Genomic DNA, 52,293 nt, shown 5'->3' with positions numbered 1-52,293 from the left:
CCGAATAACCCTCAAAAATCCCATGTCTACCACTCCAATAGCCCCCAGCTGAATCAAGCAGGGGTAAGGTTGCACATGGGTCAATTCTCAATGACAATTTCTGCAGTTGCCGGGTCAGTTCTCAGTGACAATCAACATCATAAACGCCTAAATCGGATACATCGTCTAGTCTACGTCTCCGAAACCAATGCAGACCAAATTGCACCAAAACAAGCAAAAATGTCCCCCATATGTCCCCCCAAATATAATAAGGGCACATGCGAGTGGAGGAAATTTCCGCTAAGTTATTGATTTTAAATGGAGGCGAGTACCGGAATCGAACCGGTGTACACGGATTTGCAATCCGCTGCATCACACAGAAATTAAACAACTTTTACGTAAACACCCCCTATTTGTTCACGACGAACAATCAAAGGCTTATGGCTCAAGTGTAAACGATTGGCGCGATGCAGAATGGTCCATCGCTGAACCACAGCCTTGGTTAACAAAAACGCTAACTTCTCCAGAAAACCCTGACGACGAACGCACCCGTTTTTGTCTGCACCCTCTGCGCGATCTATGAAACCCACCTCCCACTGCCTGCAACGCCATGATTTGCATATCAAATATAATGATCAAGACGGCAACATAAGTGGGTTGCCCAGGGAATTTGGGATTGTGCTGAAAATCTTTCCATGTCTCGACATCTTCACTTTACGGGCTAACTCTGCGCTTATTTAAAAACCACACATAGAGCGGCAAGAATCGATTTAAGCAACAAAGTTCTTTGAGTATCCAAGAAGGAAATAATGCATAAAAGTAGAAAAAGGCAGGCAGATGCGACGCCTTATGCGGCGGCTCTTATAGAGGGCATGCGCGATTTCGGCTATACGCTAGAAACGGCCATGGCCGACATCATTGACAATTCGGTAACAGCAGGTGCGTCACGGGTTGAAGTTCTCGCCGAAACCACCTCGGACGACCCATGGATCGCTATAGTGGATGACGGCGTTGGCATGACGGAAGTCGAACTTGTCGATGCCATGAGGCCTGGCTCCAAGAACCCTCTGGATGAGCGGGAGGGGCACGATCTGGGGCGGTTTGGCTTGGGCCTTAAGAGTGCAAGTTTTTCCCAATGTCGTCTGCTGACGGTCATCTCTTGCAAGGAAGGGGCTATCTCAGGGGCCACTTGGGATCTCGACAAAGTGGCAGAAACCAATGTCTGGAGCGTCGAACTGGAAGATGACCTATCGGAAATGCCCGCTGCGGACAGGCTTCCAGAGACTGGGACGATCGTGCTTTGGAGGAAGCTCGACCGCCTCTCCACGAACTACCGACACGATTCTGTGAAAAGGTCAGGCGAAATTAACAAGGCTCTTTCTGGGGCGGAGCGACACCTTCGGCTGTGTTTCCACCGTTACATGGAAGGGAGCAGGCCGAAACTGCGCCTCTTGCTGAACGGCAGGCTGCTGTCTCCGATTGACCCTTTCGCCACGGAGCAAAAAGCCACCCAAGTTGATCCTGAAGAACGGCTTGCCTTGGCGCATGGCGAGGTAGTGACACAGTCGTTCACGCTGCCTCATCACAAGATGATTTCGAAATCCGCGTGGGATGAACTGGGTGGGTCTGAGGGGCATTTGCGTTCGCAAGGGTTCTACATCTATCGTGAGAAGCGGTTGATCATCGCCGGTAGCTGGCTCGGCCTTGCTCGTCAAACGGAGTTGACGAAGCTTTCTCGGGTCAGGGTCGATATTCCGAACACGATGGATGCTGACTGGAAGATAGATGTGCGCAAGGCATCCGCCCAGATGCCGCCTGTTGTGCGCGATAGGCTTCGAAAAATCGTTGAACGTCTGCAGGGCGCATCGAAGCGGACATACCAGCGACGAGGGCGCAAGCTTGTTGCGCAAGAGAACCTTCCTTTGTGGAGCAGGGTCCAGAAGGATGGGAGCATCATCTACCGCCCCAACACGGAACACCCTTCGATTTCAGGGTTCTCCGAAACCCTACCGGAGGAATTCCGGCACGGTTTCCGTGCTTGCATAAAATTGCTCGGCTCCGGCCTGCCGATCGCTGCCCTGCACGCAGACATGCTCGGCGCAGCAGAAAGCATCGCGTCCGACGAAACGGAATTTGCCGACCTCGCCGAAGCTGCAGAGACTGCAATTAGGGCACTCAGGGGCACGGGCATGTCAGGATCTGACGTGGTCCAGATTCTATGCTCAACCGAGCCGTTTGTGAACCACAAGGACGAGATTCGGCGATTCGTTGAAGATATGGAACAGGGAGAAACCTCGTGACTGTCCAACTCAAGCACCTTGATGACGTGGTGTCCCAATCCCTCGCTCATGACCGTAAGAGTGGAGATGATCTCCGGACCTTTATAGGCACGATGAACTCGGCTTTGAAGGTCAACGCGTCCCCGGAAGTGCTTGAGCAGCTCGCTCGCGATATCGAGGAGAGGTTTGGCATCACGATGGGTCTTGGAGCTATGGTCGATGATAGCAGTTTCCGCCCTTGGCTGGGAGAAGCGAAGTCCAAGCCGGAATTCCAGCCATACTACTGGGATCGCTACAAGAAGCTCCTTCACAAGAATGGCTTGCCTCAGGACGTCATCACGACCACCGACCAGGTCACAGACGGCATTCTCGAAAGGCTTGGCAACCCTGGGCTGGCGGAGAAGTGGGATCGCCGAGGCATGGTCGTGGGCCACGTCCAGAGCGGAAAGACCGCCAATTATACTGGACTGATCTGCAAGGCGGCAGATGCGGGCTATCGTCTCATCGTGGTGATCGCGGGCATTCACAATAACCTTCGCAATCAAACCCAAGAGCGGATCGACGAAGGCTTCATAGGCCGAGATACAGGGCGATTTGCAAATCAGGGCAAGAAGGGCAGCCGTGCGATCGGTGTCGGCCTCTTCGATGATCGTAATATTCCTGTAAGCCTCACGAATACTCTTGCCGATTTTCGCAAGGATACGGCCTCCACCAACACAAGCCAGATCGACTCCTACAAGGTGCCGGTCGTTCTAGTCATCAAGAAGAACCACAACACGCTAAGGAATCTTCTCGACTGGCTACGCGAGAATAGCGCGCGCGGCGACGATTTGATGATCGACCAGCCTATGCTGCTGATCGACGACGAGGCAGATAACGCCTCGATTAACACGAAATATACGAAGGAAGAAGTCACGAAGATCAATGGACAGATCCGCGATCTTCTGAACCTGTTTCACCGAAGTTGCTATGTCGGCTACACTGCCACGCCTTTCGCTAACATCTTCGTAGATCCCGACCAGTATGATGACGCGCTGAAGGAGGATCTTTTCCCAAAGCACTTTATCGTCGGGCTTGATGCTCCTACAAACTATTTCGGTGCGAGTAAGATATTCATCGACGGCAATCCGGACGAGGGTGATCCGATATGGCTCCGCTACATTGACGATAACGAGGACATTCTTCCGATCAAGCACCGGATTGATCAGGCCGTCGATGAGCTTCCCGACAGCTTGCAAGAAGCCTTGCGCGCATTTCTGATAGCAAGAACAATTCGCAACCTGCGAGGGCAGACGGCATCCCACTGTTCCATGCTTGTGAATGCGAGCCGGTTCACGGCAGTTCAGGGGCGTCTGCGCAATCGTCTGCACGAACACCTCACCGCCATCATAGACGCCCTCCGAGTAAACGGTTCACGTGGCCCGGACGGTCTTAATGATCCACAGATTGCAGCCCTGCGCGAGACATGGCAGCGAGAATACTCCGAAGCCGAGCCGGAATGGACGCGTGTGCAGGCTCTGATGCTCGAAGCGATCGCTGCCGCGAAGGTCGTCGAGGTTAACAGCCGTGCCAACGGGCTGGACTATTCCGGAGCCTCCAGTGTCGGACAAACGGTCATCGCCGTCGGTGGATTTTCCCTGTCCAGAGGACTGACGCTCGAAGGGCTGACGGTGACTTGGTTCCTGCGAAACACCATGATGTACGACACGCTCATGCAGATGGGGCGCTGGTTTGGCTATCGTGGTGGCTATGAGGATCTGTGCCGTATCTGGATGCCGTCCGAAGCGATCGACTGGTATGCACACATCGCCGAGGCCAGTGATGAATTGCACCTCGAACTGAAGAAAATGGAAAAGGCTAAGGCCACTCCAGCGGATTTTGGCCTTGCGGTCCGCAGTCATCCAGCCTCACTCTTGGTAACTGCAAGAAACAAGATGGGCTCCGGGCAGAAGCATATTCTGATCGGGCTATCGAATGCTTGGGTTGAAACGGCCAAGATCAGCGCAAAACCCAACGAAATCGATGCAAACGAAGCTGCTGCCCGGCAGCTTCTTGAAAAACTCTCCGATCACGCTCTGGATCAGGCAGGTGCAGATCGGGTTTCTGGCGGCCACCTTTTGCGCGATGTGCCTGTAGAGTTGATTGACCAGTTTCTCCTCGGCTGGCGCAACCACGAGCAGGCTTTTCTCACCCAGCCGGGACCCATCCGCACCTATATCCGAGATCGGCAGTACGACGAACTTAAGGACTGGGATGTACTCGTAACCGACGTCTCAGGTGATACAGACCCTTTAACGCTTGCCGGTTGGACCATAGGGCCGCAAATTCGGAAGATCGGATACAAGGATCTGCAGGATCATGTTCTCTCGATGAGCGGAAAGCGTGCGCGGATTGCCTCTCGAGGGGTCGAAAAGGTCGGTGTGGACCCCAAGAAGGCTAAGGAAGCTGAGACACAGTATCTCGCCGAGAAGAGGCTGGAAGGAAAACCGGAGGCGAGCCGTATTTCGTTTCCCGACAGGATCTATAGGCAGGTCCGTGACAAGCCTCTTTTCGTGCTCCATGTGGTCAAGGTGCGACCGCCCGAGGAGCAGAATTTGCCGCATCTCGACAGGATACCGGAAAAGCCAGTTATCGGCTGGAGCATCAGTTTGCCACCGTCTTCGAAGCCCAATGACCGCGTTGAATACATAATCAATACAGTGAAGTTCCGCGAGATATACGGTTCTGAAGAGGACGACGAAGGTGCGTGGGAAGATGACTGAAAAGCCATGGGAAAACCTGCCGGTGAGCGGTGCGAGGCGGGTCGACAGCAGGGGTCGGCACGACTTTTTTTGGGTCAGGATGCCAGACGACTCGCTTGGGCTGCTTCTTCAGCTGTCCGGCGAAATAGAGGAAGTCAGACCTCTTCCGAAGCTCAAGCACGTCGGGGCCTTTTATCGGATAGTCGACGGGCGTAACTGCTACTGCATTACCTTGGGCGAAAGATCCCAACTCGATCTGTTCGAGACCTTGTGCAGAGATGTTGTCAGTGCAGCAGAGCGGGTAGACGATCTGCAGGGCGCATTAGCGCGCGCAGTTCGCCGGACATTGAGGTGGCATCATCTAATGCGAGGCGGAATGCGCGGGCTCTCTATTGATGAGCAAAGGGGCCTTGTGGGCGAACTCGCTTTCCTCCGTACCCTTGTGGAGCATCTTGGCGCCCTGAAGGCTGTGGAGGCATGGAAAGGACCTGACAAGAGTGCGAAGGATTTTGAACTGCCGAGTCTCTTCTTCGAGATCAAGGCCCGGCGCAGCGCTGCCCATCCAAAGGTCCGCATCTCGTCGGAATCACAGCTAATGGACATCGAGGGAGCCCGGCTTTTCCTGCGGGTACAGGATGTGGATACTTCCATTGGGTCCGAAGGTGCAAATCTGAAACATCATGTGGACAGCACTGCAGTCCTGTTCGACGACGATATCATGGCGCTCGACATATGGGAACAATGCCTCGCGGCGACCCGCTATTCGCCAGAAACCGTCGAGGAGGAACGACGTTGGCAGTTGGGAGCCGTTCGAACTTTTGAGGTTCTCGAGGGCTTCCCCCGTATAATTCCACCGATACTGTCGGGGGTCGAGGATATCGGGTATTCTATCCGACTGGACGCGTGCGCGGATTTTGAGAGCAACGTGGATCTGAACACAATCCTATTCGAGGATCGCGCAAATGTCTAATCTCGAGGAATTTCATAACGGTTTCATTGCAGACATCCAAGGCGATGCTGATGCTCTGGGTCTGTACACGCAGGAGGCCTTCTTCGAGAAGGTCGGCGAAATCCTTACTGAGGCCGGCGAGATAGATCAATGTGATTACGCTTACTTCCAAGGAAAAGGGCGGCGCGGTGTCCAGCTGCAGGTCACCGGTTCCGGTGGAGACCCATCAAACAGTGACGGTGTTCTTTCGCTGCTTCTCTGCGACTTTCAGATGAGCGCGGATGTTCGCGTCACCCGGGGCGCAGATCTGAAGTCACAGATCAACAAGCTCGTGGAATTTCTCCGTCATGCTCTACGAGAGGAGTTTCGGGAGGAACTTGAGGAGACAAGCCTCGGGGCCGGCCTCGCTGATCTGATAAGCACCCGATGGAAGATCATCAATAAGATTAAGCTGATCTTTGTTACGAACTCTGACAATCGTGCGAAGGTCGACGCCATGCCTGCCGGCGAGATCGACGGAAAGCCGGTTACCTACAGCGTCTGGGACCTGAAACGCCTCCAGGCTTATGTGGAGCAAGGTAAGGCGCGGGCCGACCTGACCATCGACTTTGCTGGAGACTTCGGCGGTAGCATACCGGTTCTGAAGGCATCAGGGTCTGACGCGGCTCTGGACAGCTACATCGCGGTAATCCCGGGTGCGCAGCTTGCGCAAATTTACGACAAGTGGGGCGCACGTCTTCTTGAATCCAATGTTCGCAGTTTTCTTCAAGCAAAAGGCAATGTGAACAGGGGGATAAGAAAGACCATTGTCGAGGAGCCGCACATGTTCTTCGCCTATAACAATGGCATCGCCGCTACAGTGGAAGGCGTGGAGTTGGAGCGGACCGAGGATGGTCTTGTCATAAAATGTGCGGATAACCTTCAGATCGTCAATGGAGGGCAGACTACAGCGTCAATTCATGCAGCACAAAAAATGGCGGGTGAGGGTCTCAAGGACATCTTTGTACTGATGAAACTCAATGTTGTGCCCCCAATCCTTTCTGATAGCGTCGTTCCGCGCATCTCGGAATTCGCCAACAGTCAGAACAAGGTGAATGCGGCAGATTTCTTCGCCAACCATCCATTCCATGTGAAGATCGAGGAATTGTCACGGAAGATCCTCGCTCCGGCAGGTTCTGGTGGCTACCGCGAGACGAAGTGGTTTTATGAACGTGCGCGTGGTCAATACGCGGATGAACGCAGTCGTAAGACCGATGCTGAGAGAAAGAAGTGGGACGCAGAATTCCCTCGTAGTCAGTTTTTCACAAAGACGGATCTAGCCAAGTTCGAGAATTCTTGGGCAGGCAAACCCGATACCGTTTCACAGGGCGCTCAAAAGAATTTCGCCGCCTTTGCCCGCTCCATCGAGAAGGTCTGGGGCCGGAACGGCGACCGCATCAATGAGGCATGGTTTCGACACCTGATCTCGAAGGTAATCATCTTTCGAAAGCTGGAGAAGCTTGTATCGGCTCAGGAATGGTATGAAGGCGGCTACCGTGCCAACATAGTAACCTACGCGATTGCCAAGGTTGCATATGATGTCGAGAAGATGGGCCTCGTCGTTGATCTGAGCCGTGTGTGGCGCGTGCAGGCTGTACCAACGGTCTTGGAGGATGCACTGCTGGTTGCGGCCGCTGAGGCGCAGGATGTTATCACCAACCCGCCGGAAGGGGTCCGTAACATGAGCGAATGGGCCAAGAAACAGGCATGCTGGGAGCGTTTCCGGAACCGCGAGCTTTCCTATTCCGAAGAATTCGGCGATTTGCTTATCGAACCCGAGGAAGCGAAGGGGGAAGATGCCGAGGTCACGGGAGATGCAAATCTTACGAAAAGCGTTGAGGCTCAGACTAAGGTCTTTGAGCTTGGCGCAGATTTCTGGACCGAGGTGCGGAACTGGGGTAGGTCTCACAGACTTCTATCGCCATCCGAATACGGAGTGCTGGACGTATGTTCCAAGATGCCCGGTAGAATCCCTACCGAAAGGCAGACGACCTTTGCGCTCGAAATCCTTGCAAAGCTGGAGGAGCATGGTTTTAGAAAGGAATACGCAACGGCGACTGAATGAACTGCCGTCAACCCAAAAGCCTTTGAACAGCTTTGGCAATCTGCCAAGCGAGGTACGGAGGGACGGCGTTACCAACTTGGTGATACTGCTTGGTTCGAGGTCCGCAGAAGTAATAATTGTCTGGGAAGGTCTGTAGGCGGGCTGCTTCCCTGACGGTCAGCGATCGGCACTGCATAGGATCAGGATGTATAAAGTAATGGCCATCTTTTGATATGTGGCTGGTCACAGTGGTCGCGGGCCGGTCCGCCGCTTGGGTCCTGAAGCGGTCGGCGAAATCGCCCGAGTCACGGTTCCTGTGCCGTGGCTTTAGTTGTTCGGGGAACTCGGCGAGTTTAGGCGATTTACCGAGGCTACTAGTGAATGCCGCTGAGAACAGGTAGCGTCCGAGATCTTCGGGAATGTGTCCTCGGGTTTCGTGATGAACGGTTGCCTTCAAGCGAACATCCGGGAACCAGTTTCCCAGATGTTCAGGCATTCCGTTCGTCGCTTCCTTCCATCTGCTGGCACGCAGATGTGGCAGATCGTTGGTGCCTGCGACGGCGAAGGCGATTTCTCTTATCTGTGCCGGAACCTCTTCCAAGTTGGCTATTATGGATGCCTGCGCTTTAAGAGCGGTCTGCCAAGCCTCTGCACTGTCCCCCTTGCTCAGCCCGCTGCGCAGGGGCCAGAGGCCTGCCAAGACCTTACCAACAGGAACCAGTTTCTGCGGGAGACCAAGAATTGGTTCTTCAAATGTCCGCCCGCCGCAAAGATCTTTACGTATTCCAAGGATGATCACACGGTGGCGCGCCTGAGGTACACCGTGCTCCTCTGTACGGATAAGAAAGTCCCGGGCGGGTGCCCGACTACCATCGGCGGGTGCGGTCCGTGCCAACGGCAGGAGGCGATAGCCATCCCCTGCCGTCTCGAGATCTTCCAGCACCTTGCTAAAGATGCCTCCGCCGTCAACTTTGCTTGAAAGCATCCCTTTGACGTTTTCCATCACGAAGGCGGCAGGGCGTAAGCGGTCGAGTATTCGGACATACTCCCTATATAGGTAATGCCGATCATCTTGCTCAGGGATGTAGTCGGACTTACCCTTGTTTCTTGATCTGCCGACAAGAGAATAGGCCTGACACGGCGGGCCGCCGATCAGGATCGTGTCGCCGTGATGATCTTCCCGCACCCGGTCAAGTTCGAACGCGAGTTCCTCGAATACTCCATCTGCGCCCAGGACTCGTTGCCGCGCCTCCGAGAGAGCGGATTTCCAGTTGCCCGGATAGAGATCTGACCAGTCTGGCAGCGGACGGCCAGCATTGAGAGAGTCATAATACTCTTTCGGGAATGCATCGAACGATCGAAGAAACGCCCGCAAGCGCAGTGTGTGGATCGCGTGGTCGTCCATTTCGACTGACAGTCGAATCTTCATTGGTGTGTCAGCGTTGCGACCAGCTCTTGAAAAGCCTTCGCCAAGGCCTCCGGGACCCGCAAAAAGATCGACTATGGCAAATTCTTTCGACATGAGATCCCCGTTTCAGTCCTAGACTTGTACTAGGTTTGCCAGAGTGCGCCAGGTGGAAAATGGAGAGCGAACAGCTATATGTATATCATGGCAGATATTGTGGATCGACCGACCCGATCACGGATGATGGCCAGCATTCGTGGTTCTAATACAAAGCCCGAGCTTTTCCTAAGGAAGGCTTTGCATGCGCGAGGTTTCCGTTTCCGCATAAATGTGAGGAAGATGCCAGGGACACCCGATATCGTGCTGCGGAGATGGAACTGCATCATTCAGGTTCACGGATGCTTCTGGCATCGGCATCCGGGTTGCCCCAAGTCCACTATGCCTTCATCCAACGTGGATTTTTGGAATGCCAAGTTCACGGCGAACGTCCGCAGGGATGCCTTGGCATTACAGCAACTTCAAGAAATGGGGTGGCGGACGGCGGTAGTATGGGAGTGTGCAATTGGTAGGAAAGAGAATGAGGCGCTGATTGATGCACTCGAATTGTTCATTAGGGGGACGAAGGAAAAGCAATTCAAAATCTTTTCCACACGCGCTTCTGTCTGACGTCAGCGCCTGTGGAACAGATTTTAGAATTTGAACAACAGAGGATTTCTAGTTGATTAGATCGATTAGGAAATCGAGATGAATAAGAAGCCCGGACCAGACTGAGAATCGGCGCCTTCGCCGCCGCCGCCATTCTTCCATTCCAGCGACAAACTTATCCCGTAATATTTCATTGGCTACCCTGCGGCATTTCCTGATCGACTATCAGAGACCATTCCCGAATCTCGGTCCTATGTGCTTGCAGCCAGTCGAGCAGTCGCTCAGTCGTCCGGATAACCTGCACGATGGCATCGCGTTGCGCGTCGAAGTCTCCAAATTGGTCGACCTTCGGTGTTTCTGCCGAAATCATCAAACCCGACCTGCCGCCGGTCCTCCGGTTGAGCGCGCACCGAGGAATAACGGAGCTTCGCCAGTTAGTTTCTGTTCTCGGCAAAAGAGCTCGAGAACTTGCAGATGAATTGGAGTGACTTTCTGCTAGAAAAAGGCCCGCCCTCGTGTGCGGGCCTTTTTGAATTAAGGCTTTTTTACAAAAGGCTTCTAAAGCGAGGGTTCGAAACTACGTCGTTAATGGATTGCGCCAATGCGCGATTAAAGGCGTCGGCAGTATTGTTGCATGCCGCAATTGCAGAGAAGCTGGTTTTGAAATTGTAAACAGTTCTAACGTTGTAGCTTGAGCCTTTACTTGAAGCAACGTTCAGCCCGATAGTCCACTTTCCTCCAAAGGAGTCAGGCTTCAATTCTGTCAACTCTACAACAATTGGCGTCCCCCGCGCACTGTAGATGTTTCCGGCCAAAAATTCGGCTTGAAAAGCTTGCTTCACGGCCGTCGTAACGTCCTGACCACCGCCAATGTCGAGAGGGCCGGCAAGACGGCAGGTTGGGTTTACATCGACCCCATTGGTAGTTGCTACCGACCCAACAGATGCCCTTTCTCCTGTCGCTGCAACGCTTTGGAGCGCGATTGTATTTGCAGGACTATGAGCTACTCCCCATTAGTTGGACCGTATCTGGCGTAAATTAAGCTACTCTTTGCACCTCCTGATCGGGGTTGGTTGTTTCGTTTCTCTGCCAATAGACCACGGCAGGTGGCCTGCCGCCAAGCGAGGAATGCGGTCGCTTGTGATTGTAGAACTCGATCCACTTTCTGATGCCCGCCTTGGCCTCTGAACCGCTCTCCCAAGCATGCAGATAGACGCACTCGTATTTCAGAGACCGCCACAGTCGTTCGACAAAGATGTTGTCGAGAAAGCGCCCTTTGCCGTCCATCGAGATGCGCACGCCAGATCGCCGCAGCCGATCCGTCCATGCGAACGATGTGAACTGGCTTCCCTGATCCGTATTCATGATCTGTGGCAAACCAAATTTGTGGATGGCCTCGTTCAGGGCGTCGACGCAGAACTCCGCTTCCAGCGTGTTTGATATCCGCCACGCCAACACCTTGCGGGTGTGCCAGTCCATGATGGCAACCAAATACAGAAAGCCTCGTCGCATCGGTAGATAAGTGATGTCGGCGCACCAAACTTGGTTGGGCCGGTCCACGCGCAGCCCACGCAGCAGATAGGGGTAAATCTTATGGCCTTTCGCAGCCTTGCTGGTGTTGGGTTTCTGATAGATCGGCATGAGGCCCATCAGCCGCATCAAACGCCTGATCCGCTTTTCGTTCACCAGATGACCTTCATTGCGCAAATGCCATGTCATCTGACGCACTCCGTAAAACGGGGTCTCCAGGAACTGCTTGTCGATCAGCCGCATCAGATCGAGGTTCATCTCCGTCTCGCCTTTGGGCTCATAGTAAAACGACGACCGCGAGATCGACAGCAACGCACACTGCTTGCTGACTGACAGACCTGATAGGTTCGGCTCAATCATCCTGCGCCTCACTTGCCGGTCCAAGGTTTGAGCTTTCTGGCCAAAAAATCGTTGGCGACGGCCAACTCCCCGATCTTGGCGTGCAGGTCTTTGACCTGCTCTTCATCGACTTCCGGTGCTTTCCGGCTGCCCCGTTCGAAGACGCCTGATGCGCCTTCCAGCAAAGCCCGTTTCCATTGGTGGATCATCGTCGGATGAACCCCGAACCGACTGGCTAATTCGCTGACAGTTTCCTCGCCCTTCAATGCTTCTAACGCCACCTTGGCCTTAAACTCTGGGTGATGTTGCTTCCGTTTCGACATATCTGATCTCCTTCGTGTTGAAGATCAGCAGACTACAAATCGCAGCTTACGTCAGTGTCCGATTTTCGGGGGGTAGCTCACTACTTTGATACTGCTGCGTGGTGTATGTATCACAGCCCGCCAAGACCAATCCGGCGGCTGCAAGTGAAAAAATCTGGCGTTTCATAAGTTCTCCTAAAAAATTAAGTATGGGTTGTGTGCTCCCAGTAAATTGGCTTTGCAAGCCAATGCGGTCGATTCAAGGTCTCTACGCACCGATGTATCGATAGGTCAATGCGTGATTGAAGAAGGTGCGCGCCTTTTTACTTACGGTTGCTCTAGGTGTTCGGCCTGTATGCTGCAAGCTGGTCGAATATTTAGGACCACATCTAAGGTTCACATGGTTGTTCGAGGTAATCATTCCGTTTTTTTTTTGCCGATCAGAAATGGACAAACCTTTTTGTTTTCAATATTTTTTTGGAGCAAGACGCGCATAATGAACCCCTTGCATTAAAGAGTCCAAGTTTTGTGCCACACAAAGAGCATGTTTTAGGATGTTTTTCGGCTGATTTCTTGTCCACAGCCTCCTTAGCTCTCTCATTTTTTTCATTAAGTTCACGCTGATGAATTTCGAATTCGGTTTTCAGCCGCCTTACCCGATGTTTGATATAAGCTGCGCGAGTTTTCCCCTCATCGCCCGCACCCTCTTCAATAGAGCGGGCTCGAGCTGCAGGATCTATTTTATTGCTTTCGATCTCCTCCCAAACGATGCGGTAGAGCTCGTCCTCAACAAGGCGATCCTCCAATCCAAATATGCGAGAGCGCATCTTTTCAAAGTTCATGGGTTTTCACCAAATTTGGGCAACATGCCAAAGTAAAACACATTCAATGGCAGGGCCATATGGTTTCTGCTCACCATTTTTTGCCTCGCGTCCCGAGCAACTGCTGCGAGGCATCGGCCAAAAAATCCCGTTCCACCACAAGCTGGCCAATCTCTGAATGCAACTTGTCGACTTCGGCCGCGCTTACCTGTTCCGGGGCTGCACCTCGGCGCGTGAATGCCGTTGCCATGTTCTCTATCGCCGCGCGTTTCCACATGCCAATCTGAGTTGGATGAACGCTGTATTTCTTCGACAGCTCCGCCAACGTCATCTCCTCGCGGATCGCCTCAAGCGCAACACGGGCTTTGAATTCGGGTGAATGGTTTTTACGTTTCTTCATGCTGGATCACTTCTTTTGTCATGCGATCCACCTTAACAACTGGTCCGAATTTCCGCGACGACCTTTGTTTGCGTGCAGCCTATCCACACAATTCAGGATGGAAAAGGCGTTTCGTTGCGCGGCTACTCTCTCCCCCCTCCGGCGGTGCATCTTGGTTTGCATCCGGCTCGCCCAATTGGACTGTGCCGAGACTGGCAGGTGAGGCCGCGACGCGGCGGATGCTGGCGTTGGTGTGAGGTGAGCGCGTCACTTGCAGCCTCACAGGCGAGCGGAGCTATGATCGGTGGATCGGTTAGCTGTCGGCTTGTAAATGTTAGAGACGTTGCCGATGTAATGATTGGGGATGGGCTTTGCCGCCGGTGGCGTTAGCGTTGTGTGCGTTAATGGGCAACCTTTACGACAATGCGTTGAAACACCTATCCATTTTCGTTAGAGGTGGTTCGGTTGATCTGAACAGGTTCTGGGCGTCTTTTAAGTGGTTTTCCGCCGTGGTTACGCCGCTACCGCTTCGGGCATCGGCTGGTTGAAGTAGGCCTGATTGGGGGTTCTTCCGTCAAGCGATGAATGCGGGCGACGGGTATTGTAGAAGGTCAGATACCGGCCAATCCCGGCGCGGGCCTCGGACACGCTGGCGTATGCCCGCAGGTAGACCTCCTCATATTTGATGCTCCGCCACAGACGCTCGATGAAGACGTTGTCGCGCCAAGCCCCCTTGCCATCCATGCTGATTTTGACCTCACGGGCGGCCAATACCTTGATGAAGTCGGTCGAGGTGAACTGGCTGCCCTGATCGGTGTTGAATATCTCGGGCGTGCCGTGTTTCGCCAACGCCTCTTCGACAGCTTCTATGCAAAAATCAGCCTCCAGCGTGATCGACACCCGCCATGCCAGGACACGCCGTGTGAACCAGTCCAGCACGGCAGCAAGGTAGATGAACCCACGCGCCATGGGGATATAGGTGATGTCCATCGCCCAGACCTGATTGGGGCGGGTGATTGGCAGCTTCCGGAGCAGATAGGGATAAATCTTGTGTCCCGGTGCCGGTTTCGAGGTGTTCGGCTTGCGGTAGAGCGCCTCAATTCCCATGCGTTTCATCAGCGTGGCAATGTGCAAGCGCCCGACCTTGAACCCTTCCTGAACCAGCAGTCCCCGCAGCATCCGGCTGCCCGCGAACGGGAATTCCATATGCAGCTTGTCGATCCGGTGCATCAGCTTCAGATCGGCATCCGACACCGGGCGGGGCTTGTAGTAGACACTGCCCCGGCTGATCCCCAGCATGATAGCTTGGCGACTGACGCTCAGCTTGGCGGTGGGATCGATCATTTTTTTGCGCTCGGCAACAGACCCGCCTTGCCGAGCGCGCCGGACAAAAAATCATTCTCCAGCGTCAGCTCTCCGATCTTTGCATGCAGGGTCTTCACGTCGATCACTGGTTCTGGCGCGGCCTTCGCAGCTTCGCCGAACACCCCCGTTGCGCCCTCAAGTAGTTGGTCCCTCCACTGCTTGATCTGGTTCGGGTGAACGTCGAAATCCTGCGCCAGCTCAATCAGCGTCTTCTCGCCCTTGATCGCAGCCACGGCCACTTTTGCTTTGAATGCCGGGCTGTGATTCCGGCGCGGTCGTTTTGTCATGGTCTTCTCCTCGCTTGCAGCATCTTGCTGCTGTTGCGCGGAAAATCCACTTATCCCAGTTGTTCAAATTTGCGCAGCCACCTCTCGTTAGCCTAGAAATTGGGACAACTTGGTTGAACGAAGGTCTATGTCTGAGTAACACTTAGACTGGGTCAGTCAGGTTAGACATTTCAAAGGTGCATGTTGGTTCGGCACATTAATTTTTTAAGATATTTCCAAGCAAAATTCAGGAGAAAATATCAGTGCGCTCCATTTTTGTTGCAGTCATTTTCGTGCTGCTGATGTCATCCGCAGTCTTTGCCATGGACTTTGATGTTAAGGTTCCAGATGGGCCGTTGGATTCGGATTCCTCCATCTTAATAGAAATGCGCGGGGAAATTAGAAAAGGAGATGCGAAGCAACTGCGCAATATTCTCGCCGACTTCGATCATCTCACCTTAAAGAGTATGTCTTTCACTCTCGAAAGTCCCGGGGGAAACCTACTCGAAGGTGTCGCACTTGGTAGAGTCATCTCGGCGCGACAAGAAGTAACTAAAGCCTCCGTCGGTTCCCAGTCCAACCCAACGGCCATCTGTGCAAGTGCCTGCGTTTTTGTGTACCTTGGTGCAGACTTCCGCCATCTTAGAGATGGCAGTCGTATAGGGGTTCACCAATTCAACGATCCTGATACAAGCCTCGGGGGGGCAGAGGCAATCTCACTTACACAGGAAATCTCCGCTGAACTGCTCAGTTACATTCGCGATCAAGGGGCTGACCCCGCGCTTTTCGAACGCATGGGGCGAACGGATATTGAAGGCATAGACTGGGTTCCGGCCGATATATTGCGGGAATGGCGTGTGGTCACTGATGACATTCTCAAAGAAGTTTCAATATATAGCAACGTCAACGGAAAGCTTTCTCTGACACTAAAACAACTAAGCGTCAACGGGGAGAATGGGATAAGCTTTTCATGTCTACGAGACATGATTTTCTCGCTCGCATTTTTCAGCAAACCAGACTTAATTGATATCGGATCATTTCAACTTCTCATTGATGGAACTGCACACGAAATTTCCGACTTTCGTGTAGCAAAACAAAAAGAACAATTCACACCCATAGGGTTTTTCGTTCCTATGCACTTGGCGGGGGCGGTTGCGGACGCTCAGAGCCTCGGTGCACGCATCACAACACCCGACGGGGATACTTTTTTTAGCTTTGAGCAAAAAATAGTGGACGAAAAACCACTTGATCTTGTTAAAGGCTGCATCCCGGCGTTCAGGAACACCACCAGCAAGCCCACACCTGAAGACGTCTGGCAACCAATGACTTCGTTACCCAAGGTGGATTTTGTCGGAGCTGACCTAACAAAAAAGGGAGTTCGCGGTGTAACTTTCGAAGAGTGCCAAGAGCTTTGTACACAGTACGTTGAATGCAAGGCAGTATCTTATATAATCAGTAAAAAGTGGTGCTGGCCCAAGTCTTTACCTCAAAGGAAACGTCACTCATCGGATGTAGTCAGTGCTACCAAAAACTAATGCTAAAACCGAAACGGCCAATATAACATTGTGAGCGCCTTGACACAAAGAAAATGGCATCGTTCGTCCTGTCTGTCGTTATGCGAAACAGGACATCAAACTTATTTTTGAGTTAGCTCAAAGCAAGATTTGTCTGCCCCAAAATTTTGATTGCCTATCTATCCATTAGCTCAGAATAGGCTGCCTTGGTTTCCCTGACCATCGTCATTAATGCTCGCTCCTGTCTCAATACTGAGAAACGCATCCCTAGATGTCAGTGCCGCTTGAAGTTCACCGCGGCGAACAAGGGCGACGTATAGCGCCACTGCGCTGGCTTGGCAGTTGATCGATTTTTCAGGGTTAAAGGCAATATCGGTGAAGATGTCATAGTGTGTAACTGCCTCTGCTAGCTTTGGGCGCCGATGCAGTGCATTGATGTAAATCCAGTCATAGAACGCGGTGAGCGGCTCATTTGGCCAGTCTTCCCCAAAAAAACGGAAACCGGTCAATCGCCCGGCATCTTGCAGTCGTGGATCTCGCTTCGCGTCGGCGGGGCCTGCCTCAAGCAAATCCAGAAATGGTCCGCCCCGCTCGAAAACTTTTGACGCTTGAAAGGCGCATTCGACTGAAATTTCCCGACTGTATCCAGGTGGCTCAAAGGTGAGGTTGAAAGCGCTTAGTTGCTCTCCCAGTGAGTCGTCCGACATACGCGAGACTTCGAGAATTCGCGCTTCTGGATAAAGCGTCTGCGCTGCCTGATGCAAAGAGCGCATTGACATTTGCCTGCGCGATTTCGCCATGCCCGCGCTCCAAGTGAAATCGATGGATTTCACTTGGATTAAAAAGGGGTCATTGGCCTCAGCAATGAATATAGGGCGCCTAGCCATTTGAATTCCTTTCCTGGTTTCTGTGATCTATTGTTTCGTTTAGGGCGCACTGAATAGGGAAAAGGCTAAAATGGTATTTCGCTTTCAGGGATTTCATCACTCAACTTGGATATCGGATTTTTGTAATCATGGACCGAAGAATTCAGGAAAAAGGATCGGCTATCAAGAAATGCCCGATCTACAGACTTTTGCACTCCCTGAACCACGTCCTCATAGCAGCGTAGAACTTTCTCATCAAAGAACACGACCCTGAGGACCCGTGTTAATTCGATTGGCTCGAAGATGAGCACCTCGGCCTGAGGATCAGTTGGGTCGCAGGGCCTCAAAAGTTCGACATCTTTTGAGGGAATTGAGCGGTCAAACATGCCTACGAACGGCAATGCTCCGACGAGTACATCCTCACTCCGCTTTGGGATCCGCTTGTCTGCGGCATTAAAGCGACAAAAACCGCATCGCTTCTCATAAAGCACTGCCGGGTCAATTAGAAGTATTGCCCAGTCTGTTTCAGGACGTAGCTTTCGTAGCTTGTAAAACATATGCGCATTCGGGAACGAAACTGACAAGCTAATCGCATTCAGGTAACCGTCGTATCTGTCCGCATCGTTTTTTAATATATGGATTCCCCTGAGCTTCGCTTCGTCTGTTGAAACCAGACCTTCTCGGAATATCGAAATTAGGTTGGCTGCTTGGGTGAAGTGGACCAAATACTCTATACGTCGGGACTTCACGATGCCCTCAATAGACAGATCACCGTCGGTATTTCTCGGTTCTTGCTTCGTTGCAAGCCGTCCTCGGTCGTGGGATCGCTTATTTAGTTTTTTATCCGCATGAGAGGGCGTGCCAGAAAACCTGAGGCGGGAACTAGCCGCCTCTCCAGCGTCGGGCGATACGGGGCTTCCAATTTTTAATTCAAATGGCTCAACTTTGTCGACATCTCGAGCACTGGCAGTGACTGAACTGCGGGCGCTGTCATTGCTTTGGTGCTTCCCCTGTTTCGCCTTTTGATGAAACTGGTTCACTGTCGAGCGACTTGTCTTGGTGGGAGCCATGGAGGGCGCCTTCGGCGCGATTAGGCCATATGTTCCCCAAACCACGATGAGTTGCAGAACGATCAGCGGTGGCCAAAACAGGTTGATAAGGGTTAGCGCCGTCCAGATAAAGCAAGCAACTTCAAGGTATTTTTTTACAAAAATCCGTATCAGGACAAGCGTGGTGAAAATAAAACATTGATAGAAAAGGATTTCCATGGTTGCTCCGCCGTCAAATGCTAAGTCTTGTTCGCATCACGGCTTGACCAAAATATGACGATATTGGCTTCTCAAAAAGATTGTGCATGCGGACGTCCTCGATCCGAGCGCTGCTCCTGATCGTCAGCCTTCAGGGGTTTTGACCCGCTTAAGGACGCAATCAATGAGCTCTGCGAGGCTCGACCGCTCTCTGAGAGACTCGAGACTTTACTTGGAAAGTCTCAGGCAGTCCCCAAAAGTCTCGGAAAAGTCTCAAACTCTGTTTTGCTGAATTCATTGCCTGGCATATATTTGGGCTTTCGCCTGTGTTTTCATGCTGTTCTAACCTATTGATACCCTAAAGATTAAGAGACTTTTGGAGACTTTTCTTCAATCTCGGCGCCTAAAACTAAAACAGACCGAAAGTGACTGCTTTCACCCTAAGGAACCCAATAACACAACAGGAACGTGTTCCGTACGGAGGCATCACCGACGACACTCAGAACACCCTTGGATTTGAAACCATGGACGCTCCCTGCTGTACCATTGAGGGACAAGAGTGATGCCCAGAATGACTGAAGCAGAACTCATCGCCAAAGGCATCGAACCAGAAGAAGCAATGCACATGGTCCTGGCTTATGACGTAGGCTTCAAAGAGGGCCAGGAAGCCATGCAGAGACACCTCAGGATCACCCTGGGTCTGGAGAAACCTACCCGATCCGAAAAAGCCTACTGGAACCCCACGATCCCCCTGATAACCTAAAGGATGATCACGAGATTACCCCACCTAAGGTCACCCTAAACACTAAGGGCTAACCCTCAACACCAAAGGCTAAATGTCTCCCTAAGGACTGGAGAGTTAACGTAGACATTATTGACTTCAACTCTTTAGTCTTCACGAGTTGAACTCGAAATCCTAGTACGGATTGCAGGTTTCCTGGTTGCGTTTCAAACATTCTCTATGTGGTCTTGAGTGTTATCATTACCGCTAAACTAACCGAAAAGCCTCCAGATTCTGCCGGACCACACTAGGGATTGGACCTGCAATGGGACTCAGAGGCCCAAGGAGGCCCGCTGAGTCGCTATTGGCGGAATTCTGGAGCGTGGGGTGCTTATCGGCCAAAATTTCACTCAGCGGGGCTCTCTGCCGCTCTGGGGTTGCGTGACTTGGGGGCAGAAGTGGACGCTCCCTGGTCGGTTTCCGTTTTTGATTTTTGAGCCACTGGTGTCTGAGTGGGTGTAGGGTAGGGGGCTCTTCCTGAAAGCTCCCAAACGGAACCATGGTGAGAAATGGTCCGAGGTCGACCCATGATGTTGACGGGGAATCTGATTTATTTGAGGGCATCAAGGTTGCCATGGGGGAGCCCTGAGAATATCAATTTTCCTCGCGTGATAGGAGTTCTTATTTAAGCGGATTCTATATCCCTGAATCTAATTCCAGCGACATACAAGGGACCTCGAGAAAATGCGTAGCGTAGCGTAGCATTTTAGAAGAGAGTCCCTTGTATGGAGCGGTAGTATTGTTGTTGACTAGTAATGCTATAACATCTATATGTGTTACAATCCCTAAATGCTTTAAGGTATACTAAAGCTTAATAAAGTTAAGTTTAATTAAAGTATAGTTAAGCCAATATTAAGGGGTCGCTAGGCGACCCCTTAATATTGGCGTTAAATTATCTAATAGTTCTCTCGTATAAATAACCTCCCTGAATTTTCTGGTTCCATATATATTTACCTTTCTGGCTCCCCTTTCTTATTGGTTCCCACGCGAAGCTCAGGCGGAGGTTTTCAGTCTGAAGTTACGATGTTTGGCGTTGCATCTGAGGGTGCCGAGACTGCTGTGAGGGAGGGACCTGTGGTTCCGACCTGGGCTCTGGACTTATAGAGCCAAAAAACTGATGAATGGCGGTAAAGTGGACGTTGGTGCGCTACGCAGCGAACGGCGGCTTCGAGCCCCGTCTGAACAATTCTGCGCGTTGGACGAATGTCCGCTACCATGAGAGCGACCAAAAACCTTCAACAACCCCTTAGGTTTTACACTGGGTTTGTGGCAACACCAATCAGGGCGGTTTGGAGAAGTTCCGGAGAGGAGCGTTTTGGAGCGCTCCAAACCACCTTCTGTGTGGGCATAATTCAAACGCGCTTGAGCGGTTGCCTCAATCCGGCCCGATTTTTTATTTATCAACACTTTGAATAGAGGTTGTCTCAATGGAAAGTTCAAAGCGGAGCCGCAAATTTTCGGATGGGATTGAAGTCGAAAATATGGATGGCGGGCTATTGGTGCGTCAGGGCGATGAGGCATACGTCGCTCGGAAATGGCAGCTGTCATTAGCGACCGAAGAGTTGATCGAAACCGCAATAGGATCAGGTTTAGGCTGTATGATCAGAGACGATCATCCACGGCGAAACTCTCGGTGGCCGAATCCACGAGGTGTTGTCTATCTAGCATTTTCGACAACATCGAGTAACCAGTGGTCACTTGCTATCGACACCTTCAATCCCGCACATGGAGATTACAGCGCCGCCGTTTTCAATGGGAAATATCAAACACAGTTTATAGGTGCCGGAATTCCGTTTAAATTTGAGAGCCGCAACAAGGGATCTGGCCATCTCGTTGTCGCACGGCAAGATGTGATCAAAACCCTACAAGCGCTTTCCGAGTTTGATCATTCAGTTCTGGCACTTAATCGCACCACACATGATGGTGAGGGCTTCACAACGGAATATGTCCTCCAGCGTCAAATTCTATCGAATTGGAAGCAAACGCCATGGGGTGATCGTTATGACGTTGTCCAAGATGAATTTCCTGTCGATGGCGGACTAACCTCACGGCGAATTGATATTCTAGCGCATGACCGAGCCACTGGCGATTGGCTAATTATCGAACTTAAACGCGCCGAAGCCAACATTGCGGCAGTGCATCAGGTCTCGGAATACCTGTTAGCGCTAGGAAAGCGGGATGATTTCTCACTTGGTCGCCTTGATGGCGTGCTCGTAGCAGAACGTATTTCGCCTGCCGTGCGGGGAATTGCGGCAAACGAAGGCGTATCCGCATACGAAGCAATCTGGCCTTTTAAATTTATCCAAGTGGCCTAAGCAACATAGTGTGATCGAAAAAGACAAAATTCGAATTAACAAGCAGCCGTTTCTCAATCTGCGTAGCCTCCCAAAAACGACCTTTTTTTGATGGGTCCGCCAAACCGGACATTGACGAACGTGCAATGGAAGGCTGGTATGTCCGCATGTGAGACATCTGAAAACTGCGCGGCGAACGACCGCGTTTTGGCATTGGGCACTTTAGAATTTATAGGTCCAGACCCTAGTATTCACGGCCGCTGTGTGAGTCACTGAAGGCCCCTAGCCTTTGAGGGGTGGGTGGGGTCCGGAAGCAGGGGCCGTCCTCGCTCCGTGCAGCTGTACAGCGCTCTAGGGGGCATCCCTTTGTGCTTGCCCACTGGTTCAAGGCCGTGACTGGTTGCACGGGACACGGCGAGTTGGGTCCCAGACTCGTCATAAGGTTCAGCCACTTGGAGAAGGCCCGTTTATTTGGCAGTTTATTTCCTTGTAAAACCTTTTCAAATTCGCGACTTTCATTTTATTCAAAATATGTTTCCTTAAAGTGAAAGTGTGAAAATGACTGAATTATTCGAAAATCAGCCGAAGACTTTTGAAGAGGCTTTGGAACTGGTTCAGGGGTCTCCAAGTCTCCGCAAAATTAAATCCTATTTGGACAATTCGGCTTTCTCTGCCGACATTAAGGCTTTGCTGTACGACATCGCCAAGATTACCGTCAAAGTTGGGGAAGCGGTTGTTGCGCTGGGTCGGCATATTTTCGCAGTGGCATCGGCTTTGGCGGCAAAGTTTCCGAACCTTGTCCTTGGAACTTTAGTCGCGCTGGTAGTCTCGACTTTGATCGTGAGTACGCTTGGCAGTTTGCCAGTAATTGGCGGGCTTGCAGCAATCTTGTCAAAGTTGATTGTGTTGCTTGGCGTAACCAAAGGATTTTTGGACGATCTTCGCAATAACGCGGCCCAGAGCGAAATGGATCGCGTTTCTGCGCAGTTTTCTGCTCTGAATTTGGGCGTAGTTCAGAAATGAATGTTTTGTCGGAAGAAGAACAGGTTGCCAGTTTTAATAATGTCCAATCCGTTTTAGCGAATGATGAGAGATTCAAGGTCAAGCTGGGGATCGGCAGCGATGCATTTGCATCCCTGAAAACCGGTAACCTGGTCGCCCAGCTATGGGGTCTGGGCTGCACTGTCGGAACTGGGGCGGGCGTTGCAGCCTCGGGAACTTTAGCGTCTACATTGTTTGGAACTTTTTGGACAACCATTGGCGTTGCCACAGCTGCCACACCAATAGGCTGGGTTGTGGGAGCTGCAGTCGCTTCAGGCGGCGTTTATTACGGCGTATCACGGTTGTTCAAATCCTACTCTGGTAGTCGTGTCGACGAGATTCCCAAATTCCTCAACACGCCGTTAGATGTTTTGGCGACTTCCACTTTGGACCTCTTGGGCACCCTTGCTCTCAAGGTGGCGTCCATGGATGGAAATATTGACCGTACCGAACGCGCCAGCATGCAGGAGTATTTTGTCGAGGAATGGGGGTATGATCCGTTATACCTCGAACATGCGTTGGATGTTCTCGAGCAGAATATTGACAAGTCGCGTCTCTCTGACATGACCGCGTCTTTGGCAGAGTTTGCCAGTAGTAACCCTGACTGTAATTTCAGCGCCATTCAGGCCGAAATTCGGAAACTGTTGGTCGAGATCGCCCAAGCCGACGGTCATCTGGACGAGCGCGAGGAAATGGCAATTGAACGTATTGAGAACGCACTGCGTGAACACGGTTCGGTGCTGCATTCAGTGAGCCAGGCAATCTCAGGTGCCGCTGCCGGTGTCACCGCAGCCTCCGGCGCAGTCGGAAAGTCCGCAACAAAGGCGATTTCAAGCACAACCTCGAGCATGCGGGAGATGGCTGGAAAACTGTGGGCTAAGAAATAAATCGCTTGGCGATACGAACCGCAAACCTGTGTTTGTGGAATATGTAGATGGCTGGGATCACTCAATGTGACATCCTTTAAAACCCTTATCGGGCGGATGCCGCGCTTGACGTGTGTGGTTTAGCACTGAGTCTTCGCAGAGCCTTTGTCGCCTAATTGTTCGCCAAGCATAACGACGAAAGGATGGAGGCGACGTGGGTTGCCAGCCAAACACTCGCCTAGTTTAAGCTGCCTTTGATTCCAAGAATCCTGACAACAGACAACGGGAGCATAATGGCGAAAGGCGTCATCCAATGCATCCCCAAACCTGCATGCCCAGATCACTATTTGATGCTTTGCATTCCAAAAAAATATAGCTAGGGAAACTCCGACATGTCTAAACCTGTTTTCCAAGACCTCACGGCCTTCAGTACGCGACGCAACCGCAAAAGCTTCGCGCTGGCCCAAGCTTTTGTCGTTCTGCCGCTTCTTTTAATCAGCGTCATCTTCTTTGTTCTTAGCGTGCTCTCAGTTAATGACGGCTCGATGGTTTTTGCCATCCCCTTGTTTATTCTCTCCGCGGCAACATTCATCTACCTTCTAATTGTTAGTTTGGCGATTGCCTCCCAGCGATTTCGCGACTTCGGATCAAGCGGCTGGTGGACGCTGATCCAGTTCGTTGTGCCTATCGTTCCCATCCTGCTTTTTATCAGGGGAACTTCCGGCAGGAACAACTTCGGAACTGATCCGCTCGCCGGGGCACTCGCTAAGAGTGAACAGCCGTTGGCAAAGCAACGCCGTGCAGAAGAACAAAATACTGCCGAAACACGGCGAACGCTAACCAGTCCAGACGGTGCTGCTGCTGCCGAATGTATTCCTGGTGAAAAGTCTTCACCACCTGTCATAGTTGATCGGCATGATGGTTCGAAAGAAGCGAAAGGTCTCACCAGTCCAGACGATCCTTACAATTACTTTCTGCATAAAAAGTCTTCACCACCTGTCCAGGGTGACGGGGATGATGGTTCGAAAGAAGCGGGAGCCCTAACCAGTCCAGACGGTGCTGCTGCTGCCGAATGTATTCCTGGTGAAAAGTCTTCACCACCTGTCATAGTTGATCGGCATGATGGTTCGAAAGAAGCGGTAAGGATAGAAAGTAATACAACTAAAAAGAAAAACTCAGCAAAAAATGCGGTGCTTCAACTGGCAAAATTCCCGCAGGCGCAGACGGTCATAGAATACTCTGAAGCCGCTGGGCAGGCGTGGAAGGAAATAGAAGAATTACCCGAAGAACACCGCACAACATTTCTCAAAGGTTTGAACGAGGCCCCTAAGTCCGATGCTGGTAAACTGAGGGATACAATTGTCGCAAGGTTCGAGAAGTTGCAGCGACCGTACGACGATGAAAGCGCCAACGATGCGCTCATAATTGTGCGTGAAATCGGGTCTGATGCCGAAGCCGAATTTAAACGTGTTTATGAGCTTCTGGGTGAGACGATCCCGATCGAAGGTATTGTTGACAAAATTCAGGAGAAATTTGAAAAATCACATGAGCAAAAGTAAAGGCAGCGGCGATAGATTTGGTGGTGAGCCAGCCATGGCGACGTCTTGGCAGAGGCTCACAGGCTCAGAGTGGAAAACGGTGACCTGGCCATCACGGATGTTCACTTGGCGGATGCCATCGAAAACCTTACGACTCTGAGGCAAATGAAGAAATAGCTCTCCGACAAATCCGGGGCGATTCAGTAATAGTATCAACAGGGCTGTCACCTAGTCTTTTTGCGGACAGAAGTTCGATCCTAGGCCGTAATAATTCGCGTCCCAACCTGCACTGCTGCAATCCGTCTTGCCCGGATCAAATCCCATAACTTCCATATCCATCTGAATGCTCCTTCTTCGATCTATGCCCGCAACAATAACCGCGGTTTGGTGGGAAGGCAGTTCACCCCATTAGCTCACCTAAGGGGCTTTCAGGCCATGGACGAACGCCATCGCCCGATCCAAATCAAGGGTTCTGAATATTTCAACGCCCTCTTCGTTCAGAAAGCGATAGTTCGTCAGATGGCCATCGCGCAGGCTTTCTTTCGAGAGCTGCAAGCCACACGTATTCAAAAGTTCCGTATCAACGCCATACAATAGGTTTCCCTTGTTAAAATGAATATTCGCGGTGAGGCTCCTTTTCGAGCTATCGCGATAAGCCTCTGCCACATTGCCCGGGTCAACTGGCTCTTGCGGGGCATCTGGTTTCATAATCTCTTCCGGTAACGGACTCCAGTAGAGGGCAACGTTTGGCGCACTTCCTTTTTCAAGGCCGCTTGCAAAGTGCCTCTCGCCAAGGCTCCGAGATTTCACTTCTACACCCCAAGAAATAACAAAATCGCCATCAAAAATTTCGTCATACACATCAATGAGCACAGCCTCATGTGGTTTTACATCCAGGTACTCTACGCTATCAGGATTTTGGGTCATCGGAATGACGTCATCGTCGGTAGTCGCGCCCCCCCCGCTGGAAGGGCGAACATAGTCTAGAGTTTCATCCGAGTTGTTAACGAACCAAACGTAGTCTTCTGTTGGGCTCGGACCTCCCCAGCATGTAAGATAGAAAATCTTCTCCGAGTCAGCAATTTCTGTTGGAAACCTTCGTTTCATTTCCATTTTAATACTCCTTTGATGTGATTTTCAAAATTTGACCTTCGTCAGATACAGGTATCCGAAGACATACCCAAGGCTCCCTTTGAGCCTCAGCATTTCCTCGTACGCGTCGTCGATCGGCAAAGGTTCCATAACAATGTTTGGAGGGTCTGGGTCGTCCCAGCTGAAAGTATCTTGATAAACAACTACCCACCTGGCATCGCGCTTTTCCTGTTCGTAGCGACATTTCCTTCCTTTGCTCATTTGGTCCTTTCATCAGGTTCAATCAACGTCACAGCTAGACGCAGCCCTTGGGATCACGGCGGTCCGTAAGGCCGGTGTCGGGAGGTCGGATTTTAGACCCGAGACCTGAACCAAAGCCTGTCGTAACGCTTGATTTTGTTTGAAGATTAATTGCCGACTGCGGCTCGTTTTGTGACGGCCCTTAATCGACCGTCACGCCCTGAACCGGAGCGAGCATCGATGAAGCCTGCACCTTGTCCTTTTGGGGATCAAAGTTTGATGCAAAGCCATGACAGTAGATGATCCGATCTACTGCAGACCTATCGGTTTTGCTCATGTTGTGGTGGTTCCTCATTTGTCAAAAAACCGAATTTTCATTTTAATGTTACCCGCCACTCAGGTTCCCGGATAAGCATTCCAAAGACCTTCGGCGCTGCCACTCTCATGCTGGAGGCGAAGGTAATCGTGCGCCAACCGGGTTATGATATCCGCACCCTCTATGGAGCTCGCCCACCGATGTTGAAGTGCCGCCGCAGGGTCGATCACACCGAGCATGTTTCCAGCGATTGCGCCTGTAGAGTCGCTGTCACCGCCATGCAGAACAGCGATCTGGAGGCCCTCGTCGAAAGATTTACCGGCGAGGCACGCATAGAGCGCAATCGCCAGCGCCTCTTCGGTTATCCAGCCTCCACCAAGAGTCTCGACGGTTTCAGCGGTGCCATCGCGAGGAGCGTCAAGAGCACTGCGTATCGCTCGAACGGTCTCTTCCCCATCCTTCATTCGGGCATAGGTTTCAGCGATTTGCGTTGCACTCTCCTCAAGGTCTGCGCCCATCGACACATCAGCCAACATTTCCGCCCAGGCGGCGGCCGCAATCTGGCCTGTCCGGTGCCCATGCGTAAGGGCGGATGTTTCCATGGCGAGAGATTTCACCTGGTGGCGGGGGACCATCAAGGCAATAGGCGCTACCCGCATGATCGTGCCACAGCCCTTGCTGTCGTTCTGTGCCGGGGCCCCGAAGTGCGCACTCTGCCCGAGGGCTGATAGGCAGGTCATGCCTGGCGCGCGGCGGGCCCAGAGACGCTGATCAGCGATCAGGCCAACATCATCCGTTTTGACGCGCGGCTTGCCTCCTTGGGTTCGGTACCAGCGTAGAAGGGCGTGATGCACAACAGATGGTGGGTGGCAGATGCCTTTGAGCGTGCCGCGAACATTAGCTCGAATAATCCCTTCAGCTGTGAACAGGGTCATCTGCGTGTCATCAGTGATCGCGCCGCGCAGTCCTTGATGGGGCGGCAGGTCAGTTATTCCTTCCGGGAACCGCTGACGGATCTGGTCCAGCGACAGGAATTCGATGTCAGCGCCCAGACTGTCGCCGATTGCACCTCCGATCAGGCTTGCCTGAAGGCGAATGCCGGATGGGTCTTGGTGACATGCGATCTGTGCGAGCCAGCGCTCTTGTTCAGCCGTCTCTATCGCGCCTGGACGTATAGAGCGCACGTCATTGATCGCGTCGGGTGCAGATCGACCGCGTTCGATGAGCAGCAAAGCTGCAACTGTACCCGCGCGACCCAGACCACCGCGGCAATGGACAACAATGCGGCCACCACGTTCCATGATCTGGTGCAGCTTTGGCGACACCGCGCGCCAGTGCTCCATCGCTTCCAGCGTGGGTACATCAAGATCCCTGATCGGAAGCTGATGCCATTCGATACCGCTGGCCGCCACGGATTCGCCCAGCCTGGGCACGGAAAGCATCTCAAATTCATGATCCTCGAGAAGGGTCAGTACAGCGCTGGCCCCCCAGGTTTTGATTGCTTCCACGTCAAGATCGATATCTCGATTCCAGGCTGCGCCAAAGACGCTTTCGCCTTTTTTTCCTGGACAAAACGTTATGCCCAAGTGCCCGTTTGCGAGCGGCAGGGAGTCAATGCGGAGGGGATGGGTATTACTGGTTCGAACCAAGCAGGTCTCCTTTTCTCTTCGATTCGATGTGATAATACACCTGCAGTACGTCACTTTCGGACGTATCTGTTTTGGGGACGGGTTGTAACGCGCGCCGGTTCGATAAAGACTTGCCGCGAGTATTAGCTGTGGGCCACTCATCGTTTCGATTCGGGGAGCAAATCGGCGGCGCGGTTTGAAACGGTCAGGTTGCGTAATCTGCACCTTTGGCGGAAGTTTGTCGGCTTTATGCCGGACGAGGAGGTGCCTATGAATGGTCTTGATCCGTTTGTGACTGTCCATGCCGGAACGGGTGCGTTCCGCACGATCACTGCAGACCTTCTGGCCGAGGCTTATCTGGCGCCTCGCGCAGAAGAGTTTGATCTGAACGCTGCCTTGACGATGGAAGGTCAGCCTTGGTCTGCCAGCATGGAAGTTGCTCCTATGGAGACGGCCTCGGCCGTGTCTTCGGCGCTCCGTTCCCTTGCGATGGCGACAAAGAGGCTCTCGCCGGACGAGGTCGACCTGTCCTGTCTGGATCAGGATAGCCGACTCTACCGGCATCTCGCGGCCCTGTGCGATCTCTGGCGGCAGTCACCGGCTGCTCTGTCCGAGGACCTTCAGGTTTATGCCCATGTCTTGGATAGCTCGGCGGCTGACGCGCTTGAAGCCCTGCCTTTAGCCACCGCCAAGCCTTGTGCCTTTGCCTCACCGATTGAGCGTAGTCTCCATGCTCATCTGCTCGGCCATCATGGTCTTGCCAGTGAAACGTTTCGACAGGAATGGGGGGGACGCAAATCGCCCCTGCTGACCGGTGCGCCGGGAGGGACCAGTCTATGGCGTGTCCAGAAAGGATTGACCGGTGCTGATATTGCGCCAGCACCACTTGATGATAGCCTGGGTTTCTTCGCACTGCGTGATGAGGCGGAAGAGGCGGACTTTGCGGCTGCCCGCGCACAGCGGCTGATAGACGAGGGCGTTGCGCCCAATGAGATCGCCCTTCTTGCGCCAGATGAGGTTGGATATTTTGCACAGCTTCGACGCGCCTTTGATGCGCTGGGTGTGCCGATTTCCGGTCTACCGGATTTGCCCGCTAGCCGTGATGTCGCCGGGGAAACGCTACTGCACCTCCTCTTGTGCCTGCAAAGCCCGGCGCCTGCTATGGCGCTCGCCAGCCTCTACATCTCGCCTCTCATGCCCTGGCCATCGCCGACCGGACTACAGCTGGCGCGTGAGGTGATGCAGGGCCGGTTCGAACCCTATGCAGCAAAGTCGCTGACCGGGCGTGCGAAGCGGCTTTATACGCTGCTTCGGGGCAATGTTTCCCAGACACCTTCCGGCATTCTCGAGGCGCTTGACCAAGCGGTACAGAATCTAAGTGATGATCCGGAGCTGCGCGAATACATCACCGTGTTTCGCTCAAAGCTCACGGCGCTTCGGGGAGTGCTGTCGCAGGGCGGCACGCTGGATTGGGCCGTTCTGTTTCGCATGGCCACGCCGGACTCCGTCAAACCAACATCCTCAGAAGCCTTTATCGAAGGTGTGAGCGTGTTCACCGAGTCGGCCATGCCATGGCGCCCAACACGGCATCTGATTGCGCTTGGGATGAGCGGCAATCGCTGGCCGCGTACAATTTCTGCATCGCCGCTATTTCTCGATGGGGAACTTCAACTTCTGCGCGAAAAGACGGGGCTAAATGTCGAGACGCGCGGGGATGCACTTGCGCGACGACTTGAAAAGTTGCGCCGCCAGTTCTTGTGTGCCTCCGAGACGCTCACCCTTCTGCGCCCTGCGTTTGCCGCTAACGGAAGCCGTCAGCCGCCTGCCGCTGCCCTGTCGCTCGTGGCACGAACTATCGGAAATGAGGAGAAGGGAACCGAGGATGAGGAAACCCTGATCCGCGATGTGCGCTCGATCCCGCAGGAGTGTTGGCCCTTTTCCCACCGGCTCGCGGCAGCGGGCAGTGAGGTACAGCCTAAGCCCTTGCCGGAAGACGGCGTGCTTCGTCTCGACCGTGATCTCCTACGCAGACAATTGGCTGAAGATGGCCGGATGCGCCCACAGTCGCCAAGCAGACTGGAGACGCTTCTGGTCAGTCCGCTGGCATGGAGCCTTTCCGAGTTTGGTGCAGAACCCGTTACCTGGGCCCCGGAAGGGCTGAACGTCATGGTCGCTGGCACGATTTCCCACGATGTGCTGGAATATCTCTTCCCGAAGGACTCGCCGCTCCCTGATCACGATCAGATTGATGCGGCGGTGCCCGAGTTGCTAGCCGCAGCGATCCGCAAGCACGCCCCGTTCCTACAGCGATCAATCTGGGCGGTAGAACGTGAGGGGCTCACGCGAGACATCCGCAAGGCCGCTCACACCTGGCGCGACACGCTCCAAGCGCTTGGCGCGTGCGTGATCGATAACGAGATTGATTTGCGCGGAGAGGCGCTTGGCATCCTTTTGCGAGGACGCGCCGACTGCCTGTTGCAACTTCCCGATGGCAGCCTGCTTGTGGTCGATCACAAAAAGAGCGGCACACCACGGCGGCGTTCTCGGCTTGAAGCGGGATGGGACCTGCAGCTCGGGCTATATCGCGCAATGCTCTTGCGGCCGGAAAAAACCGGACCCGCGCTCGAGGCTGCGTTGGCTGGGAAGCCTACGATTGGCGTTGCTTACCACCTCATCAATGATCAGGGTGTACTGCTTGAGGGATTGGAGCCACCTGATGGCGTAGTGACCGTCATGATGGGGGATATCTCCGGTCAAGCTATGGGCTTGCTGGATACACGGCTCTCTGAAGTCGGTGCGGGGCTAATCCGGCTCAATACTGAGGACGACCGGGCTTTCTTCGAAAAGACCGCGAACCTTGCGCCCTATGCGCTTGATGCCTCACCTCTGGTCTCACGCTTTATGGTGCCTGCCGATATGCAAAGGGAATATCTGGAGGATATTGATGACTGAGATGTTGACCATTGTTCCCGCCGGTGCCGGCTCAGGCAAGACGTTTCGGATCAAGTCGGACCTAACGAAGTGGGTAAAGGACCAGCTTGTTGGCCCCGAGCGAATTCTGGCCGTCACCTTTACCGAAGCCGCGGCTGCTGAATTGCGCGGAAGGATCCGGGCAAGCCTTTTGGCTGAAGGCATGGTCGAGGCTGCGTTGGCTGTTGAACAAGCCTACGTTTCGACGATCCACGGGCTTGGTCTGCGCATTCTCTCTGAGCACGCCTTTGCTGCGGGCGCTTCACCTCAACCCCGCGCCTTGGCCGAGGCTGAGCGGGATTTGCTGATCCGTCAGGCCATGGCGCATGCAACGTCCCTTGACGCAGTGAAGGCTGATCTGCCGCGCTTTGGCTACAGGTCCAGTTTTGTCTCAAATGCGAGCCTCGAGGACAGCTTTCGCGGTAAGATCCTCAGCACAATTGATCTTCTGCGGGGCCTCGGAGACAGCGGCAATGATCCTAAGCTGGCTGAAACAGCAGTCGAGCGGCTGCGCGATCTTTATGGCGAAGTCGCCAGCGATCCCGCTCCTCTTGAAACCCGCCTGACGGCTGCAGTCGAGGCTTTGCTTTCAGCCTTTCCGAATGATTTGACGACATACGCGACATCGGACGCAGCGCGGAAAGCCTTTGCGAAAGACTTCAAATCCATGAAGCTTGCTTTGCGCCCGGGTGAATTGCGCCGGGATTGGAGGCTATGGAAGACGCTGAGTGAATTGCGCCAAACGAAACGTGGCGCACCAACGCCAGACGGCTACGATGACCTCTCTGGAGAGGTAATCGCAGCGGCCTCCGACATCGTCATACACCCGGGGCCGCTGGACGATGCCTGCGCACACCTTACGGCGCTGGTCCATGGTGCGCAGGAAGTCATGTCCAAATATGCAGAGATGAAACGTGAGGCTGGCGTCATCGATTACGCGGACATGATCTGTGATGCCGAGCGCCTGCTAAGGACGCGACCGGAAATTCTTGAGGCTCTTCTCTCCGAGGTCGATTGTGTCATCATCGACGAGTTTCAGGATACGAACCCTGTGCAGTTTGCTCTACTCTGGCGCATCGCCCAGTCCGCGAAACGCGTGTTGATAGTTGGCGATACCAAGCAGTCGATCATGGGCTTCCAGGGAGCAGACCCTAGGCTGAGCGAAGCTCTTGAGCACCAGAACCCGCATGCCGCTTCTCCTCTGACTGGCAACTGGCGCTCCGAGCCGCAGCTGATGGCAATGGTCAATGCCATCTCGCAGGGCTTGTTTGGCGAGACGTATGTCTCTCTCGCTCCACAACGGCCCGAGACCGGGCAGACCTTTGCGGAAGTCCTGCGGATTACCGAAGGGCGGCGGTCGAAGAAATCGCGCCCTGAGGACCATGTCGCCGCCCGGGTTGCCGATATACTTGCGAGCAATGACCTGGTCGTCGAGCGTGAGAGCGATCTCAAGAACCCTGTGATGCGTCCAGTTCAACCGCGCGACATCGCGCTTCTATGTCCGACGCATTCCATGGCCGTACGCTATGCCAGCGCTCTCAAGCGGCAGGGCGTTCCGGTGCGCATCAGCGGGCCTGGCTGGCTGGACTCGCCCGCGGTGATGGCTGCGCGCAACGCGCTCGGCTTTGCAGTCGATCCGAGCGACCGCCATGCTGCATTGGCTCTACTAACTCTCGGCCCGCCTGCGATGCCACTTCAGCAGGCTATGACTGTACTTGCCGATGGAGAACTGGAGACCTGCGCCGAGCTTGAACCTTTGATGGAGCTGGTAGCGATCGCGCAAGTAATGCCGCTAGAGACCCTTCTGCCACAGGTGCTCGACGCGGCAAACATCCTCGATTGGACGCCAACGCTTCCAGATGCGGCGCAAGCCCATGCAGATCTGATGCGGTTCCATGCAGAAGTGGCGGAATTCGTTTCAGCGCATCGCGACTTTAAGGCCGCAGCTGGTTTCCATGGTGCCAGCGCTCAGGTCTTTCTTGGCTGGCTCGAGGCCCGCCGTGCGGAGCGGGATTTCGATCGTCATCCCGATCCTGGCCAAAGCGAGGGACAGGGACAAGGAGTTGAGATCGTAACCTGGCACGCATCAAAAGGTCGGGAGTGGCCGATCACGGCCATCGTGGGCCTTGATGCCAAGATTGGAGAGCGAGCAGGAACGCTCAGCGCTGAGTTTGCCGATTTCAGTGATCTTGGCGCTATCCTTGAACACGCAAAGTTGATCTGGACACCTGATCTGCCAATCAATGAAAAGAAGGATATCTTCCTCGCAGATCGACGCGAAGCCTCTGAAGCTGACGCCCGGCGACTCCTTTATGTGACTCTAACGCGGGCACGGGATCGACTAATCCTCGAATGGCCAGACTTTAGCCTCAAGAAACTTGGTGAGAGCGAAGGGCCGAAGAATCATGCGGAGATGCTAGTTTTGGAGGCTGGGCTTGAGCCCGATGCGGGCTGTTTGAGGGTTGGTGAGGCGAGCTTTCCCGCGAGGACCTTGATCTGCAGTGCCGAGCCTCCAGAATTACCAAGACTGGCAGAGTCCGAAGATCAAGGGCGCGTGGCATTTGGGCAGCAGTGTCCAATGCACAAAACAGCAGGTACCCCATGGCGCGTCCGCCCATCGCTGATCGCGCCTGATGCTGTGCGCGAGATAAGAACGCGTCTTGTGACGCTGGATATCCCTGCACAAGCAATCACGCTTGCGGGGACTGCGAGTGAAAGAGGCACCGCACTCCACAAGGCACTCCGCGTGCTTCTCATGAGGCCAGACCTGCGCCCTCGCCTGGCAAGTGCCACTGGTTTTGATGAAACCATGCTGGATGCGTTGCAGGAGCACGCTCAAGCTTTGCGAAACTGGCTAACGGTTGAGGGCTACACACAAGTCGACTGCGAGGTGCCGATCCAAAAGCGAGAGCCTTCAGGTGCAGAGTTCAACGGGATCATCGATCTGCTGGCTGAGGGGCCTGGAAAACGGCTTGTCCTTGACCACAAGAGCGGTTCCGGCAGCTTCTCCGACTATCTGGCACAGCTTGAGGCATACCGGAGCCTGCTCGTCCAACACGAAGAGCTTGCGCCGCCAGATGTAGCGGTTCATTGGATTGATCGTGCTGAACTGGAAATCTTAATCGGAGACTGAACGCGATGCACCATAGAAGATCAAAGCTGCCAGTGCGCACCCCGCATTTCTGATCATTCGCATTTTAGTCTTCTGTCATGAGAACAAAAGGAATGCCGCACTTATGAGCATTACCGACATCATTCCCGATATCCACGGGCAGGCAGAAAAATTACGCGTTGCGTTGAGGAACCTTGGTTGGCATCGCAGCGGAACAAGCTGGACGCACCCCGAACCGGATCGTCAAATCGTTTTTCTTGGTGATTTCATCGATCGTGGCCCTGAGAATAGTGCGGTGATCCGGATCGTGCGCCAATTGATGGATGCCGGTCGGGCGCAGGCCATCATGGGCAACCATGAGCTAAACGCTCTGCACTTTCACACACTCGACCCTGACACTGGTCTGCCACTGCGTTCGCATGAAAAAAGGAACATCGAACAGCATGAGAGTTTCTTGAAAGAATTCCCCATAGGGGCACCCGATACCAAGGCGGTACTCGATTGGATGAAGGACTTGCCGCTATTCATCGAAAACGATGGGTTTCGCGCAGTCCATGCAGCCTGGATACAATCGGCGATCGATGATCTGCGAGCGCATACCCCAAGCGGTGTTTTGTCTGAAGAACAGTTGATCCGCGCCGCGTGTAAAGGAGATGCCATTTTTGATCTTGCGGAAACTCTAGCGAAGGGGCCCGAGCAGCGTTTGCCAGAGAATTATTTTTTTACGGACGAGAATAAACACGTCCGGCATCATGTTCGCCTGAAGTGGTGGAATGGCGATGCCAAGACCTGGCGCGAGGTCGCGATGTCCGTGCCAAATCTGGAGGAGCTTCCTGACGAACTTCTACCCCTATCGCTGGCAACAAACATTTACCCGTTAGACGAGAAACCCGTATTTTTCGGGCACTATTGGATGTCGGGAGAACCCGAGCTTCAGAGCAGTAACGCGCTGTGCCTGGATTATTCGGCGGGGACCGATGGTCCGTTGGTGACTTATAAGTTGCCAGCAAGAGGCCGTCTCTCTTTAGAGTGCGTTCATGTTCATACTGTTTAGAGACGCGCCTACCCAAGACCCATTAATTGGCGCGATCTCCGTGATGCCTGCAACGAACTTTTCTGCATCAGCATGTGATGAAATTTTTCTGATCTTTTCGATGGGGTTATTTTCACCAAACCGATCCGGTTTAAAGCTCTTGAGAATTGTCGGCATCCATCCATAAGTGGCACAGGCTAAAGCACGAGCGCCGTCATGCCTGTCGTCATCCGCAATTTGCGCAGCTAAGCTTAGAAAAGCACGATAGGAATCTGCATATTCCTCGGACTTCATTTTTTGAGCCACAACCTCATGGCTGGGGGCTGACAGGAATGAACTTGCGTCGGCGATGTTAAATTTTAAATATTTCAATATAAGTCTCTGATACAACTGTTTATTCTGCTTTTATTTCGACGCAGATTTTCAAGGGATGTGCAGCATCAACTAAATGACGATTCATAGTATCGCGCAGTATTTGCGGCTCAATGACCTCTACCTGTTGCCCCCACCGAAACAGATGCCAGCACATTTCGCGCAGACCACCTGCGCGAAATCGCACGGTCAGGCTTCCGTCAGGCTCGTCTGTCATCTCTTGGGTGGGGTGAAACAAATACTGCCTTGCATCCGCTGCGGCTGCCGGGGTGAAGCGCCAGATCACATCATAAACGTCTTCCTGCCATATCCCGAATGAGCGCTGCATCCACGCTGAAAGGTCGAAGCCTTTGGGACGCTCAAAGCTCTCATTGGTTAACTCGATTTTCTCAAAGCCCGCCAGCGCGAAAAGTCGGACATTCTTTGCCCATTGGCTGTAGGCAACAAGATACTGACGCCCCTCGCCGAGCAGCATCGCCAAGGGGCCAAGCCGCCCGTTGCTACTCAATAGGCCAGACGCGCGGGCCCGGTGGTCCACCTTGATCCAGACTCCAGCAAGTATGGCTTGACGGAGGCTGTTCAATGTTTCCTCTGGGATGCGCTCGCGGGGGCCTGGGCGCAGTGCAACACCATCTGCTTCGAGGAGCGCGGCTATATCGGGCTCAAGACGTGTGCGCATTGTGCCTGGCAAACGGGCCCTCAAGCGATCTGATAGTGTCGCTAGGTTATCTGAGGTCGTTATATCTCCGTTTTGACGGGCGAGTTCGGCTCCGCGGTGGAGCGCGGCAATGTCCTCGACGGTTGGATCCGCGAGTCGTCCCGTTGCGCCTGGTGGAAGGCGCCAGCGTTTGCGACCGCTTGGCTCATTGATCTCTTCGATTTGTGGAAGGGCATCTTTGATTGCATCGCGCATCCGTTCCGCCGTTCGGCGCGAGACTTCGAAGGTTGCACCGATGTCGTCGAGTGATAGACCATCGGCCCGGCCCTGCATCTGCAGCGCCAGCCGAACCAAGTCGGTCAAACGACCATAACGCATTGGAGAACCTCCATTTCCCGTAGTCTTGCGCAAACCGTGGACCTGTCGCGGTTGTGTACTTTTGTTTTTTTCACTAGTTTCACGGTCTTTCGTTTTTTGGGTTCAAAATGTATTGCTCGTCAAACCAAGAGTATGACGTTGGCTGTGACCCTAATCTTCAAAAGTATGCACCAAGGGCACCGGCACTTCTGGATTGGGCACAAGTTGCGAAAATGGCCTCTTCTTGGATCTGGAAAAAAGTTTGGCGGTCAGAGGCATGCAGGGTTAGAACAGGTGGTCGGCGTCCTTAGATGCTGTTTCTCTGTCTGACGCCTCGAGTGGTGGGTGGGCTGATCACGGGGTAGAAGGGGCGGCCCCAATCCTCTTCTGGACTATCCATCATGATGTCGACCATCACCGGCAGAAGCGTGGACATGATAGCGGCGCCATCTTTGACTTGGCTTCTGTTGACCTTGCCATTCCAGGTAGTGCCCCCATGCATCATCTGGCAGCGCAGCATATAAAGCCTATCGAAGACCTCACGCAATATATACGCCGTGTCCTTGTCTGCCATCGAGCGAACAAACCGTTCGGCTGATTTCCTAAATGTTTTGGCCCACTGCTCATTGCCTGCGATGCCGTTTTGATTGAGCCAGAAAGGGCGAAAGATGAAACGATTTTCCATGAGCTTGGCAATCGGACCGCGAAACCTGTCCCAGACGGCATAATAAAGACGAGCATCTGCGTCGAGCTCTACGAGGCGGTCTATGAGGTCAATAAACTGTCGGCGCTCACCCAAGGGCTTGGTGGTTTCCACGTCGCTTTCATCAGCATAGGCTGCATTGAAGGCAATCCACAGGAAGATAAAGGCAGCGTCCGGGTCCTGCTTTTCTCGTTCAGCTCGTCCGATCCAACTGATTGCACGATGAACACGAAGCCCCACATCTTCAGGAAAACCCTCGCGGAGCTGGCGTTGCTTTTGCTTTAATTCGCTGTGCTGAAACATGGCTAAGCTATCCCCTCAGTGCTTCAGGTTGAGGCCAACACATGATTCTGTCTAGGGTTTGACGGAAATTGGAAGGGGTAAGGATAATCTCCAAGCGCCGGTGATGTTCGGGAGATATTTGCCAATTCGAATTTGAGCTTGGCGTAAATTGAATTCATCCCATTGACTTGGCGTGAATAATATTTATTCTAAGCGCAATGATTTTGGAGAATAACTGTCATGACTCCTAGGGATTTTGTCGCGGGTTTGTCGGAGGTAATGGAAATTGAGCGAACTGAGCTTGCAACCGTAGATCGGGCCCTTGCGAAAAAAGGCCTTCGACAGCTTGCGCGTGGTCGGTTTCGCCCTGACATCACGCTGACGGAAGGTGTGCAGCTCGCTTGCGCTTGGGCTGGGGCCGAAAACCTCACATTGGCGGCAAGTGAAGTGGGGCGTCTCAATGGATTTGTGGCTTTAACCGAACTGGTCGATGAGGAAGATCAATTTTTTGCACAGTTGTTTGGATATGGGCCCAGGGAAGTACCTAGTAAAACATTCCTGGATTTAGTTTCGATGGCAGCTCGTCAGCTGGGCGCCGGAAAGTATCCAGCTAAAGAGCTTTGGGTTAACATTGAAAAATGCTGTTCTGTTGATATCATCTATCGGGATGATAGCGGTCGAACGAACCTATTGTTTGAGTATCCGTTCTTCTCCTGTCCCCCCGAGGGCATTTCCATCTTTGAGCACAGGCGTAATGTGAAGGTCAGAGTGACTATCAATGGCGCCGTCTTTAAGTGGATATTCGAAGTCACGGAGGGCGCATAATGGCTCGTCCTTCCCTGCCCAAAGCCCAGGAAGTTGCAGGCATTGTGAGGTGCCTCAGGGCCGAAGGCTTCTACTCAATTTGCATCGAAACCGCTCCAGATGGCAGTGTGTCAATCAGAGTTGATGAGCCTAAAGGTAAGGCGAACATGACGGAACTGGAAAAATGGAAGGCTGAACGTGGCTCTGCCTAAGGGTGTTCACAGGGTGCGGCGAAAGCTGGCGAGCGGCAAAAGTCGTTACCATTTTTATGCCTGGCGCGGAGGCACGAAGTTCTGGATAGACGATATTCCAGACCCCAAAGACCACGACTTCCATGTTGCCTTTGCGGAAGCTGTGGAGCGCCCACAGCCCCAAGTTCTGATGATTCCGACCATGGTGGATATGTTTTTGTCCAGCGCTGCACGGGCAAAAGGGCCGCGTTCTTTTGCGGACCAACAAAAATGGCTTCTGCGTTTCGCCGCTCACTTCCATGACGCTCCGGCAGTCATCTTCGAAGAACGCGGTTCCCGCGGCGAGATGAACAATTGGCGGGCGCAGTGGCAACACTCTCCAAAGCAACATGACATGGCTGGCACTCACGCTGTTCGCGTTCTGAACTGGGCGGTTGAGGAAGGTTTCTTATCTGAGCACCATTGCAACAAGTTGCCCCGCCTATATCAAGTGGATCGCTCTGAAGTCGTCTGGACCCCCTCAGATCGAGAGGCGATCAATGCTAAAGCACCAGATTGGGTGCGTCGGCTTCTATGCGCGGCTTGTGAAACGGGCTTGCGTCCAGGCGACTTGATCAAGCTGACGCGAGCGGCTGTGGAACTCACGCCGCACGGTCGCCGACTTCGGGTACGTACAAACAAGCGGCGGCGCTTGGCTCATATTCCGATCACGCCTGCCCTGAGCGAGGTGATCGACACGACGCCAAGTGATCGAATTCTCATTCTCACAAATGCAAGCGGCGGCCCACTCACAGAACACCGCGCATCCGAAGGCTTGAGGCAGTGGCGGGACAAGGTGGGGCTCAGCAGAGACCTTCGGTTGCAGGACTGCAGGGGCACTGCAGCAACGCGACTTCTTAATTCGGGCTTGAGCCTGTCAGAGATTGCCAACCATATGGGCTGGTCTATTCGTCACGCAGCCAATGTCATTGAGCATTATGCGCAGGTTTCACCGGATGAAACCGATGCCGTTATGGTCAAATTGGCCAAGGCAAAAGGGGGTGGAATATGAACAAAACTGTAAACGCTCCTGTAAACCGCGCGTGTCGCGCAATCAGGGGTGTCAGCTAAGTCCTTGAAATATATTGGAGGCGAGTACCGGAATCGAACCGGTGTACACGGATTTGCAATCCGCTGCGTAACCACTCCGCCAACTCGCCGCCGACTGTGGTTGCTGTCGAGTATCTGATCGCCCGGACCTGCGCAAGTGGGCAATGAGAGGTTTTCGCCATCGCTAGGCGTTGCCGCCGCGCGGGTTCTGTGCCAAAACCCGATCATAGTATTCCGAAGCCGAGAGTTAAGCTCATGACAGATTATGCCGCCCGGCGCACGATGATGGTGGACACGCAGGTGCGCCCCTCGGATGTGACGAAATTTCCGATCATTGATGCCATGCTTACCGTGCCGCGCGAGGCCTTCGTGCCACGCGCGCTGCGCGAGGCCGCCTACATGGGCGAAAATATCAGCCTGGGCGGGGGCCGCGTGATGCTTGAGCCCCGCACCCTGGCCAAGATGCTTGACGCGCTTGAAATCGAGGGCGACGACCTTGTGCTCGATATCGGCCCCGGTCTTGGGTATTCCTCTGCGATCATGGCGCGGATGGCCGAAGCGGTTGTCGCGGTTGAGGATGACGCAGACATGGTGGAAGAGGGCCAGCGGGTTCTTGTCGACAATGGCGCTGATAATGTTATCATGCATCATGGCGCGTTGACCGAGGGAGCATCAGATCATGGCCCTTACGACGTGATTACCATTCAGGGCGCTGTCGAGCATCTGCCCGAGGCCCTGACCGATCAGTTGAAAGAGGGTGGGCGGATCGCCTGTCTTTTCATGGAGGGCGCGCTTGGTGTGGTGCGTATCGGCTATAAGATCGACGGCAAGATCAATTGGCGCTTTGCCTTTAACGCTGGCGCACCGGTCATGCCCGGATTTGAACGCCACGCGGCCTTTACTCTATAATACGGGCCGTGTTTGGCCGCCAACGGCACCTTGAGGAGCGGAAGTTGAACCTGAAAACGTCATTCACATCCTTTGGGGCCGCTCTCGGGTTAGCGGTGCTGTTGACGGCTCCGCTAGCGGCGCGCGCCGAAACGCTCGCCGATGCACTCAAAAGCGCCTATATCAATAGCGGCCTGCTTGATCAGAACCGCGCCCTGTTGCGCGCCGCAGACGAGGATGTGGCCCAGGCGGTTGCCGGTCTGCGCCCGATCATCGACTGGACCACCGATGTGACCCGTGATTTCGGGCGCACGCGGTCGTTCGGGCGGACCCGCAACACTGGCACCACAAGTCTTAACCTCGGCATCACCGCAAGCTTTCTGCTCTATGATTTCGGGCGTAGAGACCTGATTGTCGAGTCGACCAAGGAAACGGTTCTGGCGACCCGCCAGACCCTGATCAGCATCGAGCAGTTTGTTCTGCTGACCGGCGTGAACGCCTATATGAACGTGATCCGCAACAGCGAGTTCGTGGCGCTGCGCGAGAACAACCTGCGGCTTTTGCGCCAGGAATTGCGCGCCGCTCAGGATCGCTTTGAGGTTGGCGAAGTGACCCGCACCGACGTGGCCCAGGCCGAGGCCGCCGTGGCCAATGCCCAAAGCGGGCTTGCCGGGGCGCAGGGGGATCTTGCCCGCGCGGTCGAAGAATTCGGCTCTGCCATCGGGCGCAGCCCCGGAGCGCTTAAGACACCGACGGCGATGCCCAACCTTTCGGGCAACGTTCAGGCCGCCAAATCCGTGGCGATGCGGCGTCATCCCGATCTTTTGAAGGCCCAGCATGACGTTGCCGCGGCCGAGCTCAACATTCAGGTCGCGGCGGCTGCGATGAAACCACAGCTTAACCTGATCGGCCGGGTTGGGGCGACGGAGGATCTTTCGGGGTCTGATTTGTCACGCACCGGGAGTTTCGGCGTCGAATTGCGCGGCCCGATCTATCAGGGCGGACGGTTGAGTGCGGCCAAGCGCCAGGCGATGGCACAACGCGATGCGCAACGCGGGGCGCTGCATCTTGCGGGGCTTCAGGTGACGCAGGATGTGGGCGACGCCTATGCCAACCTGCGTGCCGCCCGCGCAAGCCGTGCGGCCAGCCGCGAAGAAGTACGCGCCGCCACGGTCGCCTTTGACGGGGTGCGCGAAGAGGCCAAGCTTGGGGCGCGCACGACGCTTGATGTGCTGGACGCCGAGCAGAATTTGCTCAACGCCAAGGCCAACCTGATTTCGGCCAATGCCGACGTGGTTATCGCGGCCTATTCGGTGCTCTCGTCGATTGGCGAGCTGACGGCGAAGGATCTGAACCTCGGAGTGCAGACCTATGACCCGAGTGCCTATTACAACCTGGTCAAAACGGCCCCCGTCGACATGAGCCCGCAGGGCAAAAAGCTTGACCGGGTTCTGCGCGCAATCGGCAAAAACTAAAACTCTTGCTAATCGGTTACGTGAATCGGTTGTGCGAAAAGGCCCTCAGGGGTAAGCTGCGATCAGGCAAGAGTGGTAGTTATAAATGTCCGACCCCGTGACCAATGTGGAAATCGAGGATGTCCTGTCCTCTATCCGGCGACTTGTTTCTAACGGTCGGCAAGATAGTTCTGCGCAAGCCGAACCCATGGATATGCCAAAGAAAGAGCCCGCAAACAGGCTTGTTTTAACGCCATCCTTGCGTGTCGATGAACGCCAGGGCGACGAGTCGTCCGGTATTGCCCCGCCCGAGGAAGAGCCGCACCAGATTATGTCGGAACCGGAAGATGGGTCTGACGGGCAGGGCGATTGCGATGAAAGCATGCAGGGTGAGGCCACGATAGCCGCCGACGTGCAGGATGATCACGACGAGTCGGCCCATAAAGAGGCCCTGCAAGAGGGCGATGACGCGAAGGCCCGGGATGATCAGGCCCAGGCGGATGAGGCACGGGACGACGAGGCAGATAGTAAAGAGGCATCCGCCCCCCAGCACAACGCCACCGAGCCTGAGGGCGATATCTGGCTGGAAACCGCCGAGACCGACTCTGAGGCCGAGGTCGAGGTGCAGGAAGATAGCAGCGAGCACCTTTCGGCCGACCATGATCAGCCCGATGAGGAAGCAGCCACAGCCGATGAGGACGCCCCTCAGGATGAAGTTGCTGCGCAGAGTAATCTGGAAGCGCAGGCCGCCGAGTTCGAGGCCGCCGTTGCCAGTCGCGACGATCAATGGGAGCCGGATGGCGACTCGGCCGATGAGTATGCTGGCGGTCGGGTGACCTCGCTCTCATGGAGCGATGCGCGTGACGCGGCCGACGAACCCGAAGAAGAAGAGCTTTCGGTTGATCCCGATTGGGCCGAAGCCGATGACGTGGCCTCGGCGCGCCATGAACAAGACTGGGCGCAAGAGGCGATGCCGGTGCCGCCGGTCGAAGAGTGGGGCGATGAGGGTGGCCTGTCGCTCGATGACGCGGTTCTGGATGAAGAGGCGCTACGCGACATGGTCTCGGAAATCGTGCGCCAGGAATTGCAGGGCGCCCTTGGCGAGCGGATCACCCGCAATGTGCGCAAGCTTGTCCGCCGCGAAATTCACCGCGCCCTGACCAGTCAGGACATGGACTAGCCCTTTGGTTCGGCGCTGAGCGATAGCAACAGATCCAGATCCATATGACGTTCAAGATGTGCCGCAAGCGCATCGAGGGTCTCTTCGACATTTTGCCCATAATTCAGGCCTGATGCGGCCCCAAGACCGCCAAGAAAGGCCGCGCGAAAGGCGTCGCTGGCAAATAGACCGTGCAGGTAGGCGCCGCGCACCCGACCATCCGCCGAGGCCGCACCTTCGGGGCGCTCGCCAATCGCGAGCCAGGCGCGATCACAATCGGGGCCGGTGGTACTGCCAAGGTGGATTTCATAACCCTCGACAGCGTCGCTCGTCGCCAGATAGGTGGCACTGCTCAGGGCCAGCCGCTTTTCGGGATGCATCGTGGTGACCACGTCGAGATGGCCAAGCCCCGGCACCGAACAGGCCGGTCCTTCGATGCCCTCGGGGTCGTTGATCTGTTGGCCAAGCATCTGATAGCCGCCGCAAATCCCCAACACATGCCCGCCGCGCCGGATATGGGCGGCAAGGTCGATGTCCCAGCCATTGGATCGGAAATCCGCCAGATCGGCGATGGTGGATTTGCTGCCGGGGATCAGCACCAGATCGGCGTCGCCGGGCAGGGGCTGACCGGGCTGGATGATCTCGACGCTCAGGCCCGGCTCGCTTGAAAGCGGGTCAAGGTCATCGAAATTCGCGATTCGTCCGAGGCGTGGCACCGCCACTTTGAAGGCGCCGCCCTTGGTCGAGGCGATATCCATCACATCCTCGGCCGGCAGGCGCCAGGCCTGATCAAACCACGGAATGACCCCAAGCGAGGGCCAGCCGGTGCGCGCGCTGATCTCGGTCACGCCCTCGTCAAACAGGCTGACGTCGCCCCGAAACTTGTTGACCGCAAAGGCCTTGATGTGTGCGGCGTCGGCGGGCGGCAAAACCGCTTGCGTGCCGACGAGTTGGGCAATCACGCCGCCACGGTCAATATCCCCGACAAGGATCACCGGGACGCCGGCCGCCTCGGCAAAGCCCATATTGGCAATGTCGCCCGCGCGCAGGTTGATCTCGGCCGGGCTCCCTGCGCCCTCGATAATCACAAGGTCGGCCCCCGCGCACAGGCGATGAAAGCTTTCCAATGCCGGGGCCAGAAGCTGTGGCTTGGCCTTGGCATAATCGCGGGCGCGCAGTGTGGCGAAGCGTTTGCCCTGAACGATGACCTGTGCGCCGATGTCGGATTCGGGCTTAAGCAGCACCGGGTTCATGTCGGTGTGGGGCGCGCGTCCGGCGGCGAGGGCCTGTAGCGCCTGCGCGCGGCCGATTTCACCACCGTCGCAGGTCACGGCGGCGTTGTTCGACATGTTCTGGGGCTTGAACGGAGCGACGCTCAGTCCGCGCAAACGGTAGGCGCGGGCCAGCCCGGCCACCAGCATCGACTTGCCCACATTCGAGCCCGCCCCTTGTATCATGATCGCGCGCGCCATGGCCGTGTTCCCCGCTTGCTCTTGCGGGAGTGATACAAAGACGGCGCGGTCGGTGAAAGCGGTGATTTGTGGCGTGGCCCGGATTTGTGGCGTGGCCCGGATTTGTGGCGTGCCCCGGACAAGCAAAAGCCCCGCCAGTTATGGCAGGGCCTTTGAAAACCAGTCGAGGTTTGACGCGGTTAGGCCGCTTCGGCCTGGGCCGCGGCATTGCGACGTTCGCTCTCTTCACGCGACAGCGCGACCGAGGTACGTACACCTTTGGCGACAAAATCCATCAGGCCCGAGACGACACGTTCGTTCGGGTCGATACCGGCGCAAGACAGAACTTCGCGGCCATCGCGCGAACGCGCCCAGCGGGCGATCTGCTCGGGGCCGTTGCCGTATTTCTTGTCGTCGGAAATTGCATCATCCAGCGCGGCCAGTACTACGGCCGCAAAAAGTTTACGCGCACGATTGCCCTGTTCGCTTTTGAAAGCTGTGCCGTCAACGAAATCTTTCATCATTCGTCCTTGTTCTTATTGCTCTTGTGTTTTGGGCGTGACGCTCCTTATGGAGGAGTTTTTGTGATTCGGATAGAGCGTATATGCATAACTTATATGCAAATTGCGCATACCTCGCGTCGCCGAAATCGATATCTCGTTGTCTTGCCACCCATCATAACGCCAGATATAGGTCTGGTAGACTTCTTATCAACCTTTTGTCATGGTTTGGACGCAATGCCTAAGATCAACGGAAACGAAATCCGCCCCGGTAACGTATTGGAGCATAACGGCGGCCTTTGGGCTGCGGTCAAGGTTGACCACGTCAAGCCCGGCAAGGGTGGCGCGTTTGCCCAAGTAGAGATGCGCAACCTGCGCAACGGCTCGAAACTCAACGAGCGCTTTCGCAGCGCCGACAAGGTTGAGCGTGTGCGCCTTGAGCAGAAAGACCAGCAGTTCCTTTACGAGGAAAACGGCAAGCTGGTGTTCATGGATGCCGAAACCTATGAGCAGATCGAGCTTCCGGCCGACCTGCTTGGCGATCGTCGCCCGTTCCTGCAGGATGGCATGACGATCACGGTCGAATTCCACGACAGCGAGGCACTGCATGCGTCATTGCCGCAAAAGGTGACCTGTAGAATCGTCGAGACCGAGCCGGTCGTCAAAGGCCAGACCGCCGCCAACAGCTTCAAGCCTGCGATCCTGGACAATGGCGTCAAGGTCATGGTGCCGCCCTTCGTGGGTGTCGATGAGGATATCATCGTCAACACCGAAACGATGGAATATGCAGAGCGCGCGTAGTCGCACGACGGAATACGCAGAGCGCGCGTAACCGCGTGAGCGATGTATTGACGATGAGAGGCCCCCGCCGTGGGGCCTCTTTTCGTTTGAGCGCAGGGTTGATTTGATCATGTAGGGTGGGTGAAACCCACGCTTGCGCCCGACCTCGACCGGAACGAGCGTGGGTTTCACCCACCCTACGGGTCACATCGGGTCGATGCGTGCTGTGTCGGCTGTCATGCCAGGCACGGCCCGATCAAAGCGCAGATAGGCGATCGCGCGACCGCCCGATTGGGTGTAAAGCGTGCCGACCGACTTGCCATCGGGTGTGGTGATCTCGGTGCCGACCGGGGCGGCACCCTCGATCGTCACCGTGGTCAGGCCTTTGCGCAGTTCTGTCTTGTGCTTCATCCGCGCCGTGACCTCTTGGCCGACGTAACAGCCTTTGCGGAAATCAACGCCGTTCAGCCGCTCGAAGCCAGCTTCCAGGATGAAACTGTCGGGGGTCAGCTCGATCCCGGTTTCCGGGATGCAGCGGGCCACTCGGATCGCATCGAAATCGCTGCCGTCATCGCCATCGTCATCGCCGTAAAGACGCCAGCCCAGATCGGGGTGACGCGGGTCGCTCAATGCGCCTTCGGGGGTGGGGCCGGTGCCTCGCCAGACCTTGCGGTCTGTCTCGCTGATGCTCACATCCGAGCGCAGTTTATACATCCCGAGGCGTTGGGCCAGAGGCGCGGCAAGGCTGCTGTCGACATCAAGCCAGATCGCCCCATCGCGGTCCAGCAAAAAGAAATCCGCCAGGTATTTGCCCTGCGGTGTCAGCATAGCGGCATAGACAAGCCCCTGATCGAGGCCGGCAATGTCATTGCTGATCAGACCTTGCAGAAAATGCGCCGCGTCGGAACCGGTGATTTCCAGAATGGTGCGCGTCATTACCCTCTCCCGCTGGTGGTGTGGGTGTAATATAGGTCGCTGAGGCGAAGACAACAGGGGGTGGCCCATGCGCGCAGCTTTATCAGTGGTGATCCCGACCTTGAATGCCGACGCGGCCCTACCGGCCTGTCTTGGGGCCTTGATCGAAGGGCTTGAGGCGGGGCTTATCCGCGAGCTGATCATAAGCGATGGTGGCTCGGGTGACGGCACGCTCAGGATCGCCGATGAAGTCGGCGCGGTGATCGTGCAGGGCGCGCCCTCGCGTGGCGGACAGCTTCGGCGCGGGGCCCAGGTCGCGTCGGGCGGTTGGCTCTTGTTTCTGCATGCCGACACGGTTTTGCCCGCGGGTTGGCCCGAGGCCGTGAGCGGTCACATGGCGCGCGGCGGCGCCGCATATTTCCGGCTTGGGTTTGACGCGGGCGGCGGGATGGCACGTTTCGTGGCGGGTTGGGCCAATCTGCGCTCGGCTTTGTTTGGCCTGCCTTACGGGGATCAGGGATTGTTGATCCCGCGCGAGCTTTTTGACGCGGTTGGCGGCTACCCCGATATGCCCCTGATGGAGGATGTGGCGATGGCGCGGGCGCTGCGCGGCCGTCTTGCTGCCCTGCCGCTTCGGGTGCGCACCAGTGCCGCCAAGTATCGGCGCGAGGGTTGGCTGCGGCGCGGCGGGCGCAATCTTATGCTGTTGACCCGGTACTTTCTGGGCGCGGACCCCGCCCGTCTTGCGGCGCGCTATCGGGCGTCAAAATAGCGGTTTATGCGTCGCGTGATAGGCTGCCTGAAGTGCTGCGTTGTCGTATTCGGTGGCGATCCACTCCTCGAACCCAATCGGGCTCTGGGCGGTGCGGGCCTCGTATTGGTCGAGAATATAGTCAAGAATACCGGTGCGTGACCACTTGAGGTGAAGGTATTTTACGCCCAGCATCTTGCGCGCCTCGGCCATGGGACGCCCTTCGATCACCAAAAGATAGATCGCCGAAGCAAACCCGGCCCGGTCGGCGCCGGATTTGCAATGCATCACGAAGGGTTTCTCGATCTCGCGAAAGGCGCGGATCAGCGCCAGGATATTCTCGGGCGGGGCGGCATCGCGGGCCTGAAGCGAGCAATTGACAAGCGTCAGCCCAAGATCGCGACAGCTTTCTTCCTCGACAAGGTAATGCGCTGCCCCCGCAGCCCCGCGCAGGTTCAGCACAGAGCGCACGCCTTGCGCCTTGAGCCGCTCAAACCGCTCGTGGGTGGGTTGGTTCGACCGATACACCCTTGGCGCCACCTGAAAGAAGTTGGTCCAAAATTTGCGCAGCACCGCATGATCGAACCACATGTTGTAGATATGCGCGCGACGGCGGTTTTCCGGGGTCGAGAGGTCGGTATTATAAGAGGCCCGCAGCGCGCGTTCCCAATTGGAAATCCGTTTGAAAAGGCTCATTCTCGCAAGGCACTCCGGTTGGGGGGCGGTTTGGCCCGGCTCGCCCCCATGTAGGGGGGTGCGAGCGTCATGGCAAGTCGACGATCGGTGATTGACGGCAGGGTAAAGCGGCGTAATGTCGGCGCTTCAATCGCAGGAGAGCACAGACATGAGCCTGTCCCAAGGCCGCCCCTACCTTGCCATTCCCGGCCCCTCGGTCATGCCCGAAGAGGTGCTGCGCGCGATGCATCGCTCGGCGCCCAATATCTATGAGGGTGCGTTGATCGAGATGACGGCGGGGTTGATCCCTGATCTGGCGGCGGTGGCGCGCACCAAGGGCCATGTGGCGATCTATATCGCCAATGGTCACGGCGCATGGGAAGCCGCGCTTGCCAATACCGTCGCTGCGGGCGAGCGGGTTCTGGTGCCTGCGACCGGGCGGTTTGGCCACGGCTGGGCCGAGGTTGCGCGCGGGCAGGGGATCGAGACGCAGATGCTTGATTTCGGCAAGCGCGCGCCGGTTGATCCGGACCGCCTTGAGGCGGCTTTGCGCGCCGATACGGAGCATAAGATCAAGGCGGTTCTGGCCACGCATGTAGATACCTCGACCTCGGTTCTGAGCGATGTGGTGGCCATTCGCGCCGCGATGGATGCCGCCGGGCACCCGGCGTTGTTGATGGCCGATTGCATTGCCTCGCTGGCCTGTGACCGCTTTGAAATGGACGCATGGGGCGTCGACGTGATGGTCGCGGCAAGCCAAAAGGGCCTGATGGTGCCGCCGGGCCTTGCGTTTGTCTTCTTCAGCGACAAGGCCGCCGAGGCGCGCGCCGCACTGCCCAACGTCAGCCGCTATTGGGATTGGACGCCGCGCGCCACCCCCGAGATGTTCTATCAGTATTTCGGCGGCACGGCGCCGACCCATCATCTCTACGGGTTGCGCGCCGCGCTGGACATGATCACGGCCGAGGGGATCGAGACGATCTGGGCGCGCCATGATCAATTGGCCCGCGCAATCTGGGCGGCTTGTGATGCCTGGGGCGAGGGGGGGCCGCTTGAGCTTAACATTTCCGACCCGGCCCTGCGGAGCCGCGCGGTCACCGCCTTGCGCATCGGCGCGCCGCATGGCTCAAGCCTGCGCAAATGGGTCGAGCAGGAGGCCGGTCTTACCCTTGGGATCGGGCTTGGCATGGCAGAGCCGAATGATCCGGCCTGGCACGGGTTTTTCCGCATCGGCCATATGGGGCATGTGAATGCGCATATGGTGATGGGCGCGCTTGGGGTGATCGAGGCCGGGTTTGCAGCACTTGATATCCCGCATGGTGCGGGCGGATTGTCGGCGGCGGCGCGGGTGATGGCCGGGGATTAAGGGTTTCGCGCGATCCGACTGATCAGCTTGTCGAGGACATAACCGGTGGCGATCACCGCCAATAGCCCGAGTTGCACCCAGATCACCATGAACACCCAAAGCAGGTTCACCAGCCCCATCACCAGGGCGGCGTTGGTGTAATTGGGCGCAGAGGGCATGTTTCCACGATTCATGGAGTGATTCTAGCGCAGGAATTGCCGCTGTCAGGTAAATTTTTGACACTGGCGCGTCGCTTGGCCGTTATCCGCGTGCCTCTGCAAGCGCCTCGGGCAGGGCGCGGGCCAGCACCTCCATATCCTCGGGACGGCCACAGCTTATGCGGATGCAGCGGTCTTGCGGCGCGACAAAGGGCATGCGGACGAAGACCCCGCGCGCCACGAGGGCGGCAAGAACGGCGCGGGCGAAATCGCCATCCCGGCCACAATCGACGGCGACGAAATTGGTGGCCGAGGGCAGGGCGGCAAGGCCGTTTTCGGCGGCGATGCGCGCGATGGTGTTGCGCGCCACGGCCACCTTGGCCTGAATATCGGCAAGCCATTCGACATCTCGGAAGGCCGCCAATGCACCAACCTGCGCCATGCGGCTCATGCCGAAATGATTGCGGATCTTGTCAAAGTTGCGGATCAGGTCCGGCGCGCCGATTGCATAGCCGATGCGCGCCCCGGCCATGCCGTAAGCCTTTGAAAAGGTGCGCATCCGGATCACGCGCGGATCATCGCCCGCGACCGGCGCGGCGGTGCCTTCGGGGGCGAATTCGACATAGGCCTCATCAAGCAGGAGCAGGCAGCCCTCGGGCAAATGATCAAGCGCGGCGACGATATCGGCGCCGCTGTGCCAGCTTCCCATCGGGTTGTCGGGATTGGCGAGGTAAATCAGCTTGGCATCGACGTCCTGCGCGCGGGCGATCAGCGCGCCAAGATCCTCGTGGTCCTCACGATAGGGCACCTTGTGCAGCGCCCCGCCAAAGCCCGCCACATGATAGTTGAACGTCGGATAGGCCCCGTCCGAGGTGACCACCGCGTCGCCGGGGCCAATCAGCAGGCGCACCAGATTGCCCAAAAGCCCGTCAATGCCTTCGCCGACAAGGATGCTTTCGGCCGCGACATTCATGGCCTTGGCGAGGGCAATGCGCAGATCGTGGCTGCTCGGGTCGCCGTATTTCCAGACATTATCGGCCTCGGCGCGCATGGCGGCGATTGCCGATGGCGAGGGGCCAAAGATGTTTTCATTCGCCCCAAGCCGCGCCGCAAAGGGCGCGCCGCGGGCGCGTTCCTGTTCCTCGGGGCCGACAAAGGGCACGTTGGCGGGCAGGGATTGAACGAGGTCGGTATAGCGAGGTGTATCCATGGCGCGCAGTTAACGGGATCGCGGTTGTGCGCGCAAGGGTCTGCCGCCACGTCGGTCTGGCCTTGCCTCGGCAAGTGGTGTTTCATGCCTGCAAACATCGGGAGACTGCCATGAGCCGGGTTCGCGTCGAGATCGACAATCACATCGCAAAGGTCACCCTGACACGCGCCGATAAGCGCAATGCGGTTGACCCGGAGATGGCCGAGGCGATCGTCGCCGCCGGTCAGGAGCTTTGCAAAAGCGATATTCGCGCCGTCGTTCTGTCGGGTGAGGGGCAGGCGTTTTGCGCCGGGCTTGACGTGATGAGCTTTGCCAAGTTCGCGGCCGCCGACCCCGAGGCGATGATCATGCCGCGCAGCCATGGCAACACCAATATCTTTCAAGAGGTGGCGATGGTCTGGCGCCGGGTGCCGGTGCCGGTGATCGCCGCCCTGCATGGCGCGGTTTACGGCGCGGGGTTTCAACTGGCGCTTGGCGCCGACATCCGCATTGCCCATCCCGAGGCCAAGCTTGCAGTGATGGAGATGAAATGGGGGCTGATCCCCGATATGGGCGGCATGGCGCTCTTGCCGGGGCTGACGCGCAGCGACGTGATCCGTCGTCTGACCTATACCGCCGCGCCGGTTGGGGCAAGCCAAGCGCTGGACTGGGGGCTTGTCACCGAAATCGCCGATGATCCGCTCGCCGCCGCGCTTGATGTTGCGGCGCAGATTGCCGCCAAAAGCCCCTCTGCCATCCGGGCCGCCAAGCGGCTTATTGCGGTGGCCGAAAGCGGTGCGGGAGAGGATGACATCCTTTTGGCCGATTCTGTGGAAAAACAACGTGTTGCTGTTGCAGAAAGTGTGGTTCTGAACAGAGCGCGAGCGCCTTTTCTATCAGGCTTTGCGCGTTTGCTGCGGTGCAGGAAGGATCTTGGCCAGTTTGCGGAGG

44 protein-coding genes and 1 tRNA gene are annotated in these 52,293 nt (G+C 55.4%); 23 read left to right on the top strand and 22 right to left on the bottom strand.

Annotation, left to right across the window (positions count from 1 at the left end):
* Positions 1-788 precede the first annotated feature (788 nt).
* Genes ROG8370_RS13375 through ROG8370_RS13360 form a run of 4 tightly spaced genes read left to right on the top strand, consistent with a single transcriptional unit; the run spans position 789 to position 8,052 of the window.
* Entirely contained in the window at positions 789-2,279 is a 1,491-nt protein-coding gene (locus ROG8370_RS13375; protein WP_085827688.1) for an ATP-binding protein, read from the top strand.
* Complete coding sequence (locus tag ROG8370_RS13370) at positions 2,276-5,020, top strand: Z1 domain-containing protein (RefSeq protein WP_085827687.1); 2,745 nt, start codon at positions 2,276-2,278, stop codon at positions 5,018-5,020. Before ROG8370_RS13375 ends, ROG8370_RS13370 begins: the two co-directional genes overlap by 4 nt.
* Complete coding sequence (locus ROG8370_RS13365; RefSeq protein ID WP_085827686.1) at positions 5,013-5,969, top strand: PD-(D/E)XK motif protein; 957 nt, start codon at positions 5,013-5,015, stop codon at positions 5,967-5,969. The genes ROG8370_RS13370 and ROG8370_RS13365 overlap by 8 nt, the downstream gene beginning before the upstream one ends.
* Positions 5,962-8,052, top strand: coding sequence for an AIPR family protein (locus ROG8370_RS13360; protein WP_085827685.1), 2,091 nt, complete (start codon positions 5,962-5,964; stop codon positions 8,050-8,052). The genes ROG8370_RS13365 and ROG8370_RS13360 overlap by 8 nt, the downstream gene beginning before the upstream one ends.
* Before the next feature lie 7 nt (positions 8,053-8,059).
* On the opposite strand, the gene ROG8370_RS13355 is transcribed toward ROG8370_RS13360, so the two are convergent.
* Entirely contained in the window at positions 8,060-9,553 is a 1,494-nt protein-coding gene (locus ROG8370_RS13355; RefSeq protein WP_085827684.1) for a DNA cytosine methyltransferase, read from the bottom strand.
* 78 nt (positions 9,554-9,631) lie between these two features.
* Between ROG8370_RS13355 and ROG8370_RS13350 the strand changes: the two genes are divergently transcribed.
* The gene (locus tag ROG8370_RS13350) at positions 9,632-10,102 is read left to right on the top strand and encodes a very short patch repair endonuclease (RefSeq protein WP_306372380.1); all 471 of its coding nucleotides are present in this window, start codon (positions 9,632-9,634) and stop codon (positions 10,100-10,102) included.
* A 169-nt stretch (positions 10,103-10,271) separates the two neighbouring features.
* Here the strand turns inward: ROG8370_RS13350 and ROG8370_RS13345 are convergent, their stop codons facing one another.
* The 6 genes from ROG8370_RS13345 to ROG8370_RS13320 all read right to left on the bottom strand — a co-directional run bounded on the left by ROG8370_RS13345 (position 10,272) and on the right by ROG8370_RS13320 (position 15,104).
* Positions 10,272-10,451, bottom strand: coding sequence for a hypothetical protein (locus ROG8370_RS13345; RefSeq protein ID WP_085827683.1), 180 nt, complete (start codon positions 10,449-10,451; stop codon positions 10,272-10,274).
* A gap of 175 nt (positions 10,452-10,626) precedes the next feature.
* On the bottom strand, positions 10,627-10,923 hold the full coding sequence (locus ROG8370_RS20600) for a hypothetical protein (RefSeq protein ID WP_170925242.1): 297 nt from the start codon (positions 10,921-10,923) through the stop codon (positions 10,627-10,629).
* 196 nt (positions 10,924-11,119) lie between these two features.
* Positions 11,120-12,273 (bottom strand): IS3 family transposase gene (locus ROG8370_RS13340; RefSeq protein WP_370738339.1). Its coding sequence is split into 2 segments (ribosomal slippage): positions 11,120-12,012 and positions 12,012-12,273, totalling 1,155 coding nucleotides; the frame shifts between segments, so codons are not numbered across the junction.
* A 419-nt stretch (positions 12,274-12,692) separates the two neighbouring features.
* Entirely contained in the window at positions 12,693-13,094 is a 402-nt protein-coding gene (locus ROG8370_RS20190) for a hypothetical protein (protein ID WP_139838145.1), read from the bottom strand.
* A gap of 70 nt (positions 13,095-13,164) precedes the next feature.
* On the bottom strand, positions 13,165-13,473 hold the full coding sequence (locus ROG8370_RS20985) for a transposase (RefSeq protein ID WP_085827680.1): 309 nt from the start codon (positions 13,471-13,473) through the stop codon (positions 13,165-13,167).
* A gap of 492 nt (positions 13,474-13,965) precedes the next feature.
* A protein-coding gene (locus tag ROG8370_RS13320) for an IS3 family transposase (RefSeq protein ID WP_245827370.1) occupies positions 13,966-15,104 on the bottom strand; the annotation gives its coding sequence in 2 pieces (ribosomal slippage) (positions 13,966-14,838 and positions 14,841-15,104; 1,137 coding nt in all).
* Positions 15,105-15,346: 242 nt separating this feature from the next.
* Between ROG8370_RS13320 and ROG8370_RS13315 the strand changes: the two genes are divergently transcribed.
* Positions 15,347-16,618 (top strand): hypothetical protein, encoded by a 1,272-nt coding sequence (locus ROG8370_RS13315; protein ID WP_139838142.1) that lies wholly within the window; start codon positions 15,347-15,349, stop codon positions 16,616-16,618.
* Positions 16,619-16,788: 170 nt separating this feature from the next.
* Here ROG8370_RS13315 and ROG8370_RS13310 read toward each other — a convergent pair whose 3' ends face one another.
* Positions 16,789-17,484: a DarT1-associated NADAR antitoxin family protein gene (locus tag ROG8370_RS13310; RefSeq protein ID WP_085827678.1), complete on the bottom strand. Its 696-nt coding sequence runs from the start codon at positions 17,482-17,484 to the stop codon at positions 16,789-16,791.
* Between the two features lie 65 nt (positions 17,485-17,549).
* On the bottom strand, positions 17,550-18,731 hold the full coding sequence (locus ROG8370_RS13305; RefSeq protein ID WP_085827677.1) for a DarT ssDNA thymidine ADP-ribosyltransferase family protein: 1,182 nt from the start codon (positions 18,729-18,731) through the stop codon (positions 17,550-17,552).
* Between the two features lie 550 nt (positions 18,732-19,281).
* Here ROG8370_RS13305 and ROG8370_RS13300 point away from each other — a divergent pair.
* The 5 genes from ROG8370_RS13300 to ROG8370_RS13280 all read left to right on the top strand — a co-directional run bounded on the left by ROG8370_RS13300 (position 19,282) and on the right by ROG8370_RS13280 (position 25,251).
* The gene (locus tag ROG8370_RS13300) at positions 19,282-19,473 is read left to right on the top strand and encodes a hypothetical protein (protein ID WP_085827676.1); all 192 of its coding nucleotides are present in this window, start codon (positions 19,282-19,284) and stop codon (positions 19,471-19,473) included.
* 1,445 nt (positions 19,474-20,918) lie between these two features.
* Positions 20,919-21,806 (top strand): endonuclease NucS domain-containing protein, encoded by an 888-nt coding sequence (locus tag ROG8370_RS13295; RefSeq protein ID WP_085827675.1) that lies wholly within the window; start codon positions 20,919-20,921, stop codon positions 21,804-21,806.
* A gap of 537 nt (positions 21,807-22,343) precedes the next feature.
* Positions 22,344-22,808, top strand: a complete 465-nt coding sequence (locus ROG8370_RS13290) for a hypothetical protein (RefSeq protein WP_085827674.1) — start codon at positions 22,344-22,346, stop codon at positions 22,806-22,808.
* The gene (locus tag ROG8370_RS13285) at positions 22,805-23,713 is read left to right on the top strand and encodes a TerB family tellurite resistance protein (protein ID WP_085827673.1); all 909 of its coding nucleotides are present in this window, start codon (positions 22,805-22,807) and stop codon (positions 23,711-23,713) included. Before ROG8370_RS13290 ends, ROG8370_RS13285 begins: the two co-directional genes overlap by 4 nt.
* A 371-nt stretch (positions 23,714-24,084) precedes the next feature.
* A complete protein-coding gene (locus ROG8370_RS13280; RefSeq protein ID WP_085827672.1) occupies positions 24,085-25,251 on the top strand; it encodes a DUF805 domain-containing protein in 1,167 nt (388 codons plus the stop codon).
* Between the two features lie 396 nt (positions 25,252-25,647).
* On the opposite strand, the gene ROG8370_RS13275 is transcribed toward ROG8370_RS13280, so the two are convergent.
* The 3 genes from ROG8370_RS13275 to ROG8370_RS13265 form a co-directional block, all read right to left on the bottom strand.
* On the bottom strand, positions 25,648-26,343 hold the full coding sequence (locus ROG8370_RS13275) for a hypothetical protein (protein WP_085827671.1): 696 nt from the start codon (positions 26,341-26,343) through the stop codon (positions 25,648-25,650).
* A 421-nt stretch (positions 26,344-26,764) separates the two neighbouring features.
* The gene (locus ROG8370_RS21275; protein WP_281252704.1) at positions 26,765-26,899 is read right to left on the bottom strand and encodes a hypothetical protein; all 135 of its coding nucleotides are present in this window, start codon (positions 26,897-26,899) and stop codon (positions 26,765-26,767) included.
* A gap of 59 nt (positions 26,900-26,958) precedes the next feature.
* The gene (locus ROG8370_RS13265) at positions 26,959-28,527 is read right to left on the bottom strand and encodes an ADP-ribosylglycohydrolase family protein (RefSeq protein WP_085827669.1); all 1,569 of its coding nucleotides are present in this window, start codon (positions 28,525-28,527) and stop codon (positions 26,959-26,961) included.
* Positions 28,528-28,776: 249 nt separating this feature from the next.
* On the opposite strand from ROG8370_RS13265, the gene ROG8370_RS13260 reads away from it, so the two are divergent.
* From ROG8370_RS13260 to ROG8370_RS13250, 3 genes are all read left to right on the top strand, one after another.
* Entirely contained in the window at positions 28,777-31,458 is a 2,682-nt protein-coding gene (locus tag ROG8370_RS13260; protein ID WP_170925241.1) for a PD-(D/E)XK nuclease family protein, read from the top strand.
* Complete coding sequence (locus ROG8370_RS13255; protein WP_085827667.1) at positions 31,451-34,609, top strand: UvrD-helicase domain-containing protein; 3,159 nt, start codon at positions 31,451-31,453, stop codon at positions 34,607-34,609. The genes ROG8370_RS13260 and ROG8370_RS13255 overlap by 8 nt, the downstream gene beginning before the upstream one ends.
* A gap of 103 nt (positions 34,610-34,712) precedes the next feature.
* Entirely contained in the window at positions 34,713-35,642 is a 930-nt protein-coding gene (locus ROG8370_RS13250; protein ID WP_085827666.1) for a metallophosphoesterase, read from the top strand.
* Here ROG8370_RS13250 and ROG8370_RS20180 read toward each other — a convergent pair.
* The 3 genes from ROG8370_RS20180 to ROG8370_RS13240 all read right to left on the bottom strand — a co-directional run bounded on the left by ROG8370_RS20180 (position 35,613) and on the right by ROG8370_RS13240 (position 38,014).
* The gene (locus ROG8370_RS20180) at positions 35,613-35,993 is read right to left on the bottom strand and encodes a hypothetical protein (RefSeq protein WP_139838139.1); all 381 of its coding nucleotides are present in this window, start codon (positions 35,991-35,993) and stop codon (positions 35,613-35,615) included. The two genes, ROG8370_RS13250 and ROG8370_RS20180, sit on opposite strands and share 30 nt — an antisense overlap.
* Before the next feature lie 22 nt (positions 35,994-36,015).
* Positions 36,016-37,029 (bottom strand): helix-turn-helix transcriptional regulator, encoded by a 1,014-nt coding sequence (locus ROG8370_RS13245; protein ID WP_085827665.1) that lies wholly within the window; start codon positions 37,027-37,029, stop codon positions 36,016-36,018.
* Positions 37,030-37,315: 286 nt separating this feature from the next.
* The gene (locus ROG8370_RS13240; protein WP_085827664.1) at positions 37,316-38,014 is read right to left on the bottom strand and encodes a HEPN domain-containing protein; all 699 of its coding nucleotides are present in this window, start codon (positions 38,012-38,014) and stop codon (positions 37,316-37,318) included.
* 219 nt (positions 38,015-38,233) lie between these two features.
* Between ROG8370_RS13240 and ROG8370_RS13235 the strand changes: the two genes are divergently transcribed.
* Both ROG8370_RS13235 and ROG8370_RS13225 read left to right on the top strand, forming a co-directional pair.
* Complete coding sequence (locus ROG8370_RS13235) at positions 38,234-38,818, top strand: hypothetical protein (protein WP_085827663.1); 585 nt, start codon at positions 38,234-38,236, stop codon at positions 38,816-38,818.
* Between the two features lie 204 nt (positions 38,819-39,022).
* Positions 39,023-40,039 carry a tyrosine-type recombinase/integrase gene (locus ROG8370_RS13225; protein ID WP_245827369.1) on the top strand — a complete coding sequence of 339 codons (1,017 nt, stop codon included), beginning with the start codon at positions 39,023-39,025 and terminating at the stop codon, positions 40,037-40,039.
* A 74-nt stretch (positions 40,040-40,113) separates the two neighbouring features.
* On the opposite strand, the gene ROG8370_RS13220 is transcribed toward ROG8370_RS13225, so the two are convergent.
* Positions 40,114-40,187: transfer RNA gene (locus tag ROG8370_RS13220), tRNA-Cys, on the bottom strand.
* Between the two features lie 145 nt (positions 40,188-40,332).
* On the opposite strand from ROG8370_RS13220, the gene ROG8370_RS13215 reads away from it, so the two are divergent.
* From ROG8370_RS13215 to ROG8370_RS20755, 3 genes are all read left to right on the top strand, one after another.
* Entirely contained in the window at positions 40,333-40,986 is a 654-nt protein-coding gene (locus tag ROG8370_RS13215) for a protein-L-isoaspartate O-methyltransferase family protein (protein WP_085827661.1), read from the top strand.
* Between the two features lie 44 nt (positions 40,987-41,030).
* On the top strand, positions 41,031-42,440 hold the full coding sequence (locus tag ROG8370_RS13210; protein WP_370738338.1) for a TolC family outer membrane protein: 1,410 nt from the start codon (positions 41,031-41,033) through the stop codon (positions 42,438-42,440).
* An 85-nt stretch (positions 42,441-42,525) separates the two neighbouring features.
* Positions 42,526-43,599: a putative sodium/potassium/calcium exchanger gene (locus tag ROG8370_RS20755; protein ID WP_212580079.1), complete on the top strand. Its 1,074-nt coding sequence runs from the start codon at positions 42,526-42,528 to the stop codon at positions 43,597-43,599.
* On the opposite strand, the gene ROG8370_RS13200 is transcribed toward ROG8370_RS20755, so the two are convergent.
* Together ROG8370_RS13200 and ROG8370_RS13195 are read right to left on the bottom strand one after the other, a co-directional pair.
* Entirely contained in the window at positions 43,596-45,050 is a 1,455-nt protein-coding gene (locus ROG8370_RS13200; RefSeq protein WP_085827660.1) for a cobyric acid synthase, read from the bottom strand. The two genes, ROG8370_RS20755 and ROG8370_RS13200, sit on opposite strands and share 4 nt — an antisense overlap.
* Before the next feature lie 179 nt (positions 45,051-45,229).
* A complete protein-coding gene (locus tag ROG8370_RS13195; protein ID WP_073195726.1) occupies positions 45,230-45,550 on the bottom strand; it encodes a DUF6280 family protein in 321 nt (106 codons plus the stop codon).
* A 216-nt stretch (positions 45,551-45,766) separates the two neighbouring features.
* Here ROG8370_RS13195 and efp point away from each other — a divergent pair, with 216 nt between their 5' ends.
* Positions 45,767-46,330: an elongation factor P gene (gene efp / locus ROG8370_RS13190; RefSeq protein ID WP_085827659.1), complete on the top strand. Its 564-nt coding sequence runs from the start codon at positions 45,767-45,769 to the stop codon at positions 46,328-46,330.
* Positions 46,331-46,513: 183 nt separating this feature from the next.
* Here efp and ygfZ read toward each other — a convergent pair whose 3' ends face one another.
* Positions 46,514-47,245, bottom strand: a complete 732-nt coding sequence (gene ygfZ, locus ROG8370_RS13185; RefSeq protein ID WP_085827658.1) for a CAF17-like 4Fe-4S cluster assembly/insertion protein YgfZ — start codon at positions 47,243-47,245, stop codon at positions 46,514-46,516.
* 67 nt (positions 47,246-47,312) lie between these two features.
* On the opposite strand from ygfZ, the gene ROG8370_RS13180 reads away from it, so the two are divergent.
* Positions 47,313-47,996, top strand: coding sequence for a TIGR04283 family arsenosugar biosynthesis glycosyltransferase (locus ROG8370_RS13180; protein ID WP_085827657.1), 684 nt, complete (start codon positions 47,313-47,315; stop codon positions 47,994-47,996).
* Here the strand turns inward: ROG8370_RS13180 and ROG8370_RS13175 are convergent.
* The gene (locus ROG8370_RS13175) at positions 47,988-48,671 is read right to left on the bottom strand and encodes a fused DSP-PTPase phosphatase/NAD kinase-like protein (protein WP_085827656.1); all 684 of its coding nucleotides are present in this window, start codon (positions 48,669-48,671) and stop codon (positions 47,988-47,990) included. The genes ROG8370_RS13180 and ROG8370_RS13175 overlap by 9 nt on opposite strands.
* A 148-nt stretch (positions 48,672-48,819) precedes the next feature.
* Here ROG8370_RS13175 and ROG8370_RS13170 point away from each other — a divergent pair, with 148 nt between their 5' ends.
* Positions 48,820-50,016: a pyridoxal-phosphate-dependent aminotransferase family protein gene (locus tag ROG8370_RS13170; RefSeq protein WP_085827689.1), complete on the top strand. Its 1,197-nt coding sequence runs from the start codon at positions 48,820-48,822 to the stop codon at positions 50,014-50,016.
* Here ROG8370_RS13170 and ROG8370_RS20595 read toward each other — a convergent pair.
* Both ROG8370_RS20595 and ROG8370_RS13165 read right to left on the bottom strand, forming a co-directional pair.
* Entirely contained in the window at positions 50,013-50,189 is a 177-nt protein-coding gene (locus ROG8370_RS20595) for a hypothetical protein (RefSeq protein ID WP_170925240.1), read from the bottom strand. The two genes, ROG8370_RS13170 and ROG8370_RS20595, sit on opposite strands and share 4 nt — an antisense overlap.
* 67 nt (positions 50,190-50,256) lie before the next feature.
* Positions 50,257-51,363, bottom strand: a complete 1,107-nt coding sequence (locus ROG8370_RS13165; protein ID WP_085827655.1) for a pyridoxal phosphate-dependent aminotransferase — start codon at positions 51,361-51,363, stop codon at positions 50,257-50,259.
* Between the two features lie 110 nt (positions 51,364-51,473).
* On the opposite strand from ROG8370_RS13165, the gene ROG8370_RS13160 reads away from it, so the two are divergent.
* Positions 51,474-52,293, top strand: an 820-nt coding sequence (locus ROG8370_RS13160; RefSeq protein WP_139838137.1) for a crotonase/enoyl-CoA hydratase family protein, incomplete at its 3' end; no start/stop codon positions are given.

The organism is Roseovarius gaetbuli (assembly GCF_900172365.1).
GTDB classification, from domain to species: Bacteria; Pseudomonadota; Alphaproteobacteria; order Rhodobacterales; family Rhodobacteraceae; genus Roseovarius; species Roseovarius gaetbuli.
This window is presented reverse-complemented; position numbering and strand designations above follow the sequence as displayed.

What these genes read in the sequence shown, in the direction of transcription:
- ROG8370_RS13375 (WP_085827688.1), top strand. Translation starts at nt 789, where the DNA reads ATGCATAAAAGTAGAAAAAGGCAGGCAGATGCGACGCCTTATGCGGCG.
- ROG8370_RS13365 (WP_085827686.1), top strand. Translation starts at nt 5,013, where the DNA reads ATGACTGAAAAGCCATGGGAAAACCTGCCGGTGAGCGGTGCGAGGCGG.
- ROG8370_RS13360 (WP_085827685.1), top strand. Translation starts at nt 5,962, where the DNA reads ATGTCTAATCTCGAGGAATTTCATAACGGTTTCATTGCAGACATCCAA.
- ROG8370_RS13355 (WP_085827684.1), bottom strand. Translation starts at nt 9,553, where the DNA reads ATGTCGAAAGAATTTGCCATAGTCGATCTTTTTGCGGGTCCCGGAGGC.
- ROG8370_RS13350 (WP_306372380.1), top strand. Translation starts at nt 9,632, where the DNA reads ATGTATATCATGGCAGATATTGTGGATCGACCGACCCGATCACGGATG.
- ROG8370_RS13345 (WP_085827683.1), bottom strand. Translation starts at nt 10,451, where the DNA reads ATGATTTCGGCAGAAACACCGAAGGTCGACCAATTTGGAGACTTCGAC.
- ROG8370_RS20190 (WP_139838145.1), bottom strand. Translation starts at nt 13,094, where the DNA reads ATGAACTTTGAAAAGATGCGCTCTCGCATATTTGGATTGGAGGATCGC.
- ROG8370_RS20985 (WP_085827680.1), bottom strand. Translation starts at nt 13,473, where the DNA reads ATGAAGAAACGTAAAAACCATTCACCCGAATTCAAAGCCCGTGTTGCG.
- ROG8370_RS13310 (WP_085827678.1), bottom strand. Translation starts at nt 17,484, where the DNA reads ATGGCTAGGCGCCCTATATTCATTGCTGAGGCCAATGACCCCTTTTTA.
- ROG8370_RS13305 (WP_085827677.1), bottom strand. Translation starts at nt 18,731, where the DNA reads ATGGAAATCCTTTTCTATCAATGTTTTATTTTCACCACGCTTGTCCTG.
- ROG8370_RS13300 (WP_085827676.1), top strand. Translation starts at nt 19,282, where the DNA reads ATGACTGAAGCAGAACTCATCGCCAAAGGCATCGAACCAGAAGAAGCA.
- ROG8370_RS13295 (WP_085827675.1), top strand. Translation starts at nt 20,919, where the DNA reads ATGGAAAGTTCAAAGCGGAGCCGCAAATTTTCGGATGGGATTGAAGTC.
- ROG8370_RS13290 (WP_085827674.1), top strand. Translation starts at nt 22,344, where the DNA reads ATGACTGAATTATTCGAAAATCAGCCGAAGACTTTTGAAGAGGCTTTG.
- ROG8370_RS13285 (WP_085827673.1), top strand. Translation starts at nt 22,805, where the DNA reads ATGAATGTTTTGTCGGAAGAAGAACAGGTTGCCAGTTTTAATAATGTC.
- ROG8370_RS13280 (WP_085827672.1), top strand. Translation starts at nt 24,085, where the DNA reads ATGTCTAAACCTGTTTTCCAAGACCTCACGGCCTTCAGTACGCGACGC.
- ROG8370_RS13275 (WP_085827671.1), bottom strand. Translation starts at nt 26,343, where the DNA reads ATGGAAATGAAACGAAGGTTTCCAACAGAAATTGCTGACTCGGAGAAG.
- ROG8370_RS21275 (WP_281252704.1), bottom strand. Translation starts at nt 26,899, where the DNA reads ATGAGCAAAACCGATAGGTCTGCAGTAGATCGGATCATCTACTGTCAT.
- ROG8370_RS13260 (WP_170925241.1), top strand. Translation starts at nt 28,777, where the DNA reads ATGAATGGTCTTGATCCGTTTGTGACTGTCCATGCCGGAACGGGTGCG.
- ROG8370_RS13255 (WP_085827667.1), top strand. Translation starts at nt 31,451, where the DNA reads ATGACTGAGATGTTGACCATTGTTCCCGCCGGTGCCGGCTCAGGCAAG.
- ROG8370_RS13250 (WP_085827666.1), top strand. Translation starts at nt 34,713, where the DNA reads ATGAGCATTACCGACATCATTCCCGATATCCACGGGCAGGCAGAAAAA.
- ROG8370_RS13245 (WP_085827665.1), bottom strand. Translation starts at nt 37,029, where the DNA reads ATGCGTTATGGTCGTTTGACCGACTTGGTTCGGCTGGCGCTGCAGATG.
- ROG8370_RS13240 (WP_085827664.1), bottom strand. Translation starts at nt 38,014, where the DNA reads ATGTTTCAGCACAGCGAATTAAAGCAAAAGCAACGCCAGCTCCGCGAG.
- ROG8370_RS13235 (WP_085827663.1), top strand. Translation starts at nt 38,234, where the DNA reads ATGACTCCTAGGGATTTTGTCGCGGGTTTGTCGGAGGTAATGGAAATT.
- ROG8370_RS13215 (WP_085827661.1), top strand. Translation starts at nt 40,333, where the DNA reads ATGACAGATTATGCCGCCCGGCGCACGATGATGGTGGACACGCAGGTG.
- ROG8370_RS20755 (WP_212580079.1), top strand. Translation starts at nt 42,526, where the DNA reads ATGTCCGACCCCGTGACCAATGTGGAAATCGAGGATGTCCTGTCCTCT.
- ROG8370_RS13200 (WP_085827660.1), bottom strand. Translation starts at nt 45,050, where the DNA reads ATGGCGCGCGCGATCATGATACAAGGGGCGGGCTCGAATGTGGGCAAG.
- ROG8370_RS13195 (WP_073195726.1), bottom strand. Translation starts at nt 45,550, where the DNA reads ATGAAAGATTTCGTTGACGGCACAGCTTTCAAAAGCGAACAGGGCAAT.
- efp (WP_085827659.1), top strand. Translation starts at nt 45,767, where the DNA reads ATGCCTAAGATCAACGGAAACGAAATCCGCCCCGGTAACGTATTGGAG.
- ygfZ (WP_085827658.1), bottom strand. Translation starts at nt 47,245, where the DNA reads ATGACGCGCACCATTCTGGAAATCACCGGTTCCGACGCGGCGCATTTT.
- ROG8370_RS13180 (WP_085827657.1), top strand. Translation starts at nt 47,313, where the DNA reads ATGCGCGCAGCTTTATCAGTGGTGATCCCGACCTTGAATGCCGACGCG.
- ROG8370_RS13175 (WP_085827656.1), bottom strand. Translation starts at nt 48,671, where the DNA reads ATGAGCCTTTTCAAACGGATTTCCAATTGGGAACGCGCGCTGCGGGCC.
- ROG8370_RS13170 (WP_085827689.1), top strand. Translation starts at nt 48,820, where the DNA reads ATGAGCCTGTCCCAAGGCCGCCCCTACCTTGCCATTCCCGGCCCCTCG.
- ROG8370_RS20595 (WP_170925240.1), bottom strand. Translation starts at nt 50,189, where the DNA reads ATGAATCGTGGAAACATGCCCTCTGCGCCCAATTACACCAACGCCGCC.
- ROG8370_RS13165 (WP_085827655.1), bottom strand. Translation starts at nt 51,363, where the DNA reads ATGGATACACCTCGCTATACCGACCTCGTTCAATCCCTGCCCGCCAAC.